At 70.3% G+C, this 47319-nt stretch carries 32 protein-coding genes; 14 read left to right on the forward strand and 18 right to left on the reverse strand.

Annotated features, from left to right (window positions below):
• Positions 1–59 precede the first annotated feature (59 nt).
• Complete coding sequence (locus ACFWUQ_RS18365; RefSeq protein WP_384538944.1) at positions 60–1412, reverse strand: FAD-dependent oxidoreductase; 1353 nt, start codon at positions 1410–1412, stop codon at positions 60–62.
• A gap of 115 nt (positions 1413–1527) precedes the next feature.
• On the opposite strand from ACFWUQ_RS18365, the gene ACFWUQ_RS18370 reads away from it, so the two are divergent.
• Both ACFWUQ_RS18370 and ACFWUQ_RS18375 read left to right on the forward strand, forming a co-directional pair.
• A complete protein-coding gene (locus ACFWUQ_RS18370; protein WP_384538945.1) occupies positions 1528–1893 on the forward strand; it encodes an ArsR/SmtB family transcription factor in 366 nt (121 codons plus the stop codon).
• Positions 1890–2384 (forward strand): GNAT family N-acetyltransferase, encoded by a 495-nt coding sequence (locus ACFWUQ_RS18375; RefSeq protein WP_384538947.1) that lies wholly within the window; start codon positions 1890–1892, stop codon positions 2382–2384. Before ACFWUQ_RS18370 ends, ACFWUQ_RS18375 begins: the two co-directional genes overlap by 4 nt.
• Positions 2385–2417: 33 nt before the next feature.
• Here the strand turns inward: ACFWUQ_RS18375 and ACFWUQ_RS18380 are convergent, their stop codons facing one another.
• Positions 2418–3212 (reverse strand): aquaporin, encoded by a 795-nt coding sequence (locus ACFWUQ_RS18380; protein WP_384538949.1) that lies wholly within the window; start codon positions 3210–3212, stop codon positions 2418–2420.
• A gap of 37 nt (positions 3213–3249) precedes the next feature.
• Positions 3250–3564 (reverse strand): ArsR/SmtB family transcription factor, encoded by a 315-nt coding sequence (locus ACFWUQ_RS18385; protein WP_384538951.1) that lies wholly within the window; start codon positions 3562–3564, stop codon positions 3250–3252.
• 137 nt (positions 3565–3701) lie between these two features.
• Between ACFWUQ_RS18385 and ACFWUQ_RS18390 the strand changes: the two genes are divergently transcribed.
• Positions 3702–4121: an arsenate reductase ArsC gene (locus tag ACFWUQ_RS18390; RefSeq protein WP_384538952.1), complete on the forward strand. Its 420-nt coding sequence runs from the start codon at positions 3702–3704 to the stop codon at positions 4119–4121.
• 31 nt (positions 4122–4152) lie between these two features.
• On the opposite strand, the gene ACFWUQ_RS18395 is transcribed toward ACFWUQ_RS18390, so the two are convergent.
• Positions 4153–5043 carry a DUF4436 family protein gene (locus ACFWUQ_RS18395; protein WP_384538953.1) on the reverse strand — a complete coding sequence of 297 codons (891 nt, stop codon included), beginning with the start codon at positions 5041–5043 and terminating at the stop codon, positions 4153–4155.
• A 256-nt stretch (positions 5044–5299) separates the two neighbouring features.
• Here ACFWUQ_RS18395 and ACFWUQ_RS18400 point away from each other — a divergent pair, with 256 nt between their 5' ends.
• Both ACFWUQ_RS18400 and ACFWUQ_RS18405 read left to right on the forward strand, forming a co-directional pair.
• Complete coding sequence (locus ACFWUQ_RS18400; protein WP_384538955.1) at positions 5300–6877, forward strand: alpha/beta fold hydrolase; 1578 nt, start codon at positions 5300–5302, stop codon at positions 6875–6877.
• 12 nt (positions 6878–6889) lie between these two features.
• Positions 6890–8464, forward strand: a complete 1575-nt coding sequence (locus tag ACFWUQ_RS18405) for an alpha/beta fold hydrolase (RefSeq protein ID WP_384538956.1) — start codon at positions 6890–6892, stop codon at positions 8462–8464.
• A gap of 93 nt (positions 8465–8557) precedes the next feature.
• On the opposite strand, the gene ACFWUQ_RS18410 is transcribed toward ACFWUQ_RS18405, so the two are convergent.
• Both ACFWUQ_RS18410 and ACFWUQ_RS18415 read right to left on the reverse strand, forming a co-directional pair.
• Positions 8558–9055, reverse strand: coding sequence for a hypothetical protein (locus ACFWUQ_RS18410; RefSeq protein WP_384538958.1), 498 nt, complete (start codon positions 9053–9055; stop codon positions 8558–8560).
• The gene (locus tag ACFWUQ_RS18415) at positions 9052–15939 is read right to left on the reverse strand and encodes a ricin-type beta-trefoil lectin domain protein (protein ID WP_384538959.1); all 6888 of its coding nucleotides are present in this window, start codon (positions 15937–15939) and stop codon (positions 9052–9054) included. The genes ACFWUQ_RS18410 and ACFWUQ_RS18415 overlap by 4 nt, the downstream gene beginning before the upstream one ends.
• Before the next feature lie 714 nt (positions 15940–16653).
• Here ACFWUQ_RS18415 and ACFWUQ_RS18420 point away from each other — a divergent pair.
• Positions 16654–19650 (forward strand): DNRLRE domain-containing protein, encoded by a 2997-nt coding sequence (locus tag ACFWUQ_RS18420; RefSeq protein ID WP_384538960.1) that lies wholly within the window; start codon positions 16654–16656, stop codon positions 19648–19650.
• 242 nt (positions 19651–19892) lie between these two features.
• Here the strand turns inward: ACFWUQ_RS18420 and ACFWUQ_RS18425 are convergent, their stop codons facing one another.
• From ACFWUQ_RS18425 to ACFWUQ_RS18450, 6 genes are all read right to left on the reverse strand, one after another.
• Complete coding sequence (locus ACFWUQ_RS18425; RefSeq protein WP_384538961.1) at positions 19893–22517, reverse strand: RICIN domain-containing protein; 2625 nt, start codon at positions 22515–22517, stop codon at positions 19893–19895.
• A gap of 41 nt (positions 22518–22558) precedes the next feature.
• Positions 22559–24934 (reverse strand): non-reducing end alpha-L-arabinofuranosidase family hydrolase, encoded by a 2376-nt coding sequence (locus ACFWUQ_RS18430; protein ID WP_384538963.1) that lies wholly within the window; start codon positions 24932–24934, stop codon positions 22559–22561.
• 440 nt (positions 24935–25374) lie between these two features.
• Positions 25375–26949: a sigma-70 family RNA polymerase sigma factor gene (locus ACFWUQ_RS18435; RefSeq protein WP_384538964.1), complete on the reverse strand. Its 1575-nt coding sequence runs from the start codon at positions 26947–26949 to the stop codon at positions 25375–25377.
• A gap of 196 nt (positions 26950–27145) precedes the next feature.
• Positions 27146–27955 (reverse strand): hypothetical protein, encoded by an 810-nt coding sequence (locus ACFWUQ_RS18440; RefSeq protein WP_384538965.1) that lies wholly within the window; start codon positions 27953–27955, stop codon positions 27146–27148.
• Positions 27952–28482: a SigE family RNA polymerase sigma factor gene (locus tag ACFWUQ_RS18445; RefSeq protein WP_384538967.1), complete on the reverse strand. Its 531-nt coding sequence runs from the start codon at positions 28480–28482 to the stop codon at positions 27952–27954. The genes ACFWUQ_RS18440 and ACFWUQ_RS18445 overlap by 4 nt, the downstream gene beginning before the upstream one ends.
• Before the next feature lie 140 nt (positions 28483–28622).
• Positions 28623–29600 carry an expansin EXLX1 family cellulose-binding protein gene (locus ACFWUQ_RS18450; RefSeq protein ID WP_384538969.1) on the reverse strand — a complete coding sequence of 326 codons (978 nt, stop codon included), beginning with the start codon at positions 29598–29600 and terminating at the stop codon, positions 28623–28625.
• Between the two features lie 416 nt (positions 29601–30016).
• On the opposite strand from ACFWUQ_RS18450, the gene ACFWUQ_RS18455 reads away from it, so the two are divergent.
• The 8 genes from ACFWUQ_RS18455 (at position 30017) to araA (ending at position 39963) form a co-directional block, all read left to right on the forward strand.
• The gene (locus ACFWUQ_RS18455) at positions 30017–31006 is read left to right on the forward strand and encodes a LacI family DNA-binding transcriptional regulator (RefSeq protein ID WP_384538989.1); all 990 of its coding nucleotides are present in this window, start codon (positions 30017–30019) and stop codon (positions 31004–31006) included.
• 303 nt (positions 31007–31309) lie between these two features.
• Entirely contained in the window at positions 31310–32290 is a 981-nt protein-coding gene (locus ACFWUQ_RS18460) for an ABC transporter substrate-binding protein (protein WP_384538971.1), read from the forward strand.
• A 71-nt stretch (positions 32291–32361) separates the two neighbouring features.
• Positions 32362–33897 (forward strand): sugar ABC transporter ATP-binding protein, encoded by a 1536-nt coding sequence (locus ACFWUQ_RS18465; RefSeq protein WP_384538972.1) that lies wholly within the window; start codon positions 32362–32364, stop codon positions 33895–33897.
• Complete coding sequence (locus tag ACFWUQ_RS18470) at positions 33894–34940, forward strand: ABC transporter permease (protein WP_384538974.1); 1047 nt, start codon at positions 33894–33896, stop codon at positions 34938–34940. The genes ACFWUQ_RS18465 and ACFWUQ_RS18470 overlap by 4 nt, the downstream gene beginning before the upstream one ends.
• Positions 34937–35911 carry a galactofuranose ABC transporter, permease protein YjfF gene (gene yjfF, locus ACFWUQ_RS18475; RefSeq protein ID WP_384538976.1) on the forward strand — a complete coding sequence of 325 codons (975 nt, stop codon included), beginning with the start codon at positions 34937–34939 and terminating at the stop codon, positions 35909–35911. The genes ACFWUQ_RS18470 and yjfF overlap by 4 nt, the downstream gene beginning before the upstream one ends.
• A gap of 120 nt (positions 35912–36031) precedes the next feature.
• Entirely contained in the window at positions 36032–37768 is a 1737-nt protein-coding gene (locus ACFWUQ_RS18480; protein WP_384538991.1) for a ribulokinase, read from the forward strand.
• A complete protein-coding gene (locus ACFWUQ_RS18485) occupies positions 37765–38436 on the forward strand; it encodes an L-ribulose-5-phosphate 4-epimerase (RefSeq protein WP_384538977.1) in 672 nt (223 codons plus the stop codon). Before ACFWUQ_RS18480 ends, ACFWUQ_RS18485 begins: the two co-directional genes overlap by 4 nt.
• Positions 38437–38451: 15 nt before the next feature.
• On the forward strand, positions 38452–39963 hold the full coding sequence (gene araA, locus ACFWUQ_RS18490) for an L-arabinose isomerase (protein WP_384538978.1): 1512 nt from the start codon (positions 38452–38454) through the stop codon (positions 39961–39963).
• A gap of 184 nt (positions 39964–40147) precedes the next feature.
• On the opposite strand, the gene mmsB is transcribed toward araA, so the two are convergent.
• The 6 genes from mmsB to ACFWUQ_RS18520 all read right to left on the reverse strand — a co-directional run bounded on the left by mmsB (position 40148) and on the right by ACFWUQ_RS18520 (position 46914).
• Complete coding sequence (gene mmsB, locus ACFWUQ_RS18495) at positions 40148–41401, reverse strand: multiple monosaccharide ABC transporter permease (RefSeq protein ID WP_384538980.1); 1254 nt, start codon at positions 41399–41401, stop codon at positions 40148–40150.
• 3 nt (positions 41402–41404) lie between these two features.
• A complete protein-coding gene (gene mmsA, locus ACFWUQ_RS18500; RefSeq protein WP_384538982.1) occupies positions 41405–42952 on the reverse strand; it encodes a multiple monosaccharide ABC transporter ATP-binding protein in 1548 nt (515 codons plus the stop codon).
• Positions 42953–43058: 106 nt separating this feature from the next.
• A complete protein-coding gene (gene chvE, locus ACFWUQ_RS18505; RefSeq protein ID WP_384538983.1) occupies positions 43059–44141 on the reverse strand; it encodes a multiple monosaccharide ABC transporter substrate-binding protein in 1083 nt (360 codons plus the stop codon).
• A 467-nt stretch (positions 44142–44608) separates the two neighbouring features.
• A complete protein-coding gene (locus ACFWUQ_RS18510; RefSeq protein WP_384538985.1) occupies positions 44609–44920 on the reverse strand; it encodes an SCO5918 family protein in 312 nt (103 codons plus the stop codon).
• A 48-nt stretch (positions 44921–44968) separates the two neighbouring features.
• Positions 44969–45373 carry a CBS domain-containing protein gene (locus ACFWUQ_RS18515; protein ID WP_384538986.1) on the reverse strand — a complete coding sequence of 135 codons (405 nt, stop codon included), beginning with the start codon at positions 45371–45373 and terminating at the stop codon, positions 44969–44971.
• Positions 45374–45420: 47 nt separating this feature from the next.
• Entirely contained in the window at positions 45421–46914 is a 1494-nt protein-coding gene (locus ACFWUQ_RS18520; RefSeq protein ID WP_384538988.1) for a DEAD/DEAH box helicase, read from the reverse strand.
• Positions 46915–47319: the final 405 nt, after the last annotated feature.

Here is a 47319-nt window from a genome sequence, read left to right on the forward strand (position 1 = left end):
CCCGACCGGTCCCCCGTTCCGGTCGCGGCCCCGCTGCTTCGGAGGTCGGCCACCGCGGGTCAGCAGCCGCCGGATGCGGCCGGGGCGCCGACGGTGAGCGTGGCGGGGGCCGCGCAGCAGCCGCCGCCACTCTCTTCGGCGGCCTGGGGCTGGTCGAAGAGGCCGGCGCCGCCGCACACGCCCGTCTCGGGGAGGGTCAGCTCGACGCGCTCGGCCGCCTCGCGGTCGCCGGCCAGGGCCGCGGCGATGGAGCGGACCTGTTCGTAGCCGGTCATGGCGAGGAAGGTCGGGGCCCGGCCGTAGGACTTCATGCCGACGAGGTAGACGTCCTTCTCCGGGTGGGAGAGCTCGTTCACGCCGTGGGGGTAGACGGTGCCGCACGAGTGCTGGTTCGGGTCGATCAGCGGCGCGAGCTCCAGCGGGGCCTGGAGGCGCTCGTCGAGGCCGAGACGCAGTTCGTCCAGGAAGGACAGGTCGGGACGCAGACCGGTGAGGACGATGACCTCGTCCACGGGGTCCAGGCGACGGCCGTCCTCGGAGACGAGGACCAGCCGGTCGGCGGCCTTCTCGATGGCGGAGGTGCGGAAGCCGGTGACCGCGTCGGCGTGCCCGTCGTCGACGGCGGCCTTGGCGGCGAGGCCGAGGGCGCCGCGGGCGGGGAGCTGGTCGGCGGCGCCGCCGCCGAAGGTGGAGCCGCTGATGCCGCGGCGCAGGATCCACACGGCGTGGGTGCCGGACTCCTGCCCGGCGAGGTCGGCCAGAGAGGCGAGGGCCGTGAAGGCGGAGGCGCCGGAGCCGATGACGGCGGTGCGCTTGCCCGCGTAACGGGCGCGGACGGCCGGGTCCTTGAGGTCCGGGATCCGGTAGGAGATCCGGTCGGCGGCGGCCCTCTCACCGAGGGCGGGGAGACCGTCGGCGCCGATGGGGCCGGGGGTGGACCAGGTGCCGGAGGCGTCGATGACGGCGCGGGCGGTGATGCGCCGCTCGGTGCCGTCGGCGTTGAGGACGCTGACGGTGAAGGGCTGGCGCTCGCGGTCGGCGTCGACGATCCGGTCGCGGCCGAGGCGGGAGACCCCTGTCACCGTGGCGCCGTAGCGGACCTTGTCGCCGAGGACGTCGGCGAGCGGCTGGAGGTACCGCTCGGCCCAGTCGGCGCCGGAGGGGTAGGTCGCGCCGTCGGGGGCGGTCCATCCGGTGGGGGCGAGGAGCTTCTCGGCGGCCGGGTCCACGACCTCGGACCAGGTGGAGAAGAGGCGTACGTGGCCCCAGGCTCGCACCGCGCCGGCGGCGGCCGGTCCGGCCTCCAGGACCAGGGGGTCGATGCCGCGTTCGGTGAGGTGGGCGGCGGCGGCGAGGCCGACCGGGCCGGCGCCGATCACCACGACGGGCAGGGCTTCGGTGGATGCGTTCACGGCGGACTCCCCAGTTGATTCGACGTCTGTCGATGTCCTGACGCCTCAAGAGTGGCACCACATATCGACGTCCGTCAACATAGACATCCGTCGAACTTCATCGGATGATGGGGGCATGCCCCCTACGAAGGTGTTGCCGCTGCTGGAGCCCGAGGCCGTGGCCGCGTGCTGCCCGCCCCTGACCGAGCGCCCGCTGACGGCCGCCGAGGCCGAGCGGACCGCGGTCATGTTCAAGGCCCTGGGCGATCCGGTGCGCCTGCGCCTGTTCTCCGCCATCGCCTCGCACGAGGGCGGCGAGGCGTGCGTGTGCGACATCTCCGACGTGGGTGTCTCGCAGCCGACGGTCTCCCACCACCTGAAGAAGCTCAAGGACGCCGGCCTGCTCTCCTCCGAACGGCGCGGCACCTGGGTGTACTACCGGGTCGAACCGGCCGTACTGGCCGCCATGGGCCTCCTGCTGACACGGGCGGCAGCCGCATGAGCGTCACCGTTGCGCCGCTGACCCGGGCGCACGCGGACGAGGTCCTGGCGATCTACCGGGCGGGCATCGAGGAGGGCAACGCCACCTTCGAGACCGCCGCTCCGACCTGGGAGGAGTTCGACGCGGCGAAGCTGCCCGAGCACCGCTTCGCCGCACTCGGCGCCGACGGCGAGCTGCTCGGCTGGGTGGCCGCCACCCGGGTCTCCGACCGCTGCGCCTACGCCGGCGTCGTCGAGCACTCCGTCTACGTGCACCCGGACGCCCGCGGCAGGGGCGTCGCCCAGCGGCTCCTCGCGGCGCTGGTCGAGTCGACCGAGGCCGCGGGCGTCTGGACGATCCAGTCCGGTATCTTCCCCGAGAACGCCGCCAGCCTCGCCGTCCACGACCGCGCGGGCTTCCGGGTCATCGGCACCCGCGAGCGCGTCGGCCGCCACCACGGCGTGTGGCGCGACGTCGTCCTGCTGGAGCGGCGCAGCCCCCGTATCACCTGACCGTTCTTCCGGGGTACGCGGCGCCGCGCCGCTTCATGCGGCGGGCTGGTCCGGTTCGGTCCCGCCTCGCATGAAGACGACCGCCACCAGGGCCAGGCCCAGCACGACGCCGATCAGCTGCATGCCGATGAAGCCGGGCACCGAGGCCGGGGCGATACCGGCGAAGGTGTCGGTGAAGGCGCGTCCGATGGTCACCGCCGGGTTGGCGAACGAGGTGGACGAGGTGAACCAGTACGCGGCGCCGATGTACGAAGCCACGGCGACGGGAGCGAACCGCAGCCGGTCGGTGCGGGCCAGCCCGAAGATCAGCAGGATCAGGCCCGCGGTCGCCACGACCTCGCCCAGCAGCAGGTTCCCGGCGGAGCGGTCGTGGGTGGACCACGCCACCAGCGGCTCGCCGAACATCGCGTCCGCCAGGATCGCGCCCGCGATCGCGCCGGCGACCTGGGAGGGCACGTACACGGCCAGCTCGCGGGCGGTGACGCCGGCGCCGCCGCGGCGGGCGGTCCACCACTCGGCCAGGGTCACGGCCGGGTTGAAGTGGGCACCGGAGACCGGGCCGAGAAGAGCGATCAGGACGCCGAGGCCGAAGACCGTCGCGGTGGAGTTGGCCAGCAGTTGGAGCGCGACGTCGTCGGTGAGGTCGGTGGCCTGGATGCCGGAGCCGACGACGATCGCCACGAGTGCGGCGGTGCCCACCAGCTCGGCGGCGGCGCGGGCGATCAGCGGGGTACGGGGCGGGGTCGCGCCGGGTGCGGGCTGGGGCGCGTCGGCGGCTATGGCGGTATCCGCCGCGGGGGCGGCGCCGGCGGGCTCGGTGGCGGTCAAGACAGGATCTCCTCGGGCAGGTGAGGCAGACAGCGGGCTACGGGCAGGACCGCTTGAGGTTCGCTTCGGCGGTGGCACGCGCGGTCAGGGCGAGGTCGGCGAACTGACCGGCGAGGGCTTCGATGACTTCCGGGCGCAGCCGGTAGTAGATGTACCGCCCGCACGGCTCCGTATCCACGACTCCGGCCTCGCGCAGCACCTTCAGGTGGTTGGAGAGGTTCGTCTGCTTGGCCCCCGTCTCCTCCACGAGATGCGTGGTGCAGAGGGTCTCGCGCGCGAGCAGGGTCACGATCCGGAGCCTGAGCGGGTCGGCCAGAACCCGAATCAGATCAGTGTCGACTGACGTCATCATGGACTGATACTGTCACATCAGCCGGGCCTGACACCAGCCCGAGCTGACCCGGACGGCCCCTCCGGTCCGAACGGGACCGCGCCGGCACCCGCCCCCGCATCCCGTCGCAGTCGTCGCCTCACACCAAGGAAGAACAGATGCCCTCCGCTCCCGCCGCCTCCGTCCTGTTCGTCTGCGTCCACAACGCGGGCCGCTCCCAGATGGCGGCCGGGTTCCTGCGCCACCTCGCGGGTGACCGCGTCGAGGTGCGCTCCGCCGGTTCCGTGCCCGGGGAGCGGATCAACCCCTCCGCGGTGGCCGCGATGGCCGAGCTGGGCATCGACATCTCCGACCAGAAGCCGAGGGTCCTCACCCCCGAGGCCGCCCAGGCGTCCGACTACATCATCACGATGGGCTGCGGCGACGCCTGCCCCTACTTCCCCGGCAAGACCTACCTCGACTGGCAGTTGGAAGACCCCGCCGGCCAGGGCGTCGAGGCCGTCCGCCCCATCCGCGACGAGATCAAGGGCCTCATCGAGGGCCTCATCACCGAGATCGACGCCAAGAAGCGGGCCTGATCCCCCACCATCGCGGCCGCCGCCGGCGACGTCAGGTGGGGCGGGTGTCGGCGTCTGCCTGGAGGGCGGTGCGGACACCGGTGCCGACCACGGCGATCAAACAGAGGGCGATGACGGTCTCGGCCCACAGGAAGGCGAACCAGTCCAGCACGCAGCCGATCGGGGGCGTGCCGGGAGCGGTGTTGCGGAACGCCGCCAGAGCGAAGAGCGTGGCGGCCATCCATGAGAGGGCGGGCCAGACCAGGCCCTGACGGCGGGTCGTCAGGTACCAGGTGCCGAGGAGCACGGACGCGGCCAGCGCCCACATCACGATCATCATGAAGGTCGCGAAAACGAGCAGGCTGCCCGATCGGACCAGCTTCACCCCCACGACGGCCTCTTCCCGTGGCGCCGCAGGTGTCGTGGAGACCGAGAAGAGCGTGTCGCTGTTGGAGAGCAGCAGCCGCACCGGCACCTCCTTGCCGCCCAGTACTGCCCAGAACCCCATGTCGGTCTCGTAGGAGTCGAACGGGTAGTCGCTGATCGAACCATCGGAGACCGCGACCTGCAGGTCCTTGGGCGCGATCCGCTCGTGTGCCTGGAACACCAAGTCACCGAGGGTGGCATGGGAGGTCTGGAGGCTGAGATCGGCCACCGGGGCAGTCCCGTCCTCCTCGCCGAGGGTCCCGCGCGGGATGACCCTGACCCTGAGTACCAGCTCTCTGGACGCGGCGTCGACGCGTTGGACGTTGGCCTCGACGTCCACCCGGTCGGGTGCCGTGGAACCGAGCGTATGAACCGTGTCGATCGCCTGCCGCTCGGTGAATTGCAGCCACGATCCCACAGACACCGCCACCACGATCAGGACCGCGATGGGGATCAGGACCGGCAGCATCGACGGCCCGGAACGGCGTGCGCGAGGTGGGTCCCAGGGTGGGGCCATGGTGACTCCGGCGAGATGGGGAAGGGGCTCGTCCGGCCGGGGCTGTGGCCGCGGTGCGATCCTCCTCGACCCGGGCGGAGATCCGCCGCATCCGGGCGGGGCGTGTCGCCGCCGGCTGGCTGGCCGGCCTCATGTCGCGCGTCGTCGGAGTGCGCGTCCTCTGACCACCCGGTAGCGTTGATCACGTGCGTTCCGCCCACACCGCCGTGGCACCGCCCGACGGTACAGCCGTCGATCGGCAGAGGAACGAGATCACATGTCAGAGCACAGATTCCACATCGGTGCGCCGGCTGCCGGGGCCGCTCTGGCCCTCCTCGCAGCCCTCGGTCCGACGGCGGCGGGTGCCGCACCACCGCACTCCGACACGGCTGATCTCAACGGGTCCGGCACGGCGCCCGGCACGGCCGCCGCGTCGCGGTTCGTGCCGGGTCCCTGCCCCGAGCCTCCGGAGCCGATCGAAGCACTGGCCACCGCCCGGTGCGGCGTCCTGGAGGTCCCCGAGAACCGTGCCCGCCCCGGCGGCCGGACGATCAGCCTGGCCGTGGCGGTCATCCCGCCCGTCTCGGCGAAGCCCGCCCCGGACCCCGTGGTGTTCATGGCGGGCGGCCCGGGTGGCGAGGTGTTCGACGACATCCCGTTCCTGGTCTCGGCCGGCCTGAACCGGGACCGCGAACTGATCGTCATGGCCCAGCGCGGCAATCTCTACGACACCCCCCACCTCGCCTGCCCGGAGCTGGACCGCTTCTACGCCCAGTCGGTGGGGCTCCCCTCCTACGCTCCGCAGACGGAAAAGCTCATGGTCGACGCGGCGAAGCAGTGCCGGGACCGCCTGACAGCCGACGGGACCGACCTGAGTGCCTACAACAGCGTCGAGAACGCGGCCGACTTCGCCGACCTGCGCACGGCACTGGACATCAAGCAGTGGAACGTCTACGGCCACTCCTACGGCAGCAACCTGGCCCTCACCTATTTGCGCCTGCACCCGCAGGGAATCCGCGCGGTGGCGCTCGACTCGGCCGCCCCCGCACAGTACGTCTCCCTGCCGTTCGCCTGGGCCAACGCCAAGGAGGGGCTCGACAACCTTTACAAGGCCTGTGCGTCCGAGCCCCGTTGCAAGAGCCGCTACCCGGACCTGGAGCGCGCCCTGAACGAGCAGGTGCGCAAGCTGGAGGCGCGGCCCCTGACACTGAACGTCCGGCCGTCGCAGGGCGGAGACCCGGTGAAGGTCGTCCTCGACGGCGGCGCACTGGTCAACCTGCTGGTCGCCAAGGCGATCCCGTTCGCCGACGTCCCGGCGGCCATCGACGAACTCAGCCGCGGGAACCCCGAGCGCTTCGCCAAGGCCCGGGCCGCCGGTTCGGTCCAGGTGGGCGGCCAGACCGCCCACGGTTTGACGCAGTCGGTGGTGTGCGGCGAATGGACGCCGGACCACCCACCGTCCGATGTACTGCGGGCAGGCCGCGAAGCGTTCCCCGAATGGCCGGAATCAGTCCAGGCCCAGGCGCCGCAATTGGCCTTCCAGGACCCGATCTGCCGTATCTGGAACGTTCCGAACCGCACGGCCGCCCTGCGGGTGGCGACGGAGAGCGCGGTACCGACCCTCTTCATCAACGGGACGTTCGACATGAAGACCGGGGCCAGCTGGGCGTCGAAGACGGCCCGTACGCTGTCCGACTCGACCACGGTGCAGGTGCCCGGTATCGGGCACTGGGTGGTCCCGCAGTCGCCCTGCGCCCAGAAGGTACTGGCGTCCTTCCTCACCCGCCCGACCGCGCCCGACACCGGCTGCGTGGCGGGGCTGAAGTGGGACCCGTTCACGATCACCCCGAAGTGACGGGGAGGAACGATGGCACGGTCACACGTACGACGGTTGCGCACCGGGTCGGCCGCAGCGGCGGCCGGGGTGCTCCTCACCGGGCTGTTCGCGGCGCCGGTGAGCGCGCAGGAGGAGACGCCCCCAGGAGCGACGGGCACGGTCGCCCGCACCGTGGGCGACGCCCGCTTCGAGACGGGCCCGTGCCCGAAGACGGCAGATCCGGTCGCCGAGCTCGAAGGGGCCCGCTGCGGCACGCTCACCGTGCCGGAGAACCGTGCGGAGCCGGGCAGCCGAAAGATCACCCTCGGTGTCGCGATCGTGCCGGCCGAGGCCGACAAACCGAAGCCCGACCCGATCGTGTGGCTCGCCGGCGGACCCGGCGACGACGCGGTCGGGGAGGCGAAGATGGCGATCGGCGGCGGCCTGAACCGCGACCGCGACGTGATTCTCATGTCCCAGCGCGGCACGTACTCGGCCGACCCGGCACTCACCTGCCGCAACATCGACGAGTTCAACGCGCGCGCGACCGGACTCGTCTACGACGCACCGTCCACCGAGCGCGAGCACGTCGCGGCCACGAAGGCCTGCCGCGAGAAACTGGCGGCGAGCGGGGCCGACCTCAGCGCCTACAACGACATCGAGAGCGCCGCCGACTACGCGGACCTGCGCACCACGCTGGGCCTGAAGGAATGGAACGTGTACGGCATCTCCTACGGCACCCAGCTGGCGCTCGTCTACATGCGCCTGCACCCCGACGGAATCCGATCGGTCGGCATCGACGGCATCCTGCCGCCGTCGACCGGAGGTTCGGCCGTGACATGGAGCGCCGCCAAACAGGGTTTCGACGGCGTGTTCAAGGCCTGCGCGGAGCAGCCCGACTGCAACCGCCGCTATCCGAACCTGTCGGCCACCTTCGAACGGCTCGTCCGTGAACTCGAAGCCGAGCCGGTCACCACCACGATCACACTCCCCGACAGCGAGAAGCAGGTGAAGGTCGTTCTGGACGGCGGGGCCCTGGTGAACTGGATGACCGCCGCCACCCACGTGGCCCCCCAGGTACCCGCGGCCCTCGACGAGCTGGCCAACGGCAAACCCCAGCGGATCGCCGAGCAGTGGGCGAGCGGCAAGTACAGCCCCCAGGCCATCGGCCGGCTGTCCCACGGTCTCGTCTACGGCGTCTTCTGCAGCGAGTGGACCCCGTACGAGACCCAGGCCGAAGCGCTGGCCGCAGGCAAGAAAGCCTACCCGTCGTTCCCCGAGTCGGTACAGGCCCAGGCCCCGCTGCTCACCTTCCTCCGCCCGGACTGCGACGTCTGGGACATCCCCGCGGCGCCCCGCTCCATCCGTGACGTCACGAAGAGCGACATCCCTACCCTCGCACTCTCGGGCGGGTTCGACGGCCAGACCGCAGCGGCCAACGGCCCGTACGTGGCCCGCACCCTGCCCAACGCCACCGTCGTCACGATCCCCTACGAAGCACACGTGGTCTTCGCGACGTCGAAGTGCGCCCAATCCATCGCGGTCTCGTTCTTCGACACCCCCACGGCCCCGAACACCGACTGCCTCAGGGACCTCAAGCCCCCGAAGTTCGAGATAGCCCCGTGACGGCACCTGGCCCACATGACGCGGCGGGGTATACGACGGAGGCCCCCCACTCACCGAGCGGGGGACCTCCGTGGGACATGAGCAGCCGCTACCTCACGGGTGCGGCAGCCTCGCCCCGTAGACGGCGTGGTACGCGGCCAGCCGTTCGGACTGCTCGTCCATCATCCGGAGCAGGTCGTAGGCGACGGCCGAAGTACCCGGTGCCTCGAATGCCGCGAACTCCTCGTAGAGGAGCCAGGCGGCCTCACGCGCCACGTCCAGACAGGCATCGGCGATGTCGTCCTGCTCGCCGCACACCAGAGCGGTCATGATCCGCAGCAGATCGTGACGCATTCCGACAGGAGGACGCCCGGCCAGGGCGGCGACCACGAGATGTGTCGTCGCCACGGCCGGCTCCATCAGGTTCGACTGGATGTAGGCGTGGTTCTCAGCCCATTCGTCACTGAGCCTCCCGGGGTTCTGCTCAAGCAGCCCGATGAGAATGTCGGGAATGTGCTCGGCTGAGATGGTCCTGGTGACCGAGCAGCCACACTCCATGCCTGCCCAGTCGTGCAGTCCCGCTTCGATCCGAACCAGTTCCAGTGATTTCATTCCGCACCGTCCGAGAGAATCCTGCCGAAGTCCCAGGGCGACTTCTCCTTGGTCTTCGGGTTCGTTCCTACATGCTTGATGCCCTCGATGAACTGGCCGGGAGAGTAATCGGCCTGGCACCTCGGACACACCGGCTTGAGTGACAGGGCGAACTTGCCTGCCTCATCCTTGGCGACCGAGTAGGCGTTCGTGAAGACTACATGGGTGGCGTCACCACCGAGTGCGCGTACGACGTTGCCCTCGGCACAGTACGACCTACCCGGCGCGAAGCCGCCGGAACTGGCGAGCGCCCGCTCTCCGGTCAGCGTATTGATACCCCCGACGTAGGTCTTGTTCATGTTGGCCTTGACCCAGTTGTTGGGCGCGCTGGCGAAGTCGAGCGCGAAACCGGGCACCATGTCCTGGAGTTTGCTCAAATCCGTGGCGAGGTCCCCCGTCGGCCCGGGCGGCAGGACGGAGACCGGCGGCTTCCATGTCTTGTTGCCGTTTCCGCGGGGGGTCACCTTCGAGCTGGGGAACCAGGTACGCGGGGCCTGCTTCACAGCCGCGGGTGCCTTGGTCGCGAATGCGGCCCCCTTCGAAGCGGCGTTCATCGCCATGCCCGCACCCGGAAGGATGGGCATCAACGCCTTGGTGACGTGGTAGGAGATCTTGTACGCGTAACTGTTGGAGGGCGGGCCCGCGATGTCCTTCAGTGCGCCGGTGGCACTGAACAGCGGGTTCGAGCGCTCACGATCGCGTTTGATCGCATTGGCCTCCTCCCAGTCCCCGGTGAGCCGGTTCCAGCCCTCCCTCGTTTCCGAGAACCAGTCCACGGTTCCGTGGTAGGCCCCCTTGATCGCGTCGGTGAAGCCCTTCTTGATACCGCCCCAGCTCCAGAGTCCCGAGGGATCGCTCCGGAAGACCGGGTTGTTGTTCGCGTAGGCGTACCCGTTCATCTGGAGCGGGTCGGTGATCTCGACGATCGGGTCGGCGCTGATGAAGCGGCCGTTGACCGACTCGTACTCGCGGGCGCCCACGTGGGTCAGGCCCGTGCTGCTGTCGCCGTTCCCGGAACCGAGGAAGGTGCGGCTGCCGGGCCAGTTGGTGGCCATGGCGCCGCGCTGGTTGCCGTACGGGTCGAACTTGCGGCGGGAGACCGCCTGGCCGGCCTTCTGTGCGATCGCGACGGTGGCGGTGTTGTGGTGGTCGGCTAGCAGGACCGCCAGCACGTGGCCGGTGTTCTTGCCGCCGGTCCGGCGGGTGGTGGTGACGCCGCCGGGGCCGCTGTAGTAGCGGATGGCGTCGACAGCCTGGCCGGCCTTGTTGACGGTGAACTCGGCTTCGCCGAGGTAGAGCGTCCGGCTGGAGCCGGTCTCCTCGATGAGGCGGTTGCCTTCGGCGTCGTGGATGTAGGTGGTGGTGTTGTCGGCGAAGGTCCACTGCTGCGCGACCGCGTTCGTGGCGCAGGCGAAGATGTGGAGGTCGTTGCCGTCGGCGGGGTTGTCGTTGGGAACGGTCAGGCAGGCGTTGGCCGCCGCATTGTACAGCGTCTTGTCGCCGGCCCGGTAGGTGAACTTCTGTTTGGCGCTACCGTCACAGGTGGACAGGCGGGCGTACAGGCCGTCGGCGGTCAGGCACTTGTCCAGAGCGCGGACGGTGTCGCCGGTCAGACGCCACTGCTGCGCACGGGTTTCGTTGCAGGGGTACAGCTGGACGGCGGTGCCGTCCGCGTTGGAGCCCTCGGCGACGTCGAGGCACTTGCCGGCCATGCCGGTGACCGCGACGGCGCCGATGCCCGGGCTGTTGGCGGAGACGAGCTTGTTGCGCCGGTCCCATTCCAGGGTCTGGGTGTCGGCGCCGATCTTTCGGGTCTTGGTGTTGCCCGTGGAGTCGTAGGTGTACGAGGACTGCGAGGTGGTGGTGCCCCCCGCCGTCCGGATCGTCTTGTCCGTCCTCGTGAGCGCGTGCGGCTTGGTCCTGACCGGCGGCTGGCCGCCCACCGAGGTCTCGACGCCGTAGCCGTAGGTCGTCTCGTCGTCGAGCGCCGGGTTCACCAGGTCGTGGTCGACGAGCTTGGTGCGGTTGCCGATGCTGTCGAACCGGTACGACTGCCAGTAGCCGTCGCCATCCGGGCCGGCGGTGACGTCGTTCACGGACGGTCCGCTGCACGCCTCCGTCTTGCCCGTCCACGCCTCCGTCAGCTGCCCCATCGCGTCGTAGGCGAAGCACTGCCGGTCAATCTTCCCGCCCGGCTGGGTGTCCGTGATGGACGTCGGGTTGCCGAGGACGTCGTACGCGTAGGAGACGGCGGAGATGCGGTTCGGAGCGGACGTCTCGCGGTCGCTGATGGACTCCTTGAGGCGCCCCGTGTTGTGGTCGAAGCTGCTGGTGGTCCACACCCGGTTCGGGGCGTTGCCCGAGGCCGTGCGCAGTACGGCGCCGAACGGGCTGTAGACCGTGTCGGCCGTGTACCAGGACAGGCCGGACCTGGTCACCAGCGAGCCGTCGCCGTTGTAGCGGTTGATCAGCTTCTCGGCCGCGAGACCGCCCGGGGTGGCGGGCACGGTCGTCGACTGCACCTGACCCGTGGGGGTGTAGGCGGTGGTGTAGGCGTAGATGCCCGCCAGGCCCTTGGTGGCCGGGGCATCGGGGATGGTGACCTTGCTCCCGGTGGGGCGGTACTCCTTGTCGTATCCGGTGAACTCCGAGGTGAGGATGAGCCCGTTGGTGTGGCGGGTCGAGGAGACCGGATGCCCCTTGGCACCCGGCAGCGTGTCGTAGGCCCACGTCGCCACCAGCGGACCGTCGGCAGCGTCCTCTCGGGTGGCCGTCCGACGACCGAGCACGTCGAACTCGGTGAAGGTCTTGCGCCCGGCCGAGTCCTCGGTCCACACCTGCTGGTCGAGGTCGTTGTATCCGTACTGGGCCTTGCCCGTGTCCGGGTCCTCCACACCGGTCATCCGGCCGCGGCCGTCGTAGGAGTACGTCCACTTATTGCCGACGGGGTCGGCGACCTTGGCCAGCTGCCCGCGCACGTCGTACTCGTACGTCGTGTTGTTCCACGTCGTGAGGTCGGCCGCGGTGTAGTGCTGGATCAGCGAGGTGCGACCCGAGGCGTCCGTCCAGGTCTTGGACGCGCGGCTGCCCTTGAGGGGGGCCGAGCCGTCGGCCGACATCCCCGTGCGGGTCAGGGTCCAGTCGCCCTCGTAGCGCGTGACGGTCGAGTGCTGGGCCACGTCCTCGAAGAGGGTGGTGGAGCGCACAACCCGGCCGAGACCGTCGAAGGCGGCCTTCGTCGAGTTGGGGACGTGGAACACGGTCTCCGGCACGAAGATCTTCGTGTCCGGCTCACCCTCGGCGAAGTAGCCGTTGTTGGTCTGGCTGACCGTGCCGTTCGCGCTGTACAGCGTGTCGGAGACGATGCGGCCGCCACCCAGCGCCTCGGCCTGCGTCTGGCGCGGGCGCATGAGGCCGTCGTAGATCTCGACGGAACTCCGGTACGTGCCGTTGTCACGCAGCGAGCGGGAGACGACGGTCGGCGCCGTGTGTTCGGCGATCTGGTACTCGAACGTCTGCCGGGCCTTGTCGGTGGCCGGGTTCTGCGAAGCCGTCCACACGGCGGTGGCGCGGCCCAGCGCGTCGTATCCCTGGGTGACCTTACGGCCGTTGGGGTCGGTGCTCTCCAGCGCGGTGCCACGCCCGGGATCCACCGAGGTGGTGACCGTGTGGCCCGCGGCATTGGTCATCGTGAGGGTGAACGGGGAGCCGGTGGCCGGAGCGAAGGAAACGCTGGTCGTGTGACCCGCGGGGTTGACGGACGTGACGGGACGGCCGAGCGCGTCGTACTCGGTGCGCTGCGCGGTGACCCAGCCGGTACCGGCCGCGTCATTGCTGTCGACCTGCCGGGGCAGTCCCTTGACGGGTGCGGTGCCGAAGGCGTTCAGCGCGTCGTAGGAGACACGGCTGTCCGAGATCAGCGCCCCGGTGCTCGCCTGGGCGCAGTCGCCGGAGGTGGTCCGCTCCCGCTGGGGAAGACCGATCAGGTGTTTGGCGGTGTTGTGGACATAGGTCATCGACGTACACGTCTGGTCCGTGGTGGCCCATCCGCCGCTGCCGTTGGGCGCGATGACCTCGCGCTGGCTGTTGAGGACCAGCCCGTCAGAGGTGTCGAAGGTGACGCGGGAGCGCACCGTACGGGTCGTACCGGTGCTGATCGCCTCGATCTTGTCGGTGCGCGAGCTGCTGGTGCGGTAGGACTCAAGCGCCGTGGTGCCGTCTCGGGGACGGGAACCCGTCTTCTGGCTCCACGGCCAGACGAGGTCACGCGTGGCGACCGCTCCATCGGCCTTGGTGTACTGGATGACCTCGGCCTGTGTGCCCTGGTACGGGAGGAGGTCCTCGCCGAGCTCCTCCGTACCGGTGGAGTCCTTGACGGTTATCTTGGCGCGGCCGGCGTCACCGGACATGCCGCGGAAGTACCGGGTGCGGCTCTGGGATTCTTCCGTGGCGTCGGGCTTGCCCGCATTGGCGGTCACCCCGCGCTTCGTCACGACGGATGCGTAGCCGCGCCACTGGTTGTAGGTGCGCAGCTCGGGCTTGGTGAACGCGTCGTCGTCCTTGGCCCAGGCGGCGCCGCCCTCGTAGGTGTAGGTGGTGTTGACGTCGGGCTGGCGGGCGACGCGGTCCTTCTCGACGATCTTGTCGACGACGTACTTGTTGAACCACTCCAGCGGCGGCTTCTCCAGCTCCGGGTCGGGCGACCAGTGGTTGGGGAAGCAGCGGCCGGTGTTCTCCTCCGGCTTCGGATGGGTGGTGCCCACCGGGCAGGGGTCGGAGTAGTCGACGTAGGTCTCGCCGCCGGTCTCGTTGCGGACGGTCTCCACGCGGAGGCGGTCGAAGTCCGGGGTCGCGTCGTTGGCGCTCTTCGCGACACGGTTGGGCATGTCCTGGACATTCGCCAGGAAGGACACCGGCGGCAGGGTGATGCCGACCTGGTTGCCGTTGGTGTCCCGCTCCGTCCCGTAGCCGGTGCGCGTGATCGACTCCAGCCACAGTGGCGGGTGCGTGTCGGTGCGCTGCTTCGGGAACGACTGGGTCAGCGACCACTGGTCGATTTTGGACAGTGCCGTCGAGCCCTTGGTGCGCTGGCCGTAGGTGGTGACGGCAGTCAGTCGCTTGCGGGTCCAGAACGTCGGCGCGCCGACGTAGCAGTCCTTCGCGTCCACCTTGCAGTGCAGCGTGGACGGAGTGTCCCACCAGGGCTGCTTGTCACCGTAGTTCTTGGAGTCGAACTCGGTGTCGGTGCACTTGGCGGAGCCTTCCTTGATGCAGCGCTCGTCGACAGTGAACTGGACCTTGGCGGCCGGGGCACCGGAGAGGTTGTCCGCACGCAGGCCGTAGAGGATCTGGGTGGGGTGGCCGCCACGGTGGTAGGCGACCTTCTCCTTGAACTTCTCGTTCTTGGCGTAGTGGTTGGTCTCCTTGGCCCAGTCGATGACCATCGCGTTGCCGTGGACGTCCTCGACGTAGTCGAGGTTCCACCGCCAGGCCTGGGCGCAGGAGGACGCCGCGTACGTGCTCTGATGGCACGGCTCGCCGGGGTGGTTGCCGAACACTGGGACGGTGAGGACGGAGTCGGTCACCTGCCGGCTACCGGCGCCGTCGACGTCGTGGCGGCCGAAGAAGTAGCGGGTTCCGTTGCGGGTGGTGACGACCCAGTACTCGCCGTCCTTCGCGCCGTTGGTGACGCCGGCGTCCGTCTTCCGCTCGACGCGCGAACCGTCGTCCCGGGCAGGGATCCACCGGCCGCTCGCCACGTCGTGGACGAGCTCGACCGTCGAGCCGCCGAGCGACATCACGACGCTGTCGCCGGCCCAGCAGAGGTCGCCCTTCTTCTTGTCCGTGGCGTTGTCGTTGTTCGGCTTGCTCGGGACGGCGCCGCGGTCGTCGTTGCACGACCGGTAGCGGCGCTCGATGAACCCGGGCTCGTACTCCCAGCCGTCGCCGATCCACGAGGCCTGGCTGTTGGTCGCGGACGTCTTGCCGTCCACGGCCTGCGAGGAGTAGGCGAGGGCGATCTGCGGCGCCGGCCCTGCCGGGGAGGCCGGCACGCTCAGCGGATGGGTCCAGGAGAAGCCGCCGCTGCTGCCGCCCGCGGCCCAGCTACCCGTGTTGGCCAGCGAGGTCGCCTTGTACGTGCCGCCCGCGCCGGAGGCGGAATCCGTGGCGGCGAGGACCGTCGGCCCGCCGCCGCCGGTGAGGGCCATGGTGCGCAGGCCCTGACCGGGCGCAGTGGCCGGGTCGACGGTGGCGCGGACGGTGCGGGTGGCCAGATCGTTGGTGCTGGGTACGTCCTTGGCCGTGGTGCACTCGGGCAGATGCGGGGTGGTGAGGAAGCACTCGGGGAGCTGCTTGATCTCCAGCCGGGTGGCCCACTCGGTGCCGTAGAGGTCCTCGAACTGCTTGTAGTCGAGCTGCACGTCGACCGGGGTCGAGCCCTCGGCCGGCGGCGTGACCTTGATGATCGCGCCGTCGATGCTGACCGCCTCGGTGGCGGTACGCGACTCGACCGCCACGGCCCACGTACCCGACGGGGCGGGCGGAGTGGGGTTGGACTCGGTCGGCGACGCCTTGCCGATGCTCACCGGCAGCGTGCCGGCCTGGATCAGCTGCTCGCCGCTGAGTGCGACGTTCGCCGAGCCGCCCACCGGCGGCGTGACCTTCGACGGCTCGAACTCGGCCGGAGGCTGCAGCGGCGCCCCGGACCAGCCTTCCAGCTTGGCTGCCTCGACCTTGTCGAGTTTGGCCTTGATGTCCTCCTGGAGCTCCGGCAGTTGGACGCCGGTTCGGTCTCCGGGCGGTGCTGCCCACGCTTGATTGGGCAGGAGAGATGCGACCAGCATCACGGAGACAGTGATGCCTGTGCGCCCGGCAAGGCCCATGCGTCTCGCACGGACCTTCCTGATTCCGGGCAGGCGAAGACTGCCGGCCGACAACGGCGACATGTGAACCCCCCACGTTCTGCCACCGCGTCAAAGACGCGCCACTGGCAGGAAACTGACAACTAGCCAGGTGATTCTGTGGTTCGTCGCGACCTGTGCGCCACTTTCAAAATCCCCGTGTGGGCTTAATCACCTTACGGTCCGCACACACTGGGGCAATCTCCCCATATGCGTCGGCGGAAGTGGCTGGGAGGTGTGCCTTGAGGCGTGACGATCGGCGCGAAATAGCTCATGCTCAGCTCGCGCGTTCATCGCGTGACAGGTGAGCGGGGAGTGGACCCTTCACCTCCTGGGCCCCGATGGGCCGAATCACGAGTGAGTACCGAGGGCTTTGGAAGTGTGTGCCCGCGGGGGGAGAGAACAGAAGACATGACTGCCAACGAATCCGTGGACTCCAGTCCACCGACAACTCTGGCGAGCAATGAAGTTGCAGAGCCAAAGCCGGGGTCGGAGCCAGGGCGAGTGCCAGGGCCGGGGCGCGCGTGGTACCGGCGCCGCAGGGTCATGGGCGGCCTCGCCGCCCTGCTGGCGGCTGCGGTCGCTGTGCCGGTGGGTGTGCAGCTGTCCGGAGGTGAGACGTCGAAGGGCCGGACTCCCGGTGGGGAGAGTGGCCCGGTGACGGCGTCGCAGGCACGGAAGGCGGCTGCCGAGTCCGGCAAGGACGTCGAGGTCACGGCTGATCGCTCGGCGAACACGACGACGTGGGCGCAGCCGGACGGTCTGTTTCGGATGCAGGTCTCCAGCTCGGCGGTCCGGGCCGCGGTCGGCGGCGAGTGGAAGCCCGTCGACACGGATCTGGTGCGTGTGGAGGGCGGGTTCGCGGCGAAGGCCGTGAACGGCGGTGTCGTCTTCAGTGCGGGTTCGCCTGGTGGTGAGCGGTCTTCGCGTGGTGTGGTGCGGTCCGCTTTGACGGTGGATGCGCCGGGTCAGGTGTGGACCGAGCTGGTGCGGCTGAACACCGATGGGCATGACATGACGGTGAGCTGGCCGGGTGTGCTGCCGGAGCCGGTGATCGACGGTCCGCGGGCGCTGTATGAGAGCGTGCGGCCGGGTATCGACCTGGTGATGACCGCGCGTGACGGCGGATATTCGCATGTACTGGTCGTGAAGGACAAGCAGGCCGCCGCCGATCCGCTCCTCGCGGAGATCAATTACCGCCTCGCCTCGCCGGATCTGCAATTCCAGCTGGACGCCGAGTCCGGTGCCCTGTCGGCGCGCGACGCGCAGGGCGAGGAAGTGGCGGGTTCGCCGTCCCCGCTGATGTGGGACTCCTCGGGCAAGGTCGCCACCACCGACGACGCCCCGGCGTGGAAGCCGTCGGCGGTCGCGAAGGACCACCCCACCCTCGCGCTGCCCGGCCTCGCCGGCGCCGAGCGCGCGCGTCTTGCCGTCGCCGCGGCCTCGTTGAAGGACGGGACACTGTCCTTGAAGGCGGACCGCGGGCTGCTGGACGCGGCGGACACGGTGTATCCGGTGTTCGTGGACCCCTCGTTCAAGGGCCGTAAGCACGCCTGGTCGCTGCTCTACAAGACGGCCGGCGGAACGAGTTTCTACAACGGCCAGAATTACAATGCGTCGGGTACGAACGAGGCCCGTGTCGGCTACGAGTCGGATTCCGGCGGCACGTCGCGTTCGGTGTTCAACTTCGAATTCGGCAGTCAACTCCACGGGGCGGGTATCATCTCGGCGAAGGTCCGTGCGCTGCAGACGTATTCGTGGTCGTGCGGGACGAAGGCGATGGACATCTATTCCACGCCGTTCGTGACCTCCTCAAGCACGTGGAACAACACGACGGGCTGGTGGGGCAAGAAGGTCGCCTCGGAAGGCTCCGGCTACGGCTACAACTCCACCTGCCCTGACAACTGGATCGCCCCCGACATCAAGGGCCTGGTCTCCGAGGCCGCGAACGGCCGCTGGGGTGCGCTGTCGCTGGGGTTCAAGGCGCCGAGCGAGTCGGACTCGTTCTACTGGAAGAAGTTCATCGCCAACGGTGAGAGCGCCCCCTATATCGAGGTCACCTACAACACCCCGCCCGACATCCCTGTCGCCTCGAACATGAACACCTCCCCCGGGGGTCCGTGCCTGACCAGCGGAACGGGGACGAGCATCGGCAAGACGGACGTGTCGTTCCAGGCCAAGGGCATCGACCGGGACGGCAACCTCAAGCAGGTCCAGATCGAGGTCTGGGACGCGGCGTCGGGGACGAAGGTCCTGGACGAGTGGATGTGGCCCAACAGCGACGGCGTCGTCACCAAGTCCGTCCCCCACGCCTCCTTCACCTCCGGCCGCAAGTACTTCTGGCTCTCGCGGACCAACGACTGGGACGGCTCCTGGTCCCAGGGCTCGGGACCCGCGGACTCCGGCGGCGGCGGATGGTGCACCTTCACCATCGACCACACCGCCCCCGCCAACCCGGCCGTGCGCTCCTCGCACTTCCCGCCGCCCGGCCCCGACGGCGCCGAGTGGTCGCTGGCCCCGGCGAGCACCCCCGACCAGTGGATCGAGATCCTCGGCAACGGCACCCCCGCCGCCGACATCCGCGAGTACCAGTGGAGCCTCAACCACCCCCTCTACGACCAGAAGACCACCCCCTGGCAGAACGACCTCGCCTCCATCAAGCTTCAGGTCGACACCGCCGGACCGAACGTCCTCTACGTCCGGACGGTGAACAAGGCCGGCAACATCTCCGTGCCGACCGAGTACCTCTTCTACGTCCGCCCCCGCCCCGGCACCGACAAGCCCGGTGACGTCACCGGCGACGGCTTCCCCGACCTGCTGGGCGTCGACAAGGACGGCAACCTGCGCACCTACGGCGGCGACCGCCTGGGCGACACCGATGCCTTCATCCCCGGCGCCGTCGAGAACGGCAAGCCCGTCGCGGCCGGCCACTTCAAGGACGCGGCCGGAACCACGCCCGCACTGATCGGGCACGCCGCCGACTGGCACCCCGGCGACGGCCTGACCGACCTGATCGCCCGCATGCCCGACGGCAAGCTCTACATCTACCCCGGCACCGGAACCGGACAGTTCGACGCCGGCCGCCGCATGGAGATGCAGATGCCGCTCTCCGCACCTGACCCGGCCGCCTTCCGGCAGATCGTGGTGGTCGAGGACTTCGACGGCGACGGACTCGGCGACATGTTCGCCCTCGACGCCGACGGATTCTGGGTGTTCTCCGGCTACACCGGCTCCAGCTTCACCTCCTACAAGAAGCTCGCCACCGGATGGGCCGCCCGCGACATCGTCGGCGTCCGCGACGTCTCCGGAGACCAGGTCCCCGACCTGATCTTCCGCGACAACTCCAACGCCAACCGCGGTCTGGCCCTGCGCAAGGGCAAGCCCGGCGCGAACGGCGGAGCCGACGTGATGTCCCTGGCCACCCAGGCCGGCTCCGAAGGAGCCACCGACCTCACCTACGCCACCACCGGCTGGGGCCGCACCGCACTGCCCACCCTCCTCGGCACCGCCGACGCCACCGGTGACGGCATCCCCGACATCTGGGCCGTCGGCACCGACGGCAACCAGTGGCTCTTCCAAGGCGGCACCGGCACCGTCGGCACAGTCTCCGGACGCGACGAAGACGGCTGGAACACCTTCCTCACCATCGGATAACCCACCACCGCACCACACGAGCACAGCACAGTTGCCCTCCCCGGATGCCCGGGGAGGGCAACTGCCCGTTTTCGATCAAGGCTGGCAGCCCACCATGTGGCTACGGCGGTGCGGTTCCGGTCCACATACCTTGACACCCAGACGCCCGGCACCGGACCGGACACCGCCCTGGGCAGGGGCGCGGCGAGTGCCATGCGCCTGCCCGGGGCGGCGGCAACCGTGCGTCCGTTTAGTCCTCGGGGTCAGGACGGGTCGCCGTACTGGAGGCCGCGTCCGTTGGTGCCGACGTATACGCGGCCGAAGGTGTCGGGGTCGCCAGTGATGACGCCGACGCCGCCGATGCTGCCCCACTGGTGGGCGTCGTCGTTGACGCGGAGCCAGGTGGCGCCCCCGTCGGTGGAGCGGAAGACCCCGGTGGTGTCCTTGACGGTGCCGATCAGGTAGAGGGCCTGGTAGGAGGCGCCCGGTGCGGCCTTGCCGAAGCCGAGGGCGGAGGCGGACTTCACCGTGGTGAGCCGGGTGAAGGTGCGGCCGCCGTCGGTGGAGTGCAGCAGCCCCTGTCCCCCGCCGGCGACCCACAGGTCTCCCGCGACGCCGGGGACGGCGGTGAGGCGGCCGGAGGGCAGGTTGCCGGCGCGGGCGGTGAAGGTCGCGCCCCCGTCCGTGCTGGCGTAGAGCGTGCCGCCGGCGAGCGAGTAGAAGGTCTTCGCCGAGGAGCGGTCGGCGACCACCACGGCGTCGTTGCCCAGGCCGAGGACCTTGGTCCAGCTCGCGCCCTTGTCGGTCGAGCGGTACGGGGCCTGGCCGGCCTCGGTCCAGACGATGGCGGAGCCGTCCGCCGCGAGCGCGACATGCCCGTCCTGGGCGCCGGCCACCGGCTCTGACGTGAAGCCCTTCCAGCTGTTGCCGCCGTCGGTGGAGTAGGCGCCGTCCTGCGCGCCGCCGCGGCCGACGCGGACCATCACCGAGGGGTTGGACTGGGCGAAATCGATGTCGGTGCTGTTGGTCATCATCGGGTCCTTCAGCCGCCCGGCGGGCACCGCGGTCAGGGAGTCGTGGCGGAAACCGCCCTGGTCGCCCATGGCGGTGACGACGGTGGCGCCGCCGGGCGGGGCGATCGCGTCCATCAGCGCGGTCTCCTCCAGTCCGCGCGCGCCCGCGGTCCAGTGGCTGGTGCCGCCGCTGTCGGTGGCGGTGGCGTCCTTGCTGCGCCAGATGCCGTTGCCGGTGCCGTACAGCACGTGCCCGGAGTCGAAGGGGTCGATGGCCAGGGCGGTCATCCAGTGCCCGGTGTGGGTGCCGACGTAGGGAGCGGCGGAAGCGTCCCGGACCGCCTTGCCGGCCAGCGCCTTCCAGGTCGTGCCGCCGTCGGTGGTGCGGTACACCTCGTCCTCGGGCCACCAGCGGTCGAGGGTGGTGACCATCACGGTGGACGGCTTCTGCGGGTCGACGGCCAGGCCGGAGAACCCGTAGCCGCCCTGCGACGGGGAGATGTTCCTCCACGCCCCGCCGGCCGGCGTGTGCTTCCACACCGAGCCCGCCGTCACGCCGTTGGGTCCCAGGTTGTCGGTGTACGTCAGGTACAGCGAGCCGTCACCGGAGAGCACGCCGTGCTGCGGCATCTGCCCGGTGGGCTGCCCGGGGACGGCCTGCCAGGTGGCGCCGCCGTCGGTGGAGCGGTACAGGGAGGCCGACCGGTCGGCGACGCCGACGTAGATCGTCCTGCTGCCGGCCGGGCCGTACGTCACGAAGGAGATGCCCGCGCCGCTGCCCGCCCCGTCCTTGACCGGGAACGAGGAGACCTGCCGCCATGTCACCCCGTGGTCGGTGCTGCGCCACAGGCCGTTCTTACGGCTGCCGAGGAGCAGGGTGCCGGGGCTCGCGGGGTCGATCGCCAGTCGCTCCCCCGCCCCGCGGCCGTCCTCGTTGCCGCCCAGCTTGAAGGGCAGGTCGGTGCGCTGGAAGGTACGGCCCCGGTCGGTGGAGCGCAGGATGGCGCCGTTGCCGGCCCATTCGTTGGTGTAGGTGCCCGCCGCGAGGTAGAGCCGGTCGGGTGCGACGGGGTCGGTGGCCACCGCGTCGATACCCAGCAGGTTCCAGTCCTTCTCGCCGACCCAGTCCGTCAGCGGGATCCACTGCTCGGCGGCGGTGTCCCAGCGGTAGGCGCCGCCCATGTCGGTACGCGCGTACAGCAGCCCCTTCTCACGGGGGTTGAACACCAGCCCCGTGACGTAACCGCCGCCCACCACCTGGGCGTTCCGCCACGTGTACGGGCCGGCCGCGGCCGACTGGGCGGCGGGCGCCTTCACCAGCTTCCACTGCTGGTTGGTGCTGCCCCTGCCCGGATACTGGATGATCGCCGCGCCCTGCGCCGTGGAACCGCCGGAGACGTCCAGGACCAGGCCGCTCGCGCGGGAGGTGAGGGTGACGGCCTCGGAACCGCTCACCGCGTCGATCCGCCACTCCTGGGCAGCGGATGAGCTGTCGGTCTGCTGCTCGGCGGCGGCCCGCTGGGTGGTCGAATCGCCCGCTGTGCCCAGCACCTTGCCGCTGTTGCGGTTCACCAGCTCGTAGTAGCCGCCGCTGGTGGACCTCAGCCGCCACTGCTGGTTGGCGGTGTTGTGGTCGGTCCACTGCTGGACACGGGTGCCGTCGGCGGTGGAGAAGCCGTCGACGTCCAGCACCTTGCCGCTGCGCACCGAGACCAGCCGGTAGTAGGCACTGTCGTCGACCGTCGTGGCCTGCGAGTCCTCCTGCACGAACAGGAAGTACGGCACGAGGACGGCGGGCACACCGAGCAGCAGACCGGTGGCGCTCCAGCGACGGCGGTGACGCCCGCGGGGCCCGCCGTTCATGGGGTTCTTCATCGGGGGATGTTCTCCTTGCGTATCACCGTGGATCGGGCCGGTCACCGCTGCAGGGTGAGGACGCCCGGCCGGTACGGCAGTCGGTCGTAGGGGCCGCCCGCGTCGGGGGACTTGCCCTGGTAGAGGAACTGCAGGTTGCAGGGGTCGACGGTCATGGTCTGGTCGGGGTTGGTGCGGACCAGGTCGCCGTGGCTGATGTCGTTGGTCCAGGTGGCCCCGCTGTTGGCCCTGCCGGCGAAGGGGTTGCTCTCGGTGGCGGCCTGCGGGGTCCACGAACCGTTCAGGCTGGAGGCCGTGAACGAGCGGAAGTAGCGCTGCTCGTTCGCACCCCGGGCCTCAACGATCATGAGGTACTGGTTCTGGCCCTGGACCTTGTAGACCTGCGGCGCCTCGAAGAGGTTCTTCACCGTGTCGCTCATGACCGTCGTGTACGAGGAGCCGAAGTTGCCCGGGAAGTTCCCGATCGGCATGCTCGCCCGGTAGATCTTGCCGTTGTCACCGGCGAAGAACAGGTACATGTTCTGGTCGTCGGCGATCAGGGTCTGGTCGATCGGGCCGGTGGAGGAGTTGTCGGCGCCGGGGAGGCTGCCGGTGAACAGCGGCTGCGGCGCGGACCAGCCGTTGGGGTTGGCGGGGTCGCTCGACAAGCGGTAGCTGAAGGGCGACGCGCCCCACTGGTACGCCAGCACCCAGATCTTCTTCGGCGCGAAGTAGAACAGCGTGGGCGCCACCGCGTTCTGGTTCATCCCGGTCTGGCCGGCCGACCCCATGTCCGACCAGTTCGTGAAGGGGCTGAACGCCATCGACCCGTACGAGGCTCCCCCCGCGCTCGACGCGTAGACCAGGTGCTTGCCGTTGTGCGTCACGTGGGTGAAGTCCTTCACCGCGGCCCACCCGTTCGACGGCTGCGCGAGGGCACCCGTCGAGCTCCACTTGTACGTCGAGGGCAGAGCACACGTGCCGCCGCCGCCCGTCCCGGACGGGCCGGTCCACTTCTGGTTGTCGACGGACGCGCAGGAGTACAGCTGGATCTTGGTGCCGCTGGCGGTGGCCGCACCGACGGCGTCGAGGCACAGCCCGGACTGGACGCCGGTGATCGTGCCGTTGGTGTTGATCCTCCACTGCTGGTTGGCGCCGCCGTTGCAGTCCCAGACGACCACCGCTGTGCCGTTGCCGGTGCCCTTGGCCATGGCGTCCAGGCACTTGTTGCCGTGGATCATCAGCTGCTTGCCGGAAGTGTGGGTCCAGCGCTGGTTCGTCTGGCCGTTGCAGTCCGACAGCTGCGCCCGGGTGCCGTTGACCGGGGTGGGGCCGTTGATGTCGATGCAACGACCCGAGGGGATGCCCTTGATCTCCCCGGTCGCGGTTCCGGTTCCGCCGGATGTCCCACCTGTACCGGGGGCGGTCCGGAGAGCGTTCATGACGGCGGTGTACGCGGCCTTGGGGTTGCCGTTGTTGTCGAACAGCAGGGGGCTCTCGCCGCTGCGCCAGGAGTCGCTGTCACGGATGCCCCACACCGTGATGCCGGTGCACCGGGTCACGGACAGGCAGGCTCTGACCGCGTTGGCGTAGTGGGTGGGCGACGCCTGGGCGATGTCCAGCTCGGTGATCTGGACGTCAACGCCCAGGGCCGCGAAGTTGGACAAGGTGGTCTGGAAACTGGACGGTGGGCCGCCGGCCCCGAAGTGGGCCTGGAAGCCGACGCAGTCGATCGGCACGCCGCGGGACTTGAAGTCCCTGACCATGGTGTAGACGCCCTGGGTCTTGGCGTCCGACCAGTTCTCGATGTTGTAGTCGTTGTAGCAGAGCTTGGCCGAGGAGTCGGCCGCCCGGGCCGTGCGGAACGCTTCCTCGATGAAGCCGTCGCCCAGCACGTTCTGGAACACCGAGTCGCGGTGCTTGCCGCTGCCTCCGTCGGCGAAGGCCTCGTTGACCACGTCCCAGGCGTAGACCTTGCCCTTGAAGTGGGTCATCTCGGTGGTGATGTGGTGGTTCATCACGCTGCGCAGCGTGTTCGCGTCCCCGATGGAGCCGGCCCAGGACGGGAGCTGCGAGTGCCAGACCGCGGTGTGGCCGCGCACGCGCTGGCCCTGTGCCAGGGCGCGGTTGACGATCCGGTCGGCGGGGCCGAAGTTGAAGTTGCCGCGGGACGGTTCGATGGCGTCCCACTTCATCTCGTTCTCCGGGGTGATCATGTTGAACTCCCGGTCCGCGATCGCGGCGTACTTCGAGTCGCCGAGCCTGCCGGCGGCCACAGCGGTGCCGAAGTACCTGCCCGAGGGGGCCGCCTGCGTGCCCAGGGCGGCGGCTCCGGCGGAGCTGGGCAGCAGCGTCAGGACACCGGCCACCAGCGCCGCGGCCGACAGCCCTGTCACCACGGTTCGGCGGCGCCGGCCGAGCCGGTGCAGGCCCTTCATGATTCTTCCCGGGGGCCGCGGGTCGCCCCGGGTGCCGTGCTCGTGTCCGTAGCGGCCGGTACGGCCTGATCCGTCGCGGGTCGGATGCGGTGCGGGACGTGGGCCCGTTCCCGCCCACCGGTCGCCCGGGGGTCGTGGGTGTGTCGCGTCATCGGAGCGGCTTCCTTCAGGGGATACGTCAACGGGGAAAGTCGGGGGCCTGCCGTGCCGCCATGTCCAGGTGAGCGGCGGGGAAGGCACCCCCGCATATGGAGGGCGCCCGGCTCGCGGTCCCGTAACAAAAAAGTCGCGCCGTCCGGACGATTGCCCGGTGACGCATCTCGCGGGCGGAAAGCGTTGTGCCGAGCCCTGCCGTCCGGTCGTCCGTCCGGTCGTCCCCGGGGAATGGGCGCGCCGCCCTGGTCCTCAGTGAAGGTCTCCGGGTGCTCAAGGAGCGGTTCTCAAGCCCAGGGCCCGCGCATGACGAAGGAAGCCTGGCCGGCGAAGGCCCGAGTGCCGTCGGAGCCGTCGAGCCAGACGCCGCCGTCGCGGTGGCGGAGGACCGATCCGGGATAGTTGTGCGCGTGCAAGGTCACCGACCCGGCGACCGCCCCGGGGCGCGGACAGAACGTGGCGTCCTCACGGAAGAGCTCGCTGCCGTCGTTGGGGCTCAGCCGTAGCCGCAGGTCACGATGGCGCAGATAGCGGCCGTCCGCGGCGCGGAAGGTGACGCACCGTGTGTCGGCCAGCCCCCGGACGACGGAGAAGGTGACCCGCTGCCGGGTCTGCGCGCTGCTGGACGCCGAGACTGGGCCGAGCGCCGCGAAGTCGCCGGCATACGTGAGGTACAGGGAGGGCTCGTCCACGGACTCCAGCGACTGCGCGCCCAGCCGAACCATGCCCGCGACCGCGGACGGACTCACCGGGGACGGTGCCGCCGACGTGGTACTGCGCGACGGTGTCGGCGTGGGTTCGCCGACCGCGGGAGCGGCGGTGACGCCGGGCACCCGGTGCGCCGGTTCGGGCCAGGCCGCGTAGGTGGCGGTCCCGGCGATGAGTACGGCGCCGGTGGCGAGGCCCACCAGCGGATGAGCGGCGGTCACCGCGTAGAGCTTTCCGATCAGCGGGCCGTGGAGACTCCCTCCCGCCGTCGCCGCCGTGGCCGTGGCCGTGGCCGTGCCGACGGCGATGTGGGCCGTGGCCAGGCCGGCGGCGCCGGCCGCCGTACCCGACAGCAGGCCCTTGGCGGCCAGCGCGGCGACGAGCGTGGCCGGGACCGCCATCGGCGCGAGACTGAGGAGCAGCCGCTCGACCGGAACCCGTTCTGTCGTCATCGCCGCGCAGACCGGGCATCCGCGGATGTGCCGCGCGATCCGCTTGCGCCACACCGATGTACGGAGACCGTCCCAGCCGACGACGGTCTCGTCCAACCGCGGACAGCGCGGGTCGGCCTCCAGCGCGGCGACGATCGTCCGGCTCAGTTCCAGCTGCTCGCGCATGCGTTGCAGGCGCACGCCGACGTGCGCGACCGTGAGCCCCGTCGCGGCGGCGAGGTCGTCACGGCTCAGCGAGCCGGCGCCTTCCTGCCACCACAGCGACAGCAGCACCCGATGGTCCGGGTCGAGCCACCCGCCGGCTTCGACGACCCGGCGGCGCTCGTCCGACACATGCAAACGCAGGATCGTCACGTCCTCGTGTGCGGCGCCGGCGTCCGGTATCTGCTGTGCCTCGTCGATGACCGCGGTCCGGCCGGCGACGTCGCGTTGCCGGCGCCGGTGGGTACCGATCCGGCGGAGCGCGATCGACACCAGCCAGGACCGGAAGCTCTCCGGGGCACGCAGGGCAGGCAGGTCGCGCACCACGCGCAGCAGGGTTTCCTGGACGACGTCGTCGACGTCGGCATGTCCGCTCAGCGCTCGCCCGACGATGTTGTAGAGCAACGGCAGGTACGCGGCGATCAGCTCCTCGCGCGCACGATCGTCCCCGGCCTGCGCCGCGACGACCAGCCCCGCGTGGTCCGTATCGATGATTCCCATGGGCACCTTCCTCAACCGCGGCCGCATGCTCGCCTTCCTCGCCCGGGGCCGCATGCTCGCCGCGAAGGGCGTCAGCCGGCGCGGCTCCGGGTGCCTCCGCGAGCCGCCGTCCCGGACCGCGCCGGGAGGCTCCTGCGGGAGACGATCGGCTCGCACCGGCAAGCACCTGACTTCTCGTCCTGATCCCGGCCGGTCCCTACCGTGCCGGGGTGAACCCTCCCCAGACCGCTACGGAGCCGCCCGCGGTCTGCGTGTCGACGCGGTAGCTGTCGTCCTTGGCGTCGCGCACGCCGGTGGCGTGGTTGTACTGGCCGGCGAATACGTGCTGCCCGGTCGGCACGGTACGACCCGGTTTGAGGACCCAGCGGTAGACCAGTGCTCCGCCGGCCTCCTGAACGGTGACGGTGAAGTCCTCACTCGGCAGGGTGCGCCAGTTGCCGGTGTTCCGCACGCCGCCGGTCTGGGCGATACGCAGTTCCACGGTGAGTGAGGTGAGCGGCCGGGCGGTCTTGAGAGTGACGTTGCTCTGGGCCCAGTAGACGGTGCTGTGCGGGTCCACCTCGCCCACCGACGCCAGGGGCCCGTTCTGGACCCGGCTGCTGGGCAGCGGTGTGGGGCGCGGGCCGACCGGGGCGGTGGTGGTCGGAGTCGGGGCCGGGGCCGGCGGGGCGGGGGTGACCGGCGCGATGGGGGTGGTGGGGGTGGTGGGAGCCGACGGCGTCGCACGGGGAGGAATCGTCGGGGACGGGGTCGCGGGGGCGGTGGCGCTGTCCGACGGGGGCGGAGTCCGGGCGATGCCCGCGACCGCGAGACCACCGGTGGCCAGGGTGGCGGTGATGGCGAGGCCCGCGAGGGCGGCCTTGGGCCACGATCTGGCGGCGGACGGTGTGCGGTGGCGGACGGTGCTCTCGGCCGCGCCGCGTTCCAGCCGGGCCAGGATCCTGGCGCGATCGGGCCGGTGGGCCTCGGCGGCGTCGTGCAGCCGGCGGGTGATGTCCTCGTTCACCGGTTCCGCCTCCCCGCCACCAGGTCGCCGACCGCTCGCGCGCCAAGTATCCGTTCCAACTCGGCCATTCCCTTCGAGGTCTGGCTCTTGACCGTACCGACCGATATGCCCAGCGCGGCCGCGGTGTCCTTCTCCGACAGGTCGAAGGCGTGGCGCAGCACCACGCACGACCGCTTCCGGAACGGCAGCCGGGCGAGCGCCGTGCGTACGTCCAGTACGGCCGCCACGTCCGGCCCCTCTACCCGCTCCGGACCGCGGGACCAGAACAGCGCGATCCGGCGCCGCTCGCGCACGGCGCTGCGGATCCGTTCCCGCGCCATGTTGGCGACGACGCCGCGCGCGTAGGCGAGCGGGTGGTCGGCCTTGCGCAGCCGGTCCCAGCGCTGCCACAGGGCTACCAGGGCATCCGCGGCGAGGTCGTCGGCCGCGTCCGTCTCGCCGGTCAGGAGATGGGCGAGACGGGCCAGTTCGGCGTAGTGGCGTTCGAAGAAGTCGTGGAACTCCGCGGACGCGTCATGAAGGAGCATCTCCCCCGCTCGCCCTCTCCCTGCGGTGTGCGCTGCGGTGTGCGCGTTAACAATCAGCCGGAGCGTAACAGTGCCCGTCCCCGCGTCCGGGCAGTGGCCGACGCCGGGGGCGGAGCTGTGACGGTGGGTGGACGGCATGGTCAATGCCTGGCGAACTGGACGCGGGTCTGTTGCGCGACGTCCGGTCTCAGTGCGATGCCCTCGACGGTCAGTTGTTCTCCGTAGAGGTCGGTGACCCTGATCGCTCCGCCGCATCCGCCGCCGTCGGTGGAGAGGAAGTAGTTGTATTCGGTGCGGGGCAGCTTCCGCCAGCCGGTGGCGGTCCGGAGCTCAAGCACCGCCACCGGGTTCCGGTGCCCGATCACCTGGACGCCGCACCAGAAGCGGCTGGACCCGGTCTTGTACCGGAGGGAGAGCGCGTCGGGCGCCGCGGGGCTCAGCAGCGTCCAGGTGATGGGGATCCGGCCGAGTGCGGGGTTCGCGAGTTCGGCGAAGGCCTGTCGGCTGAGGTCGAGTTGCCCGGGTGCGCAGGGCAGGGGGCACTCGTTGACGATCCGCACCGTGATGGACTTCCCGTTGGCGGCGCGGACCAGCACGTACGCCCCGCACGCCCTGGCCGACTCGTAGTCGGTGTGGTTCATCGCCGCGATCATGAGATCACCGGACGGTCCGTACAGGCAGGCACCGTCGCCGTCACCCGCGGCGTAGGACGTCGCGACTCCCCGGTAGCTGACCGAGGGCTTGATCCGTCCGGGCGAAGCGGCTCCCGGTTCCGTGCGCGCCGGCCTGGAGGCGGAGGGCGTCGGGACACCGGTTGCTGACACCGGGGGCGGGCTGGTGACCGTCGGTCGCGTCGATGCGGTCGCGGCGCCGACCACCGCTGCCGACGGCCCTGCCGACGACACCGAACCGGACGGTACGTTCGTCGGGGCAGCCGCTACGGACGCCTCGGCGGGGATCCCGGCACCGGACCGGCTCCCGGGGAGGAGCGTGAGGGCCAGGCCGGCCAGCACACCGACGGCCGCCACCGCCACCGGAATGCCGACGGCCGCCCCGCGTCTGCTCCGCGGCCGCGGCCGCGGCCGCGGAGCACCGTGTTTCGTCGTCCTCATGCCCATCCGTTATGTCCATCCGTTCGGTAGATCGAGTCGGCCTCGCACTTCTCAGTGGCCGCCGCAGGCGAAAAGGTTGCCGCGCCGTGCCGGTCCGGTCCGGTCCGGTCCGGTACCGATGCCGCCGGGGCCGGGGCGGGCTCCGCGCACGGCCGCCCGCCTCGCCGCGGGGGCCTGGCCTCCACAGGCTGCGACCACTCATGTGATCGCGAACAAGCGAACAAATACACTCTCGCGAGCACTCATGAGACAGTCGTCGTGTCTGCGAAGCCCTGCGCCATCGGCCGGATCCCGGCAGCGGTCCCACCGTCGAAGCGCGGTCACTCGTAGGCGCTGAGCGGCTGCGATCCGCACTGGTACGACCGATGAGGGGGCCTTGAGTGGGAACTGCAAGCACCGAGCCGGAGTCCCGCCAGCCTGTGATGGCGGATGTGGCGCGGGTCGCCGGCGTGTCCCACCAGACCGTGTCCCGAGTGCTGAACGGCGCACCGCACGTCCGGCCCGACACCCGCGACCGGGTGCTCGCCGCCATCCGGGAGCTGGACTACCGCCCCAACTCGGCAGCCCGCGCGCTGGTCACCCGCCGCTCCCAGACCCTGGGCGTGGTCAGTTTCGGCAGCGCGCTCTACGGGCCCGCCTCGATGCTGGACGGGATCGAGCAGGCCGCGCGCAGTGCGGGGTACTTCGTCAGCGTCGCGAGCCTGCGTTCGCTCGACAGCCGCTCCGTACAGGAGGCGGTGGACCGGCTCCGCGACCAGGGCGTAGAGGGCATCGTCGTCATCGCGCCGCAGATCTCGGCGGTGAGCGCGGTGGCGAAGCTGTCCAGTGCGGTGCCGGTGGTCGCGGTCGGGTCGGGCAGCCAGTCCCGCGTGCCGATGGTCGCCGTCGACAACGAGTCGGGCGCGACGGCAGCCACCCGGCACCTGCTGGACCTCGGGCATGCCACGGTCCACCACGTCGCCGGCCCGTCCGGCTGGCTGGAGACCAAGACCCGGCAGGACGGCTGGCGCAAGGCGCTGGAGGCGCACGGCGCCGAGGTGCCGCCGGTACAGAGCGGCGACTGGAGCGCGCGGTCCGGGTACGAGGCCGGACTGCGGATCGCCGAGGATCCCCTGGTCACGGCGGTCTTCTGCGCCAACGACCACATGGCACTCGGTCTGCTCCGCGCGTTCCACGAGGCGGGACGGGCGATTCCCGGGGACATCAGCGTGGTCGGGTTCGACGACATTCCCGAAGCCGCGTACTTCGCCCCGCCGCTGACCACCGTGCGTCAGGACTTCGGTGAGCTGGGACGCCGCGCTCTTGAGCTGCTGGTGGAGGAGCTGACCGGCGTCGGCCACGCCCGCAGCCACGTGCTGATCTCGCCGGAGATGGTGCTGCGGCGCAGTGCCGGCCCGGTGGCGCGCCGATAGCCGGCCGCCCGCGGACGGCCCGGTCAAGATTGGGTAACGGCGTGACGGCCCTCTTGTCCCCGAAATTGTGAGCGCTAACAATCGCACTCAAGCGAGACGGCCCCGCTACCTCCCGTTCACACGGACGGCGCGGGCCGCACCGCCGTCCGCGCCAACGCCGCACCGGGTGCCTGTCACCCCCGGCGTTGCCTCCACCGCCTCCCGCGCCGGCCGGTCTGCCCGGTCGATCTACCCGCGGTCGATCTCCCCGCGGTCGATCCGTCGGCGCCGGGAGCGGCCTCCCCACCCGAGAGGAATCCCCAGATGTCCAAGAGAGCTGCGGCGGCCCTGGTCGCCGGCGCGATGGTCGCCGTTCTGTCCGCTTGCGGTTCCGGCGGCGGCTCGGCCGACGGCAAGGACTCCGGAGGTCGGCTCACCGTGGGCTTCTCCCAGGTCGGTGCGGAGAGCGGGTGGCGCACGGCCAACACCAAGTCCGTCCAGGACGCGGCCAAGAAGGCCGGGATCACGCTGAAGTTCTCCGACGCCCAGCAGAAGCAGGAGAACCAGATCAAGGCCATCCGCTCGTTCATCCAGCAGAAGGTGGACGTCATCGCCTTCTCGCCCGTGGTCGAGTCGGGCTGGGACACCGTACTCAAGGAGGCCAAGGCCGCCCGCATCCCGGTCGTTCTGACCGACCGCGCGGTGGACTCCGAGGACGAGTCGCTCTATGCCACCTTCCTCGGCTCGGACTTCGTCGAGGAGGGCAAGAAGGCCGGCGACTGGCTGGTGAAGGAGTACCAGGGCAAGAGCGACGCGGTGAACATCGTGGAGCTGCAGGGCACCACCGGCTCCGCCCCGGCCAACGACCGCAAGTCGGGCTTCGCCGACGTGATCAGGACGGACGGCAAGTTCAGGATCACGGCCTCTCAGACCGGCGACTTCACGCGCGCCAAGGGCAAGGAGGTCATGCAGGCCTTCCTGAAGTCCCAGCCGAGGATCGACGTGCTCTACGCGCACAACGACGACATGGCGCTCGGCGCCATCCAGGCCATCGAGGAAGCCGGGAAGAAGCCCGGCACCGACATCAAGATCATCTCGGTCGACGGTGTCAGGGACGCCTTCACCGCGATGAGCCAGGGCAAGATCAACGTCCTCGTCGAGTGCAACCCCCTGCTGGGCGACCAGCTGATGGACCTGGTCAAGAAGGTCGAGGCCGGCGAACAGGTGCCGCGCCGGATCAAGACCGAGGAGGGCGTCTTCACCCAGGACCAGGCCGCGGCCGCCCTGCCGACCCGCCAGTACTGACCGGCCCGAGACAGGGGCTGCCCGGATCCGCCCCGGCCGGCCCCGGTCGCGACCACGAGAGGAGGGGGCGGATGCCTGCGCACCCTGCACAGCAGCCGGTCCTGGAAGTACGCGGGATCCGCAAGGAGTTCCCGGGCGTGGTGGCGCTGGACGGGGTCGACTTCCGGCTCCTCCCCGGCGAGGTGCACGCCCTGATGGGCGAGAACGGCGCCGGCAAGTCCACGCTGATCAAGGTGCTCACCGGCGTCTACGCGTCGGACGGCGGAGAGGTCGTACTGAACGGCCGGCCCGTGCACATCCCCGGCCCGCTGCAGGCGCAGCAGGCCGGGATCAGCACGGTGTACCAGGAGGTCAACCTCTGCCTGAACCTGTCGGTCGCGGAGAACATCTTTATCGGCCGCGAACCGCGCCGCCTCGGACTCATCCACTGGTCGGCCCTTCGTCGCCGCGCCGCTGAACTGGTCGCCGACCTCGACCTTGACATCGACGTCACCGCCCCACTGGGCAGCTACTCGCTCGCGGTCCAGCAGCTGGTCGCGATCGTCCGGGCGGTGGACGTCTCGGCCAAGGTGCTGATCCTGGACGAGCCGACCTCCAGCCTGGACCGCGACGAGGTGCGGCAACTGTTCGCGGTGATAAGTCGGTTGCGCGACCAGGGCGTGGCGATCCTGTTCGTGTCGCACTTCCTGGACCAGATCTACGAGATCTGCGACCGGATGACCATCCTGCGCAACGGAAAGCTGGAGGGTGAGTACCCGGTCAGTGAGCTGAGCCAGGTCGAGCTGGTGGCCCGCATGATCGGCGGCGAACTGGGGAGCCTGGAGGAGCTGTCGGGCACCACGCGTCACGAGCGCGCCGCCGAAGCCGGAACCACCCCGTTCCTGAGCGCCGACGGCCTGGGTCGCACCGGCGCGATCGAGCCGTACGACCTCACCATTCGGCCCGGCGAAGTCGTGGGTCTCGCAGGCTTGTTGGGGTCGGGGCGTACGGAGGCGGCCCGCCTGCTGTTCGGCGCCGACCGCTGTTCCCAGGGCTCGGTGCGGATCGAGGATGCCACCGTGGCGCTGCGCACGCCGCGCGCCGCGATCTCGTACGGGATCGCCTTCTGCTCGGAGGACCGCAAGAACGAGGGTCTGGTGGCGGAGTTGACGGTACGCGAGAACATCATCCTGGCCCTGCAGGCGGCCCGCGGCTGGACGCGACCGCTCTCCCGCTCCACGCAGGACGAGATCGCGCTGCGCTGGATCCGGTCCCTGGACATCCGCCCGGACAACCCCGAGGCGCTGGTACGCCATCTCAGCGGCGGCAACCAGCAGAAGGTACTGCTGGCTCGCTGGCTGATCACCGACCCCCGGCTGTTGATCCTCGACGAGCCGACCCGGGGCATCGACGTCGGCGCCAAGGCCGAGATCCAGAAGTTGGTGGCCGCGCTGGCCCGGGACGGCATGTCGGTGCTGTTCATCTCGGCCGAGCTGGAGGAGGTTCTGCGGCTCAGCCACCGGGTGGGTGTGCTGCGGGACCGCCGGCTGGTCGCCGAGCTGGCGAACGACGGATCGCTCACTCCCGAGCGCATCATGGCGACGATCGCGAGCGGAGCCCGGACATGACCAAGCACCGCCTCTTCTGGCCCGCCGCCGTGCTCGCGGCCCTGCTGCTGGCCAACGTGCTGTTCACCCCGGACTTCCTCGCGATCCGGGTCAAGGACGGGCACCTGTACGGCAGCCTGATCGACATCCTCCACTTCGGCGCCCCGCTGATCCTGGTGGCGCTCGGCATGACGCTGGTCATCGCGACCAGCGGCATCGACCTCTCGGTCGGCTCCACCGTCGCCATCGCGGGCGCGCTGGCCTGCCTGCACATCAGCGGCGCGGCCGACCCGGCAAGCCCGGGCACGGTGTTCGGCGCCGTAGCCGTCGCCCTGGCGGTGGCCCTCGTCCTGGGGCTGGTCAACGGCGTACTGGTGGCGGCGGTCGGTGTCCAGCCGATCATCGCCACCCTCATCCTGATGGTGGCCGGACGCGGGGTCGCCCAGCTGGTGACGGACGGCCAGATCGTCACCGTCACCAGCGCGCCCTACAAGCTGATCGGCGGCGGTTACTGGCTCACCATGCCGTTCGCGATCCTGCTCGCGGTCGCGGTGGCGCTGCTGACGTCGCTGCTGACCCGGCGTACGGCGCTCGGGCTGCTGCTGGAGTCGGTCGGCGGCAACCCGGTCGCCAGCCGCCTGGTCGGCATCCGGGCGATGGGCCTGATATGCCTGGTCTACGTCTTCAGCGCGCTGTGCGCCGCGGTGGCCGGTCTCATGATCAGCTCGAACGTCTCCAGTGCGGACGGCAACAACGCCGGGCTCTGGATCGAGCTGGACGCCATCCTCGCCGTGGTGGTCGGCGGCACCGCGCTGACCGGCGGACGGTTCTCGCTCGGCGGCACGGTGATCGGTGCGCTGATCATCCAGACCCTGTCCACCACCGTCTACACCATCGGCATCCCGCCGGAGACCACCCTGGTCTTCAAGGCCTTCGTGGTGATCGCGGTCTGCCTGATCCAGTCACCCGCCTTCCGGGCCAGGGCGGCGCGCCGACGGGCCCGGACCGGGCGCGGCACGAGGCCGCGTCCGCTGACGACAGAGAACACGGAGGTGGGGGCATGAGCGCGATCACGGCAGCGCGTGGCCGCGCGTACATTCCGCTGCTGGTCACATCGGCCCTACTGGTATCGATGTTCGGCGCCGGATCCGTCCAGTACGACGGATTCTTCTCCGGGCAGGTGCTGCTCAACCTGCTCATCGACAACGCCTTCCTGCTGGTGGTCGCCATCGGGATGACCTTCGTGGTGCTGACCGGAGGCATCGACCTGTCCGTCGGCGCGATGGTCGCACTGTCGACGATGGTCTCCGCCTGGCTGGTGGAACAGCACGGCTGGCCGCCGCTGCTGGTGATCCCGCTGGTCCTGGCCGTGGGGACGGGCGCCGGGCTCGCGATGGGGTGGGTGATCCACTCCTTCGAGATCCAACCGTTCATCGTGACGCTCGCCGGCATGTTCCTGGCCCGCGGCCTCTGCTACACGATCAGCATCGACTCGATCTCCCTCACCGACCCGACCTATACGGCCCTCGCCCAGACCCGGATCCCCCTGCCCGGCGGCCTGTTCGTCTCGCCGAGTGTTCTGATCGCGGTAGGTGTGCTGGGGGTCGCGTTCGTGGTCCTGCACCACACCCGGCTGGGCCGGAACGTGTACGCGCTGGGCGGCAGCGAGCAGTCGGCCCGGCTGATGGGGCTTCCGGCCGGGCGGACGAAGATCACCGTGTACGCCGTCAGCGGCTTCTGCTCGGCGCTCGGGGGCGTCCTGCTGACCTTCTACATGCTCTCCGGCTACGGGCTCCACGCGATGGGCCTGGAGCTGGACGCGATCGCGGCGGTGGTGATCGGCGGGACGCTCCTGACCGGAGGGTCCGGATACCTGCTGGGGACCGCGCTGGGGGTGCTCGTACTGGGCCTGATCCAGACCGTCATCAGCTTCCAGGGCACGCTCAGCTCGTGGTGGACCAGGATCGTGGTCGGCGGCCTGCTGTTCGTCTTCATCCTGCTCCAGCGCCTGATCGCCGGCCGTCGCACGGTCTGATCGGCTGGAGGAGGACCTGCCCTTGACAGCCAGTTTGTTAACGCTAACAATCACCGGGCGCTGCCCCCTGCGGCATCGCTGCGCCCTCTCGGGGCTCCGTACGAAGGATGTGAAGTGACCGTGACGACCGTGCCCCCTCCCCCCCGGACCGCGGAGAGCCATGTCGTGGGTGTCGACTTCGGCACGCTCTCCGGCCGGGCCGTGGTGGTCCGCGTACGCGACGGCGAGGAGGTCGGCTCCGCCGTCCACGTGTACCCGCACGGCGTCATCGACCGTGAACTCCCCACCACCGGTCAGCCCCTGCCCCCCGACTGGGCCCTCCAGCACCCCGAGGACTGGCGCGAGGTGCTGCGTACCGCCGTCCCCGCCGCCGTGGCCGCGAGCGGCATCGACCCGGCCGCCGTCATCGGCATCGCCACCGACTTCACCGCCTGCACCGTCCTCCCCGTACGGGCCGACGGCACCCCGCTCGCCGAGACCGCGCTGGGCGTTCGCCCGCACGCCTGGCCCAAGCTGTGGAAGCACCACGCCGCCCAGGGCCAGGCCGACCGCATCAACCACCTCGCCCACCTGCGCGCCGAGAAGTGGATCTCCCGCTACGGCGGCAGGATCTCCGCCGAGTGGCAGTACGCCAAGGCGCTCCAGGTCCTGGAGGAGGACCCGGACACCTACGCCGCCACCGAGCGCTGGATCGAGGCGGCGGACTGGATCGTCTGGCAGCTCGCGGGCGTCGAGACCCGCAACACCTGCACGGCGGGATACAAGGGCATCCACCAGGACGGCCACTACCCCAGCGAGGACTACCTCGCCGCCCTGCACCCCGATTTCGCCGACTTCGCGCGCACCCGGCTGGAGCACCCGCTGTCGCCGCTGGGATCCCGGGCCGGCTCCCTCACCGCCGAGGCGGCCGCCTGGACCGGGCTGCCCGAGGGCATCGCCGTCGCCGCCGGCAACGTCGACGCCCATGTCGCGGCTCCTGCCGCCCAGGCCGTCGAGAACGGCCGGCTGCTCGCCATCATGGGCACCTCCACCTGCCATGTCGTCAACGGCCCCGCCCTCGCCGACGTCCCCGGGATCTGCGGAGTCGTCGACGGCGGCATCGTCGAGGGCGCCTACGGCTACGAGGCCGGGCAGAGCGCGGTCGGCGACATCTTCGCCTGGTGGCTGCGCCAGGGCGTCCCGACCCACTACCGCGCGGAGGCCGAAGCCAACGGCGAGGACCTGCACCAACTGCTGTCCCGCAAGATCGCCGGCCAGCCCGTCGGCGGCCACGGCCTGGTCGCCCTCGACTGGATGAACGGAAACCGCTCCACCCTCGTCGACCACCACCTCACCGGCGTCATCGTCGGCCTCACCCTCACCACCCGCCCCGAGGAGATCTACCGCGCCCTGCTGGAGGCCACCGCCTTCGGCACCCGCACCATCATCGACGCCCTGGAGCGGGGCGGCGTCCCCGTCACCGAGTTCACAGTGGCCGGCGGGCTGAAGAAGAACCCCCTGCTCATGCAGATCTACGCCGACGTGCTGCGCCGCCCCGTCTCCCTCGCCGAGTCCGCCCAGGGCCCCGCCCTCGGCTCCGCCATCCACGCCGCCGTCGCCGCCGGCGCGCACCCGGACGTACGCACCGCGGCCGCGGCCATGGGCCGGGTACGCCGCGGCGCCTACCAGCCGGACACCGCGCGCGCCGACGCGTACGACTGCCTCTACGCCGAGTACCGCGCCCTGCACGACCACTTCGGCACCGGCCCCGACAAGCTCCTCCACCGCCTCCGTGCCCTGCGCAACGCGGCGCTCACCGCCCCGCGAACCGACCCCGAGGCCGTCCCGGCCGCCCAGAAGAGCGAGGTCCGTCCATGAGTTCCCCGACAGATCAGCTGCGCCGCCAGGTCAGCGACCTCCACCAGGAGCTGGTCCGCTACGACCTCGTCGCCTGGACGGCCGGCAACGTCTCGGCCCGCGTCCCCGGCGAGGACCTGCTGGTGATCAAGCCGAGCGGTATCCCGTACGACGAGCTGACGCCCTGGAACATGATCCTCTGCGATCTGGACGGCAACGTCGTCGAGGGCGACCAGTCCCCGTCCTCGGACACCGCCGCGCACGCCTACGTCTACCGCCACATGCCCGAGGTCGGCGGAGTGGTCCACACCCACTCGACGTACGCGAGCGCTTGGGCCGCGCGCGGTGAGGCCGTGCCCTGCGTACTGACCGCCATGGCCGACGAGTTCGGCGCCGAGATCCCCGTCGGCCCCTTCGCGCTGATCGGCGACGACTCCATCGGCCGGGGCATCGTCGAGACCCTCCGGGGCCACCGCTCGCCGGCCGTCCTGATGAAGAGCCACGGTGTCTTCACCATCGGCAAGGACGCCAGGGCCGCCGTCAAGGCCGCCGTGATGTGCGAGGACGTCGCCCGCACCGTCCACATCTCCCGCCAGCTCGGCGAGCCCCTGCCGATAGCGCAGGACGACATCGACCGCCTCCACCACCGCTACCAGAACGTGTACGGCCAGCAGCGCGCCGCCCGCTAAGGAGAACCACGCCCCATGAAGGCACAGAAGGCAATCGAGGGCCGCGAGGTCTGGTTCCTGACCGGCAGCCAAGGGCTGTACGGCGACGACACCTTGCGCCAGGTCGCAGAGCAGTCCCGCCGGATCGCCGACGCCCTCGGCGACTCCGGCATCCCGGTGAACATCGTCTGGAAGCCCGTACTCACCGACGCCGGCGCGATCCGGCGGGTCTGCCTGGACGCCAACGCGGACGACACCTGCATCGGCCTCATCGCCTGGATGCACACCTTCTCCCCGGCGAAGATGTGGATCGCGGGCCTGGACGCCCTGCGCAAGCCGCTGCTCCACCTGCACACCCAGGCCGACGCCGCACTGCCCTGGGCGTCGATCGACATGGACTTCATGAACCTGAACCAAGCGGCCCACGGGGACCGCGAGTTCGGCTTCATCCAGACCCGGCTCGGTGTCGCCCGCAAGACCGTCGCCGGACACGTCAGCGACCCCTCGGTGGCTGCGCGGATCGCCTCCTGGGCCCGGGCCGCGGCCGGCCGCTCCGAGCTGCGGAGCCTCAAGCTGGCGCGGTTCGGCGACAACATGCGCGACGTCGCCGTGACCGAGGGCGACAAGGTCGAGGCCCAACTCCGCTTCGGCGTCTCGGTCAACACCTACGGCGTCAACGACCTGGTCGCAGCCGTCGACGCGGCCGCCGACACCGGGGTGACCGAGCTGGTCAAGGAGTACGAGGACACCTACCGCCTCGCCCCCGAACTCCGCGCCGACGGGGACCGGCACGACTCCCTGCGCTACGCCGCGCGGATCGAACTCGGCCTGCGCGGGTTCCTGGCGGACGGCGGCTTCCACGCCTTCACCACCAACTTCGAGGACCTCGGCGGCCTGCGCCAGCTACCGGGCCTGGCGGTGCAGCGGCTGATGGCCGACGGCTACGGATTCGGCGGCGAAGGCGACTGGAAGACCTCCGTCCTGCTGCGCACGCTCAAGGTGATGTCCACCGGGCTGCGGGGCGGCACCTCCTTCATGGAGGACTACACCTACCACCTGGAGCCGGGGCGGGAGCTGATCCTGGGCGCGCACATGCTGGAGGTCTGCCCGACCATCGCGTCGGACGTGCCGTCCTGCGAGATCCACCCCTTGGGCATCGGCGGCCGCGAGGACCCGGTCCGCCTCGTCTTCGACGCCCGGCCCGGTCCCGCCGTCGTGGTCGGGCTGGCCGACATGGGCGACCGCTTCCGCCTCGTCGCCAACGAGATCGACGTGGTCGAGCCCCTCGAACCGCTGCCGAACCTCCCCGTCGCGCGCGCCGTCTGGCAGCCGCGCCCGAACCTGCGCACCTCCACCGAGGCGTGGCTGACCGCCGGCGCGCCCCACCACACCGTGCTGTCCAGCGCGATCGGGACCGAGGAGCTGGGCGACCTCGCCGACATCCTCGCCACCGAGCTGCTGGTCATCGACACGGACACCACGATCCGCCGGTTCACCCAGGAGATCCGCTGGAACCAGGCCTACCACCGCCTGGCCCAGGGCTTCTGACGCGGACGGCGGGCGGGGTCCTCCCTGGCCGCCGCCCTCTCGGTCCTCCCGAACCCGCCCCCGTCCGCGCCGGCGGCAGAAGGATGGAGTGCCTGACCACCGAGCCCGGCCTGCAGATCTGCACCGGGAACCTCTTCGACGGCTCGCTGACAGGCCGGGGCGGCGGACCGGGGCGGGACGGGTTTCAGGAGCCGGCCTTGCGCTTGTTGTAGACGTCGAAACCGACCGCGGCCAGCAGCACCAGGCCCTTGATGACCTGCTGGTAGTCGGTGCCGATGCCGACCAGTGACATGCCGTTGTTGAGCACGCCGAGCACCAGGCCACCGATGAGGGCGCCGAGCACGGTGCCGACGCCGCCGGAGGCCGAGGCGCCGCCGATGAACGCGGCGGCGATCGCCTCCAGTTCGAAGTTGATCCCGGCCTGCGGCGTACCCGCGTTGAGGCGCGCCGCGAAGACCATGCCGGCCAGCGCGGCCAGCACCCCCATGTTGACGAAGGCGAGGAAGACGACGCGCTTGCTCTTGACGCCCGACAGCTTCGCCGCGGCCTCGTTGCCGCCGATGGCGTAGGTGTGGCGGCCCAGGACGGAGTTGCGCATCAGGTAGCCGAAGGCCACCAGCAGCACGCCGAGGATCAGCAGCACGATCGGGAAGCCATGGTAGCTCGCCAGCAGCAGGGTGAACACCAGTACCGCTGCGGCGACGGCGCCCAGTTTGGCCAGGAAGAAGCCCAGCGGGAGCAGGTCGAGGCCGTACCGGGCGGCCTGCCGTCGGCTGCGGAACTCCTGCAGGACGGCCACCACGAGCACGACGAGCCCCAGCAGCAGGGTGAGGTTGTGGTAGTCGGTCCGCGGGCCGACCTCCGGCAGGAAACCGCTGCTGATCTGCTGGAAGCCCTTGGGGAAGGGCGCCACCGACTGGCCCTGCAGCACGATCTGCGTCCCGCCGCGGAACAGCAGCATGCCGGCCAGGGTGACGATGAAGGACGGGATGCCGACGTACGCGATCCAGAACCCCTGCCAGGCACCGGCGGCCGCGCCGATCAGCAGGGCGGCGGCCAGCGCGAGCGGCCACGGCACGTCGTGCTCCACCATCATGACGGCTGCGGCGGCGCCGACGAAGGCGGCCAGCGAACCCACCGAGAGGTCGATGTGCCCGGCGATGATCACGATCATCATGCCGATGGCCAGGATCAGGATGTAGCTGTTCTGCTGGATCAGATTGGTGATGTTGAGGGGCTGGAGCAGGATGCCGTCGGTCCAGATCTGGAACACCACGACGATCAGCGCCAGCGCGACGAGCATGCCGTACTGGCGTATGTTGCCGCGCAGCGCCCGCACCAGCAGGGGGCCCGCGCCGCCACCGCCGCCGGGTTGGGCGGGCCGGGCCGTCTTGCGGTCCGTGGTGCCCGGGGTGTCCGCGGTCTCTGTCTGGGCCATGCCTTACACCTGCTCGTTCTCGGTCGCAGCGCTCACGGTCATGAGGCGCATGAGTGATTCCTGGGTCGCGTCCGCGCGGTCCACCTCGCCGGTGAGCCGACCGTCGGCCATCGCGTAGATGCGGTCGCACAGGCCGAGGAGCTCGGGGAGTTCGGAGGAGATGATCAGCACCGCCTTGCCCTGGGCGGCGAGTTCGGCGATCACTGTGTAGATCTCGGCCTTGGCGCCGATGTCGATGCCCCGGGTGGGTTCGTCGAGGATCAGTACCTCCGGCTCGGAGAAGATCCACTTGCTGAGGACGACCTTCTGCTGGTTGCCGCCGCTGAGCTTCCCGGTCTCCGCGAACACCGAAGGGGCCTTGATGTTCATGGTCCTGCGGAAGGACTCCGCGACCCGCCTCTCCTCGTGCTCGTTCACCCAGCCGCGGCGCGCGACCTTGCCGAGCGCGCTCAGGGAGATGTTGCGGCTGATGTCATCCATCAGGTTCAGCCCGAGGTGCTTGCGGTCCTCGGTGGCGTACGCGATGCCGTGGCCGATCGCCTCCGGGACGGTGCGGGTGCGGATCTCCTTGCCGTCGAGCAGCACCCGGCCCCCCGTATGGCGCCCGTACGAGCGGCCGAAGACGCTCATCGCGAGCTCGGTGCGGCCCGCGCCCATCAGGCCGGCGATACCGACGATCTCGCCGCGCCGCACGTGGAGCGACACGCCGTCGACGACCTTGCGCTGATGGTCGATCGGGTGGTGGACGGTCCAGTCCTCGACGGCGAAGGCCACCTCGCCCGGGTCGGGTGTGCGCTCGGGGTAGCGGTGCTCCAGATCGCGGCCGACCATGCCCCGGATGATCCGGTCCTCGGAGATGCCCTCGGCGCCGACCGCGACGGTCTCGATGGTCCGGCCGTCGCGCAGGATCGTGACGGAGTCGGCGACCTGGGCGATCTCGCCCAGCTTGTGCGAGATGAGGATGCAGGAGATGCCCTGGGCCTTGAGCTCCAGGATGAGGTCGAGCAGCTTGCGGCTGTCCTCGCCGTTCAGGGCGGCCGTGGGCTCGTCCAGGATCAGCAGCTTGACCTCCTTGGCGAGCGCCTTGGCGATCTCGATCAGCTGCTGCTTGCCCACGCCGATGTCGGCGATCCGGGTGTGGGGGCTCTCGTCCAGCCCGACCCGGCGCAATAGCGCCTTGGCGTGGGTGAGTGTGGTGCTCCAGCTGATGAAGCCCCGGGTGGCGTGCTCGTTGCCGAGGAAGATGTTCTCCGCGATGGACAGGTACGGCACCAGGGCGAGTTCCTGGTGGATGATCACGATGCCGCGCTGTTCGCTGGCCCGGATGTCCTTGAAGGCGCAGGGCTCGCCCTGGAAGAAGATCTCGCCCTCGTAGGAGCCGTGCGGGTGGACCCCGCTGAGCACCTTCATCAGGGTGGACTTCCCGGCGCCGTTCTCACCGCAGACGGCGTGGACCTCGCCGGGGGCGACGCTCAGGGTGACGTCGGAGAGCGCTTGGACGCCGGGGAAGGACTTGCTGATCGAACGCATCTCAAGGACGGGTCCGGCCATGGTGGTGCATCCGTTTCGACAGGGGCGGTACGGGCGGGGGCCGGTCAGGTCGACTGCCCGCCCGCACGCGCCCGGCTCTGGTGCGGCCCTGCGTGGAGGCCCGCGGCTACTTGAGCTGGTCGGCGGTGTACTGCCCGCCGTCGACCAGCACCTTCTGGTAATTCTCCTTGTCGACGCTGACGGGCTGCAGCAGGTACGCCGGGACGATCTTGGCCCCGTTGTCGTACTGCTCGGTGTCGTTGACCTCGGGCCGGCCGCCGGTGAGCAGGGCGTCGCCCATCTGGACCGCGACCTTGGCCAGCTCGCGGGTGTCCTTGTAGACGGTCTGGGTCTGCTCCCCCGCGATGACGGACTTCACCGATGCCAGCTCGGCGTCCTGGCCGGTGACGATCGGCAGGGCCTTGCCCGGGCTGCCGTAGCCGACGCCCTTGAGGGAGGAGAGGATGCCGATGGAGATGCCGTCGTACGGGGAGAGCACCGCGTCGACCCGGGCCGATGTGTACGACTTGCTCAGCAGGTTGTCCATCCGGGACTGTGCGACACCGCCGTCCCAGCGCAGTGTGGCGACCTGGCTGAGGCTGGTCTGACCGCTCTGGACGACGAGCTTCTTCTGGTCGACGTACGGCTGGAGCACGCTCATGGCGCCCTGGAAGAAGAACGTGGCGTTGTTGTCGTCCGGCGAGCCTGCGAACAGCTCGATGTTGAACGGGCCCCCGCCGCCCGCGAGGCCCAGCTTGTCGGCGATGTAACTGCCCTGCAGGACACCGACCTTGAAGTTGTCGAAGGTCGCGTAGTAGTCGACGTCCCCGGTGCCGCGGATCAAGCGGTCGTACGAGATCACGGGGATCTTCGCTTCGGCGGCCCGGTGGAGGACGTTCGTGAGCGAGGAGCCGTCGATGGCGGCGACCACCAGCAGCTCGGCGCCCTTCGTGATCATGTTCTCGATCTGCGAGACCTGGTTCTCGACGACGTTGTCGCCGTACTGCAGGTCGGTCTTGTAGCCCTTGGCCTGGAACTGCTTGACCATGTTGTCGCCGTCGTTGATCCAGCGCTCCGACGACTTGGTGGGCATCGCGATACCGACGAGACCACCCTTGGTGTCACCGCCGCCCGCTCCGTCGCCCACACCGTTGGCGCTTTGGCCGCAGGCCGTCAGAGCCAGGGTGAGGCCCGCAGCAGCGAGGCCCATCGAAACCTTCCGCACTATTCCTCCAGTGGTATGCCGCGATCGGCGCGACCTCGGCGGGGGCCTCGGGTCGAGCCGAGCGGGGAGCGAGCGCCGGCCCGGGGTGGAGGGGGGCCGGGTTCGGTCGGGATCGGTCCGGCCGACCGGGCGGCGGGGTGGGTTGACCCCACTGGAGGCCCCGGTGGGTGCCGCTCTGGGCAGGCGTTACATGAGTGTTAACGCTCACAGAAATTGCGTCAAGGGGTCGTGGATCACCGTTGGATATAGCGTGGGGCAAAGGGAGATGCGGTCAGCGGCGGGGCTTGACCGGGATGTTGTTAGCGTTAACACTAGCTGCGCGCCCCCTGCTGACCGCTGATCCCTCACCGCGCAGACACCCCGCATCCCGCAGAGACGCGGGAGGGCCCGACCGGCGGATGCCGATCGAGCCCTTTCGCTGCGTGGATACGCGCTCGTGCCGGCCGCGCCTGTCAGACGCTCACCGGGGTGCCGAGCATCGCAGATGCCTGCTGCAGCGGGCTGAGTACACGCGCGGGCACGGCGGCTTGGGGAAGGCCGCGGCAGGTGAACCCGAGCTGGGTCATGGCGCGGAGGACTTCGCCGGCGCTGAAGTCGCGGCGGTCCTGGCGCGTGATGACCTGGCCGACCTGCTTGAGGGGGTAGGTGCGTCGGCCGATGATCACGGATTCGCCGATGACCTGCTCGGGCTTGACGCCCTTCATCGATTCCAGGACGCCGGCCTTCGTCAGGTCGAACGGGAAGCGGGCGATGACGCAGCGCATGAGTGCCTCACAGGAAGAAGGTGTCGGTCGTACCGCGGTGCGGCGGTTTCAGCGGGTGAGGGCGAGAACGCCCAGGGCGCTTCCCTGCTCGTCGATGACGGGCAGGGCGGCGAGCCCGCGGTAGCGCATCGCGTGTTCCGCCTCGGTCATCGTGGTCTCGGGTGAGGTGAAAGGCCCGCGTCCGTCGAGAACAGCGCGCAGGCGGACCTGGTCCGTGTACCCGGCGCTGCCGTGGAGGGCGACGAGCTGGGCTCGGGTGACCAGTCCGGTGCACTCGCCGTACTCGTCGCAGACCAGCAGGTGCCCGGCGCGGGCGCTGGCCATGACAGCCATGGCCACTTCGACCGTCATGTCGTCACAGACCTGGGGGCAGGCCGCCTCCATGGTGTCGTTCACCGTGCGGGGCGCAAGGTCGGCGTGTGCGGGGCGGCGTTGCATCTGGACCAGCGTCAACACGTTCCTCCTGCAGAGGTGGGTCAGTTTCCGGATCACTGGGTCTGTCAGGCCGCCGCATCGAAGGCGGACTGACGCAGGCTCATGCGCTGGGCGGCCGAAGCGGGCCTGCGGCGTCCGCGCTGCGAGCTGGTGCTGCGCTTGGGGCGGTCGGAGACCGGCGCGGTGATGGTGACCGGGATGCCGGAGGGGGCCTGGGCGCCGGTGATGCGGTTGAGTGCCTCTTCGCCGGAGTGGACCTGGGTGGTCTGCGCGGTGACGCCCGCGGCGAGCATGAGGCGGGTCATGTCGCGGCGCTGGTTGGGCGTGACGAGGGTGACGACGCTGCCGGACTCGCCGGCGCGGGCGGTGCGGCCGCCGCGGTGCAGGTAGTCCTTGGGGTCGGTCGGCGGGTCGACGTTCACGACGAGGTCGAGGTTGTCGACGTGGATCCCGCGGGCCGCCACATTGGTCGCGACGAGGACGGTGACGTGCCCGGTCTTGAACTGCGTGAGGGTGCGGGTCCGCTGGGGCTGGGACTTCCCGCCGTGCAGCGCCGCGGCCCGTACCCCGCTGCTCAGCAGGTGTTCGGTCAGGCGGTCGACGGCGTGCTTCGTGTCCAGGAACATGATCACCCGGCCTTCGCGCGCCGCGATCTCCGTCGTCGTCCGCTGCTTGTCGGCGCCGTGGACGTGCAGCACGTGGTGCTCCATCGTCGTGACCGCTCCGGCGGAGGGGTCGACGGAGTGGACGACCGGGTCGGTGAGGTAGCGGCGGACCAGGAGGTCGACGTTGCGGTCGAGGGTGGCGGAGAACAGCATCCGCTGGCCCTCGGGGCGCACCTGGTCGAGGAGGGCGGTGACCTGGGGCATGAAGCCCATGTCGGCCATCTGGTCGGCCTCGTCCAGGACGGTGATCGCGACCTGGTTCAGGCGGCAGTCGCCGCGGTCGATGAGGTCCTTCAACCGGCCGGGCGTGGCGACGACGACTTCCGCGCCGTTCCGCAGCGCGTTGGCCTGACGACCGATGGGCATACCGCCCACCACCGTCGCCAGGCGCAGCTTCACCGCGCGGGCGTACGGCGTCAGCGCCGTCGTGACCTGCTGCGCGAGCTCGCGGGTGGGAACGAGGACCAGCGCCAGCGGCTGCCCGGGCTCTGCGCGCTGCCCGGCGGTGCGGGCCAGCAGGGCCAGCCCGAAGGCGAGGGTCTTGCCGGAGCCGGTGCGGCCCCGCCCCAGGACGTCACGCCCGGCGATGGTGTTGGGCAGGGTCGCGCCCTGGATCGGGAACGGGACTTTCATCCCTTCGACGTCCAGAGCGGCCAGCAGCTGGGCCGGCATGTCCAGGTCGGCGAAGGCCTCGACCGCGGGCAGCGCGGGGGTGATCGTCTTCGGCAGGGCGAACTCGCCCTGGACCGCGGCGGGCCGGCGGCTGCCGTAGCCCGAACGGCCGGAAGTGGCGGAACGGCCGGAGGCGCCGGTACGGCCTGTCCGGGGGGCGCCGCTCTGGCCGCCGGTGCGGGTACGGGAATAGCGGTCGTTCGTGCGAATGGTGCGGTCCATGCGGAACCTTCCTCGATACGACACGTACCGAGGAATCCCCATGGCGGGTATTCGCGAGAACGGGCCGAAGAGAGACGGGGCAGAGCCCTTCCGCGACATCAGCGGACAGGGAATGCGGAGAGAGTGCTGCGCGGTGCGTCCAGGAGGCCGATGAGACGGCGGACGGCTTACAGGCGACAGCAGGAGGCGGGGCGGGCGACGTGTGAGAACGTATCCGCCAGGCCGAACCGTGAGGCGGGCCGGCGCGATGCACCGTGGCCCGTGGCGCACGCGAAAACGTCAGCATCCGACGGTGCGTGCGAGGGGAAATGCAACGAGCTGGGGCCCGCACCCCAAGGTGCGGGCCCCAGCTACGTAGACGCGTCAGCGTCAGGCGGGAACGATGTTCTCGGCCTGCGGGCCCTT

The sequence above is a fragment of the Streptomyces sp. NPDC058662 genome (assembly GCF_042716255.1).
GTDB lineage: Bacteria > Actinomycetota > Actinomycetes > Streptomycetales > Streptomycetaceae > Streptomyces.

Coding starts and splice junctions, on each gene's coding strand:
- ACFWUQ_RS18425 (WP_384538961.1), bottom strand. CDS start 22,517: ATGAAGAACCCCATGAACGGCGGGCCCCGCGGGCGTCACCGCCGTCGC.
- ACFWUQ_RS18390 (WP_384538952.1), top strand. CDS start 3,702: ATGCCCTCCGCTCCCGCCGCCTCCGTCCTGTTCGTCTGCGTCCACAAC.
- ACFWUQ_RS18395 (WP_384538953.1), bottom strand. CDS start 5,043: ATGGCCCCACCCTGGGACCCACCTCGCGCACGCCGTTCCGGGCCGTCG.
- ACFWUQ_RS18470 (WP_384538974.1), top strand. CDS start 33,894: ATGACCAAGCACCGCCTCTTCTGGCCCGCCGCCGTGCTCGCGGCCCTG.
- ACFWUQ_RS18465 (WP_384538972.1), top strand. CDS start 32,362: ATGCCTGCGCACCCTGCACAGCAGCCGGTCCTGGAAGTACGCGGGATC.
- ACFWUQ_RS18435 (WP_384538964.1), bottom strand. CDS start 26,949: ATGGGAATCATCGATACGGACCACGCGGGGCTGGTCGTCGCGGCGCAG.
- ACFWUQ_RS18370 (WP_384538945.1), top strand. CDS start 1,528: ATGCCCCCTACGAAGGTGTTGCCGCTGCTGGAGCCCGAGGCCGTGGCC.
- yjfF (WP_384538976.1), top strand. CDS start 34,937: ATGAGCGCGATCACGGCAGCGCGTGGCCGCGCGTACATTCCGCTGCTG.
- ACFWUQ_RS18430 (WP_384538963.1), bottom strand. CDS start 24,934: ATGAAGGGCCTGCACCGGCTCGGCCGGCGCCGCCGAACCGTGGTGACA.
- ACFWUQ_RS18485 (WP_384538977.1), top strand. CDS start 37,765: ATGAGTTCCCCGACAGATCAGCTGCGCCGCCAGGTCAGCGACCTCCAC.
- chvE (WP_384538983.1), bottom strand. CDS start 44,141: ATGGGCCTCGCTGCTGCGGGCCTCACCCTGGCTCTGACGGCCTGCGGC.
- araA (WP_384538978.1), top strand. CDS start 38,452: ATGAAGGCACAGAAGGCAATCGAGGGCCGCGAGGTCTGGTTCCTGACC.
- ACFWUQ_RS18385 (WP_384538951.1), bottom strand. CDS start 3,564: ATGATGACGTCAGTCGACACTGATCTGATTCGGGTTCTGGCCGACCCG.
- ACFWUQ_RS18400 (WP_384538955.1), top strand. CDS start 5,300: ATGTCAGAGCACAGATTCCACATCGGTGCGCCGGCTGCCGGGGCCGCT.
- ACFWUQ_RS18520 (WP_384538988.1), bottom strand. CDS start 46,914: ATGGACCGCACCATTCGCACGAACGACCGCTATTCCCGTACCCGCACC.
- ACFWUQ_RS18405 (WP_384538956.1), top strand. CDS start 6,890: ATGGCACGGTCACACGTACGACGGTTGCGCACCGGGTCGGCCGCAGCG.
- ACFWUQ_RS18460 (WP_384538971.1), top strand. CDS start 31,310: ATGTCCAAGAGAGCTGCGGCGGCCCTGGTCGCCGGCGCGATGGTCGCC.
- ACFWUQ_RS18510 (WP_384538985.1), bottom strand. CDS start 44,920: ATGCGCTGCGTCATCGCCCGCTTCCCGTTCGACCTGACGAAGGCCGGC.
- ACFWUQ_RS18450 (WP_384538969.1), bottom strand. CDS start 29,600: ATGGGCATGAGGACGACGAAACACGGTGCTCCGCGGCCGCGGCCGCGG.
- ACFWUQ_RS18415 (WP_384538959.1), bottom strand. CDS start 15,939: ATGCTGGTCGCATCTCTCCTGCCCAATCAAGCGTGGGCAGCACCGCCC.
- ACFWUQ_RS18445 (WP_384538967.1), bottom strand. CDS start 28,482: ATGCTCCTTCATGACGCGTCCGCGGAGTTCCACGACTTCTTCGAACGC.
- ACFWUQ_RS18375 (WP_384538947.1), top strand. CDS start 1,890: ATGAGCGTCACCGTTGCGCCGCTGACCCGGGCGCACGCGGACGAGGTC.
- ACFWUQ_RS18455 (WP_384538989.1), top strand. CDS start 30,017: ATGGCGGATGTGGCGCGGGTCGCCGGCGTGTCCCACCAGACCGTGTCC.
- ACFWUQ_RS18410 (WP_384538958.1), bottom strand. CDS start 9,055: ATGAAATCACTGGAACTGGTTCGGATCGAAGCGGGACTGCACGACTGG.
- mmsA (WP_384538982.1), bottom strand. CDS start 42,952: ATGGCCGGACCCGTCCTTGAGATGCGTTCGATCAGCAAGTCCTTCCCC.
- mmsB (WP_384538980.1), bottom strand. CDS start 41,401: ATGGCCCAGACAGAGACCGCGGACACCCCGGGCACCACGGACCGCAAG.